Source organism: Algibacter pacificus (assembly GCF_008033385.1).
Classification (GTDB): Bacteria; Bacteroidota; Bacteroidia; order Flavobacteriales; family Flavobacteriaceae; genus Algibacter; species Algibacter pacificus.
On the sequence record NZ_VOGY01000002.1, the window covers coordinates 230,686 to 286,867 of the forward strand.

At 30.5% G+C, this 56,182-nt stretch carries 68 protein-coding genes, 1 tRNA gene and 4 pseudogenes (1 of these 73 cut by a window edge); 19 read left to right on the plus strand and 54 right to left on the minus strand.

Annotated features, from left to right (window positions below; translation table 11 throughout):
- Positions 1–376 precede the first annotated feature (376 nt).
- The gene (locus tag FQU21_RS03940; RefSeq protein ID WP_147676729.1) at positions 377–1,813 is read left to right on the plus strand and encodes a sulfatase; all 1,437 of its coding nucleotides are present in this window, start codon (positions 377–379) and stop codon (positions 1,811–1,813) included.
- On the opposite strand, the gene FQU21_RS03945 is transcribed toward FQU21_RS03940, so the two are convergent.
- Positions 1,763–2,173 carry a transposase gene (locus tag FQU21_RS03945; RefSeq protein ID WP_147676937.1) on the minus strand — a complete coding sequence of 137 codons (411 nt, stop codon included), beginning with the start codon at positions 2,171–2,173 and terminating at the stop codon, positions 1,763–1,765. The genes FQU21_RS03940 and FQU21_RS03945 overlap by 51 nt on opposite strands.
- A gap of 266 nt (positions 2,174–2,439) precedes the next feature.
- On the opposite strand from FQU21_RS03945, the gene FQU21_RS03950 reads away from it, so the two are divergent.
- Both FQU21_RS03950 and FQU21_RS03955 read left to right on the plus strand, forming a co-directional pair.
- Positions 2,440–2,601 (plus strand): transposase, encoded by a 162-nt coding sequence (locus FQU21_RS03950; RefSeq protein WP_246124753.1) that lies wholly within the window; start codon positions 2,440–2,442, stop codon positions 2,599–2,601.
- 54 nt (positions 2,602–2,655) lie between these two features.
- Complete coding sequence (locus tag FQU21_RS03955) at positions 2,656–2,817, plus strand: transposase (protein ID WP_262712746.1); 162 nt, start codon at positions 2,656–2,658, stop codon at positions 2,815–2,817.
- A gap of 497 nt (positions 2,818–3,314) precedes the next feature.
- On the opposite strand, the gene FQU21_RS03960 is transcribed toward FQU21_RS03955, so the two are convergent.
- The gene (locus FQU21_RS03960) at positions 3,315–3,518 is read right to left on the minus strand and encodes a hypothetical protein (RefSeq protein ID WP_054724569.1); all 204 of its coding nucleotides are present in this window, start codon (positions 3,516–3,518) and stop codon (positions 3,315–3,317) included.
- A gap of 296 nt (positions 3,519–3,814) precedes the next feature.
- Here FQU21_RS03960 and FQU21_RS03965 point away from each other — a divergent pair, with 296 nt between their 5' ends.
- Genes FQU21_RS03965 through FQU21_RS17380 form a run of 4 tightly spaced genes read left to right on the plus strand, consistent with a single transcriptional unit; the run spans position 3,815 to position 5,434 of the window.
- Entirely contained in the window at positions 3,815–4,573 is a 759-nt protein-coding gene (locus FQU21_RS03965) for a hypothetical protein (RefSeq protein ID WP_054724566.1), read from the plus strand.
- Entirely contained in the window at positions 4,573–5,016 is a 444-nt protein-coding gene (locus FQU21_RS03970; RefSeq protein ID WP_054724564.1) for a DUF5675 family protein, read from the plus strand. Before FQU21_RS03965 ends, FQU21_RS03970 begins: the two co-directional genes overlap by 1 nt.
- A complete protein-coding gene (locus tag FQU21_RS03975) occupies positions 5,013–5,261 on the plus strand; it encodes a hypothetical protein (RefSeq protein ID WP_054724562.1) in 249 nt (82 codons plus the stop codon). Before FQU21_RS03970 ends, FQU21_RS03975 begins: the two co-directional genes overlap by 4 nt.
- The gene (locus FQU21_RS17380) at positions 5,261–5,434 is read left to right on the plus strand and encodes a hypothetical protein (RefSeq protein ID WP_098946169.1); all 174 of its coding nucleotides are present in this window, start codon (positions 5,261–5,263) and stop codon (positions 5,432–5,434) included. The genes FQU21_RS03975 and FQU21_RS17380 overlap by 1 nt, the downstream gene beginning before the upstream one ends.
- Positions 5,435–5,527: 93 nt before the next feature.
- On the opposite strand, the gene FQU21_RS03980 is transcribed toward FQU21_RS17380, so the two are convergent.
- From FQU21_RS03980 to FQU21_RS04025, 11 genes are all read right to left on the minus strand, one after another.
- Positions 5,528–5,947 carry a DUF6943 family protein gene (locus FQU21_RS03980; protein ID WP_054724561.1) on the minus strand — a complete coding sequence of 140 codons (420 nt, stop codon included), beginning with the start codon at positions 5,945–5,947 and terminating at the stop codon, positions 5,528–5,530.
- Positions 5,948–6,865: 918 nt separating this feature from the next.
- Positions 6,866–7,609 carry a hypothetical protein gene (locus FQU21_RS03985; protein ID WP_054724559.1) on the minus strand — a complete coding sequence of 248 codons (744 nt, stop codon included), beginning with the start codon at positions 7,607–7,609 and terminating at the stop codon, positions 6,866–6,868.
- 5 nt (positions 7,610–7,614) lie between these two features.
- Complete coding sequence (locus FQU21_RS03990; protein ID WP_054724557.1) at positions 7,615–10,887, minus strand: Eco57I restriction-modification methylase domain-containing protein; 3,273 nt, start codon at positions 10,885–10,887, stop codon at positions 7,615–7,617.
- A gap of 42 nt (positions 10,888–10,929) precedes the next feature.
- A complete protein-coding gene (locus FQU21_RS03995; protein WP_054724555.1) occupies positions 10,930–11,988 on the minus strand; it encodes a nucleotidyl transferase AbiEii/AbiGii toxin family protein in 1,059 nt (352 codons plus the stop codon).
- A 21-nt stretch (positions 11,989–12,009) separates the two neighbouring features.
- Positions 12,010–12,741: a DUF6577 family protein gene (locus FQU21_RS04000; protein ID WP_054724553.1), complete on the minus strand. Its 732-nt coding sequence runs from the start codon at positions 12,739–12,741 to the stop codon at positions 12,010–12,012.
- Positions 12,742–12,858: 117 nt separating this feature from the next.
- A complete protein-coding gene (locus FQU21_RS04005; RefSeq protein WP_054724551.1) occupies positions 12,859–13,464 on the minus strand; it encodes a P-loop NTPase family protein in 606 nt (201 codons plus the stop codon).
- Positions 13,465–13,825: 361 nt separating this feature from the next.
- Entirely contained in the window at positions 13,826–14,647 is an 822-nt protein-coding gene (locus tag FQU21_RS04010; protein WP_054724549.1) for a hypothetical protein, read from the minus strand.
- A gap of 292 nt (positions 14,648–14,939) precedes the next feature.
- Positions 14,940–15,221 carry a helix-turn-helix domain-containing protein gene (locus tag FQU21_RS04015; RefSeq protein ID WP_054724547.1) on the minus strand — a complete coding sequence of 94 codons (282 nt, stop codon included), beginning with the start codon at positions 15,219–15,221 and terminating at the stop codon, positions 14,940–14,942.
- A 117-nt stretch (positions 15,222–15,338) separates the two neighbouring features.
- Entirely contained in the window at positions 15,339–16,181 is an 843-nt protein-coding gene (locus tag FQU21_RS04020) for an RteC domain-containing protein (protein WP_054724543.1), read from the minus strand.
- 752 nt (positions 16,182–16,933) lie between these two features.
- The gene (locus FQU21_RS17665) at positions 16,934–17,191 is read right to left on the minus strand and encodes a helix-turn-helix domain-containing protein (RefSeq protein ID WP_317130638.1); all 258 of its coding nucleotides are present in this window, start codon (positions 17,189–17,191) and stop codon (positions 16,934–16,936) included.
- Positions 17,192–17,194: 3 nt separating this feature from the next.
- Positions 17,195–17,728: an AraC family ligand binding domain-containing protein gene (locus FQU21_RS04025; RefSeq protein ID WP_236778452.1), complete on the minus strand. Its 534-nt coding sequence runs from the start codon at positions 17,726–17,728 to the stop codon at positions 17,195–17,197.
- Positions 17,729–17,844: 116 nt separating this feature from the next.
- On the opposite strand from FQU21_RS04025, the gene FQU21_RS04030 reads away from it, so the two are divergent.
- The 4 genes and pseudogenes from FQU21_RS04030 to FQU21_RS17905 all read left to right on the plus strand — a co-directional run.
- On the plus strand, positions 17,845–18,435 hold the full coding sequence (locus FQU21_RS04030) for an HD domain-containing protein (RefSeq protein ID WP_054724541.1): 591 nt from the start codon (positions 17,845–17,847) through the stop codon (positions 18,433–18,435).
- 132 nt (positions 18,436–18,567) lie between these two features.
- Positions 18,568–18,930: pseudogene (locus FQU21_RS04035) on the plus strand (MFS transporter); the annotation flags it as partial.
- A gap of 56 nt (positions 18,931–18,986) precedes the next feature.
- Positions 18,987–20,237, plus strand: a complete 1,251-nt coding sequence (locus tag FQU21_RS04040) for an ATP-binding cassette domain-containing protein (RefSeq protein ID WP_147676730.1) — start codon at positions 18,987–18,989, stop codon at positions 20,235–20,237.
- A 79-nt stretch (positions 20,238–20,316) separates the two neighbouring features.
- A pseudogene (locus FQU21_RS17905) lies at positions 20,317–20,506 on the plus strand (IS982 family transposase); the annotation flags it as partial.
- A gap of 282 nt (positions 20,507–20,788) precedes the next feature.
- Here the strand turns inward: FQU21_RS17905 and FQU21_RS17910 are convergent.
- Both FQU21_RS17910 and FQU21_RS04050 read right to left on the minus strand, forming a co-directional pair.
- Positions 20,789–20,857, minus strand: a pseudogene (locus FQU21_RS17910) (hypothetical protein); the annotation flags it as partial.
- Positions 20,858–20,994: 137 nt separating this feature from the next.
- Positions 20,995–21,789 (minus strand): AraC family transcriptional regulator, encoded by a 795-nt coding sequence (locus FQU21_RS04050; protein ID WP_054724533.1) that lies wholly within the window; start codon positions 21,787–21,789, stop codon positions 20,995–20,997.
- A 99-nt stretch (positions 21,790–21,888) separates the two neighbouring features.
- On the opposite strand from FQU21_RS04050, the gene FQU21_RS04055 reads away from it, so the two are divergent.
- From FQU21_RS04055 to FQU21_RS04070, 4 genes are all read left to right on the plus strand, one after another.
- Entirely contained in the window at positions 21,889–23,097 is a 1,209-nt protein-coding gene (locus tag FQU21_RS04055) for an MFS transporter (RefSeq protein ID WP_054724530.1), read from the plus strand.
- A 611-nt stretch (positions 23,098–23,708) separates the two neighbouring features.
- A complete protein-coding gene (locus FQU21_RS04060; RefSeq protein ID WP_054724527.1) occupies positions 23,709–24,467 on the plus strand; it encodes a class I SAM-dependent methyltransferase in 759 nt (252 codons plus the stop codon).
- Positions 24,468–24,512: 45 nt separating this feature from the next.
- Positions 24,513–25,112, plus strand: a complete 600-nt coding sequence (locus FQU21_RS04065; protein WP_054724525.1) for a GNAT family N-acetyltransferase — start codon at positions 24,513–24,515, stop codon at positions 25,110–25,112.
- A gap of 14 nt (positions 25,113–25,126) precedes the next feature.
- On the plus strand, positions 25,127–25,918 hold the full coding sequence (locus FQU21_RS04070) for an SDR family oxidoreductase (RefSeq protein WP_054724523.1): 792 nt from the start codon (positions 25,127–25,129) through the stop codon (positions 25,916–25,918).
- Between the two features lie 489 nt (positions 25,919–26,407).
- On the opposite strand, the gene FQU21_RS17385 is transcribed toward FQU21_RS04070, so the two are convergent.
- From FQU21_RS17385 to FQU21_RS04110, 9 genes and pseudogenes are all read right to left on the minus strand, one after another.
- Positions 26,408–26,575 (minus strand): hypothetical protein, encoded by a 168-nt coding sequence (locus tag FQU21_RS17385; protein WP_157757595.1) that lies wholly within the window; start codon positions 26,573–26,575, stop codon positions 26,408–26,410.
- Positions 26,572–27,486: a helix-turn-helix domain-containing protein gene (locus FQU21_RS04075; protein ID WP_054724520.1), complete on the minus strand. Its 915-nt coding sequence runs from the start codon at positions 27,484–27,486 to the stop codon at positions 26,572–26,574. The genes FQU21_RS17385 and FQU21_RS04075 overlap by 4 nt, the downstream gene beginning before the upstream one ends.
- Before the next feature lie 17 nt (positions 27,487–27,503).
- Positions 27,504–28,313 carry an alpha/beta fold hydrolase gene (locus tag FQU21_RS04080; RefSeq protein ID WP_147676731.1) on the minus strand — a complete coding sequence of 270 codons (810 nt, stop codon included), beginning with the start codon at positions 28,311–28,313 and terminating at the stop codon, positions 27,504–27,506.
- Positions 28,314–29,167: 854 nt separating this feature from the next.
- Positions 29,168–29,320 (minus strand): annotated as a pseudogene (locus tag FQU21_RS17860) (DapH/DapD/GlmU-related protein); the annotation flags it as partial.
- Positions 29,321–29,962: 642 nt separating this feature from the next.
- Complete coding sequence (locus tag FQU21_RS04090) at positions 29,963–31,039, minus strand: putative glycolipid-binding domain-containing protein (RefSeq protein ID WP_187269319.1); 1,077 nt, start codon at positions 31,037–31,039, stop codon at positions 29,963–29,965.
- Between the two features lie 221 nt (positions 31,040–31,260).
- Complete coding sequence (locus FQU21_RS04095; protein WP_054731084.1) at positions 31,261–31,668, minus strand: SRPBCC domain-containing protein; 408 nt, start codon at positions 31,666–31,668, stop codon at positions 31,261–31,263.
- Positions 31,669–31,672: 4 nt separating this feature from the next.
- Positions 31,673–32,083 (minus strand): RidA family protein, encoded by a 411-nt coding sequence (locus tag FQU21_RS04100; protein WP_054724514.1) that lies wholly within the window; start codon positions 32,081–32,083, stop codon positions 31,673–31,675.
- A gap of 10 nt (positions 32,084–32,093) precedes the next feature.
- Positions 32,094–32,627 (minus strand): dihydrofolate reductase family protein, encoded by a 534-nt coding sequence (locus FQU21_RS04105; RefSeq protein ID WP_054724512.1) that lies wholly within the window; start codon positions 32,625–32,627, stop codon positions 32,094–32,096.
- 584 nt (positions 32,628–33,211) lie between these two features.
- The gene (locus tag FQU21_RS04110; protein ID WP_054724510.1) at positions 33,212–34,039 is read right to left on the minus strand and encodes an alpha/beta hydrolase; all 828 of its coding nucleotides are present in this window, start codon (positions 34,037–34,039) and stop codon (positions 33,212–33,214) included.
- A 160-nt stretch (positions 34,040–34,199) separates the two neighbouring features.
- On the opposite strand from FQU21_RS04110, the gene FQU21_RS04115 reads away from it, so the two are divergent.
- Positions 34,200–34,499, plus strand: coding sequence for a winged helix-turn-helix transcriptional regulator (locus FQU21_RS04115; RefSeq protein WP_246124754.1), 300 nt, complete (start codon positions 34,200–34,202; stop codon positions 34,497–34,499).
- Positions 34,500–34,667: 168 nt separating this feature from the next.
- Here the strand turns inward: FQU21_RS04115 and FQU21_RS04120 are convergent, their stop codons facing one another.
- The 11 genes from FQU21_RS04120 to FQU21_RS04175 all read right to left on the minus strand — a co-directional run bounded on the left by FQU21_RS04120 (position 34,668) and on the right by FQU21_RS04175 (position 42,975).
- On the minus strand, positions 34,668–35,405 hold the full coding sequence (locus FQU21_RS04120) for a helix-turn-helix transcriptional regulator (RefSeq protein WP_147676732.1): 738 nt from the start codon (positions 35,403–35,405) through the stop codon (positions 34,668–34,670).
- Positions 35,406–35,649: 244 nt separating this feature from the next.
- A complete protein-coding gene (locus FQU21_RS04125; RefSeq protein WP_054724504.1) occupies positions 35,650–36,039 on the minus strand; it encodes a VOC family protein in 390 nt (129 codons plus the stop codon).
- A 220-nt stretch (positions 36,040–36,259) separates the two neighbouring features.
- The gene (locus FQU21_RS04130) at positions 36,260–37,504 is read right to left on the minus strand and encodes a TCR/Tet family MFS transporter (protein WP_147676733.1); all 1,245 of its coding nucleotides are present in this window, start codon (positions 37,502–37,504) and stop codon (positions 36,260–36,262) included.
- 421 nt (positions 37,505–37,925) lie between these two features.
- Entirely contained in the window at positions 37,926–39,389 is a 1,464-nt protein-coding gene (locus tag FQU21_RS04140) for a S41 family peptidase (RefSeq protein ID WP_147676734.1), read from the minus strand.
- 11 nt (positions 39,390–39,400) lie between these two features.
- Positions 39,401–40,081, minus strand: coding sequence for a DUF4386 domain-containing protein (locus FQU21_RS04145; RefSeq protein WP_147676735.1), 681 nt, complete (start codon positions 40,079–40,081; stop codon positions 39,401–39,403).
- Between the two features lie 65 nt (positions 40,082–40,146).
- On the minus strand, positions 40,147–40,731 hold the full coding sequence (locus tag FQU21_RS04150; RefSeq protein ID WP_147676939.1) for a Crp/Fnr family transcriptional regulator: 585 nt from the start codon (positions 40,729–40,731) through the stop codon (positions 40,147–40,149).
- 128 nt (positions 40,732–40,859) lie between these two features.
- Positions 40,860–41,438: a YdeI/OmpD-associated family protein gene (locus FQU21_RS04155; protein WP_147676736.1), complete on the minus strand. Its 579-nt coding sequence runs from the start codon at positions 41,436–41,438 to the stop codon at positions 40,860–40,862.
- The gene (locus tag FQU21_RS04160; protein ID WP_147676737.1) at positions 41,439–41,795 is read right to left on the minus strand and encodes an iron chaperone; all 357 of its coding nucleotides are present in this window, start codon (positions 41,793–41,795) and stop codon (positions 41,439–41,441) included.
- Positions 41,796–41,797: 2 nt separating this feature from the next.
- Positions 41,798–42,175, minus strand: a complete 378-nt coding sequence (locus FQU21_RS04165; protein ID WP_147676738.1) for a DoxX family protein — start codon at positions 42,173–42,175, stop codon at positions 41,798–41,800.
- 11 nt (positions 42,176–42,186) lie between these two features.
- Positions 42,187–42,645: an SRPBCC family protein gene (locus FQU21_RS04170; protein WP_068825292.1), complete on the minus strand. Its 459-nt coding sequence runs from the start codon at positions 42,643–42,645 to the stop codon at positions 42,187–42,189.
- A 3-nt stretch (positions 42,646–42,648) separates the two neighbouring features.
- Positions 42,649–42,975: an ArsR/SmtB family transcription factor gene (locus FQU21_RS04175; protein ID WP_068825290.1), complete on the minus strand. Its 327-nt coding sequence runs from the start codon at positions 42,973–42,975 to the stop codon at positions 42,649–42,651.
- Between the two features lie 133 nt (positions 42,976–43,108).
- Here FQU21_RS04175 and FQU21_RS04180 point away from each other — a divergent pair, with 133 nt between their 5' ends.
- Positions 43,109–43,531 (plus strand): DUF1330 domain-containing protein, encoded by a 423-nt coding sequence (locus FQU21_RS04180; protein ID WP_068825288.1) that lies wholly within the window; start codon positions 43,109–43,111, stop codon positions 43,529–43,531.
- Positions 43,532–43,535: 4 nt separating this feature from the next.
- On the opposite strand, the gene FQU21_RS04185 is transcribed toward FQU21_RS04180, so the two are convergent.
- The 18 genes from FQU21_RS04185 to FQU21_RS04270 all read right to left on the minus strand — a co-directional run bounded on the left by FQU21_RS04185 (position 43,536) and on the right by FQU21_RS04270 (position 53,253).
- Positions 43,536–43,787, minus strand: coding sequence for a hypothetical protein (locus tag FQU21_RS04185; RefSeq protein ID WP_147676739.1), 252 nt, complete (start codon positions 43,785–43,787; stop codon positions 43,536–43,538).
- A 40-nt stretch (positions 43,788–43,827) separates the two neighbouring features.
- The gene (locus FQU21_RS04190; protein ID WP_147676740.1) at positions 43,828–44,283 is read right to left on the minus strand and encodes a DUF1569 domain-containing protein; all 456 of its coding nucleotides are present in this window, start codon (positions 44,281–44,283) and stop codon (positions 43,828–43,830) included.
- A gap of 2 nt (positions 44,284–44,285) precedes the next feature.
- On the minus strand, positions 44,286–44,663 hold the full coding sequence (locus tag FQU21_RS04195) for a nuclear transport factor 2 family protein (protein ID WP_147676741.1): 378 nt from the start codon (positions 44,661–44,663) through the stop codon (positions 44,286–44,288).
- A gap of 20 nt (positions 44,664–44,683) precedes the next feature.
- Positions 44,684–45,046: a VOC family protein gene (locus FQU21_RS04200; RefSeq protein WP_246124755.1), complete on the minus strand. Its 363-nt coding sequence runs from the start codon at positions 45,044–45,046 to the stop codon at positions 44,684–44,686.
- 85 nt (positions 45,047–45,131) lie between these two features.
- Positions 45,132–45,725 (minus strand): Crp/Fnr family transcriptional regulator, encoded by a 594-nt coding sequence (locus tag FQU21_RS04205; protein ID WP_068825280.1) that lies wholly within the window; start codon positions 45,723–45,725, stop codon positions 45,132–45,134.
- Positions 45,726–45,812: 87 nt separating this feature from the next.
- Positions 45,813–46,880 (minus strand): helix-turn-helix transcriptional regulator, encoded by a 1,068-nt coding sequence (locus FQU21_RS17670; protein WP_147676742.1) that lies wholly within the window; start codon positions 46,878–46,880, stop codon positions 45,813–45,815.
- A gap of 12 nt (positions 46,881–46,892) precedes the next feature.
- Positions 46,893–47,132, minus strand: coding sequence for a hypothetical protein (locus tag FQU21_RS04215; RefSeq protein WP_054724470.1), 240 nt, complete (start codon positions 47,130–47,132; stop codon positions 46,893–46,895).
- A gap of 83 nt (positions 47,133–47,215) precedes the next feature.
- Positions 47,216–47,584 (minus strand): VOC family protein, encoded by a 369-nt coding sequence (locus tag FQU21_RS04220; RefSeq protein ID WP_147676743.1) that lies wholly within the window; start codon positions 47,582–47,584, stop codon positions 47,216–47,218.
- A gap of 9 nt (positions 47,585–47,593) precedes the next feature.
- The gene (locus tag FQU21_RS04225; protein ID WP_147676744.1) at positions 47,594–47,956 is read right to left on the minus strand and encodes a DUF1801 domain-containing protein; all 363 of its coding nucleotides are present in this window, start codon (positions 47,954–47,956) and stop codon (positions 47,594–47,596) included.
- A gap of 5 nt (positions 47,957–47,961) precedes the next feature.
- Positions 47,962–48,597, minus strand: coding sequence for a DUF998 domain-containing protein (locus FQU21_RS04230; RefSeq protein WP_147676745.1), 636 nt, complete (start codon positions 48,595–48,597; stop codon positions 47,962–47,964).
- A gap of 26 nt (positions 48,598–48,623) precedes the next feature.
- A complete protein-coding gene (locus FQU21_RS04235) occupies positions 48,624–48,836 on the minus strand; it encodes a DUF4287 domain-containing protein (RefSeq protein WP_147676746.1) in 213 nt (70 codons plus the stop codon).
- A 2-nt stretch (positions 48,837–48,838) separates the two neighbouring features.
- Positions 48,839–49,222, minus strand: coding sequence for a DoxX family protein (locus tag FQU21_RS04240; protein WP_147676747.1), 384 nt, complete (start codon positions 49,220–49,222; stop codon positions 48,839–48,841).
- The gene (locus tag FQU21_RS04245; RefSeq protein WP_147676748.1) at positions 49,219–49,719 is read right to left on the minus strand and encodes an SRPBCC family protein; all 501 of its coding nucleotides are present in this window, start codon (positions 49,717–49,719) and stop codon (positions 49,219–49,221) included. Before FQU21_RS04245 ends, FQU21_RS04240 begins: the two co-directional genes overlap by 4 nt.
- Complete coding sequence (locus FQU21_RS04250; RefSeq protein ID WP_147676749.1) at positions 49,716–50,225, minus strand: SRPBCC family protein; 510 nt, start codon at positions 50,223–50,225, stop codon at positions 49,716–49,718. Before FQU21_RS04250 ends, FQU21_RS04245 begins: the two co-directional genes overlap by 4 nt.
- A complete protein-coding gene (locus FQU21_RS04255; RefSeq protein WP_068825264.1) occupies positions 50,215–50,547 on the minus strand; it encodes a metalloregulator ArsR/SmtB family transcription factor in 333 nt (110 codons plus the stop codon). Before FQU21_RS04255 ends, FQU21_RS04250 begins: the two co-directional genes overlap by 11 nt.
- A gap of 126 nt (positions 50,548–50,673) precedes the next feature.
- Positions 50,674–51,564: a helix-turn-helix domain-containing protein gene (locus FQU21_RS04260; RefSeq protein WP_147676750.1), complete on the minus strand. Its 891-nt coding sequence runs from the start codon at positions 51,562–51,564 to the stop codon at positions 50,674–50,676.
- Positions 51,565–51,637: 73 nt separating this feature from the next.
- Positions 51,638–52,918, minus strand: a complete 1,281-nt coding sequence (locus FQU21_RS04265) for a site-specific integrase (protein WP_147676751.1) — start codon at positions 52,916–52,918, stop codon at positions 51,638–51,640.
- A 250-nt stretch (positions 52,919–53,168) separates the two neighbouring features.
- Positions 53,169–53,253 (minus strand) — tRNA-Ser (locus FQU21_RS04270).
- Positions 53,254–53,507: 254 nt separating this feature from the next.
- Here FQU21_RS04270 and FQU21_RS04275 point away from each other — a divergent pair.
- Positions 53,508–54,137: an NAD(P)H-dependent oxidoreductase gene (locus tag FQU21_RS04275; protein ID WP_147676752.1), complete on the plus strand. Its 630-nt coding sequence runs from the start codon at positions 53,508–53,510 to the stop codon at positions 54,135–54,137.
- Between the two features lie 146 nt (positions 54,138–54,283).
- Positions 54,284–55,477 carry a DegT/DnrJ/EryC1/StrS family aminotransferase gene (locus FQU21_RS04280; RefSeq protein WP_147676753.1) on the plus strand — a complete coding sequence of 398 codons (1,194 nt, stop codon included), beginning with the start codon at positions 54,284–54,286 and terminating at the stop codon, positions 55,475–55,477.
- A gap of 107 nt (positions 55,478–55,584) precedes the next feature.
- Here the strand turns inward: FQU21_RS04280 and ribB are convergent, their stop codons facing one another.
- Positions 55,585–56,182, minus strand: partial view of a 3,4-dihydroxy-2-butanone-4-phosphate synthase gene (gene ribB / locus FQU21_RS04285; RefSeq protein WP_394348395.1) — the 3' portion only. 563 nt of this gene lie beyond the right edge of the window; only the last 598 of its 1,161 coding nucleotides appear in the window; its start codon lies off the right edge, out of view; the stop codon is at positions 55,585–55,587.

Genomic DNA, 56,182 nt, shown 5'->3' on the forward strand with positions numbered 1-56,182 from the left:
AACATTAATTCAGTTTGTTTAAATTTCTATAAAAGAAAAAAGATTCAAATTTAGAGTAATTAAGTCATTTATAGGAGATTAATTTATAATTAAAAAATAATAAAATACAGTACAGAAGATAGGTTTAAGTTTACTTAATATTTTATTTGTTTTAACAGTCTAATTTGGTCTTAATAAATAATGAATTATTATAAAATATTGAGAAATTATTAAAATCATAAACTTTTATAGACTTAATGAAGTTATCAAAAATTAAATTTATTTCTAGACTAACTAAGATTACTGCTTAAACCTTTTGGTTTTTATCTTAGAATAAAAATTTACGTCATTCCTACTAAAACGGGAGTAAACCCAAAGATTAAAAAAACAAATTCAGATGAATTTAAAAATAATTACTATTGTAGTTTTTAATTTAATACCAATTATTACACAATGTCAAATTATAAAAGAAAAAGAACCACCAAACATCATATTTCTAAGTATAAATGATGTCAATGATTTTGTAGGCTTTTTAGATGGTAGATACAAAGCAATCACACCAAATATGGATAAGATTGCTAATATGGGTGTAAATTTTACAAATGCTCACTGCACAACCCCTTCCTGTGGCCCTAGCAGAAATGCTATCTTGTTTGGACAGCATGCCTTTAATTCAGGTTTATATCGTTACAATAAGGATATGCAAGAAATACAAGTTGAAATACGAAAAAAAACTCCAGAATTCATTTCTTTACCACAATTACTTAAAGAAAATGGATACAATACATTTGCATCTGGAGAAATTCATTGCTACAATTGGACTTATACACACATGCATGGTGAAAATGAATGGACAGGGCACTATACTCCAAAACAAAAAGAGATGAAGCCTATTGAAGATTTAGGTTATACGTTTAGTAAATCTCGGAAATTTTATCCTACCCTTAATGATGACTCAGACTACCAGTCTTATGATGTGGTTAATTACGGAATAGAAATACTTGAAAAAAAGCATGAAACTCCTTTTTTTCTTGCCTTAGGTTTATATGAAGGACATTTACCTAATATGATTCCTAAAAAATATTTTGACTTATATAATGCATTAGAAATCACTCCTACTTATTTAGAGGATTTAGATGATATTCCGCCCGTAGGCATTGAATTCATAAATAATGGAAATGATGATAAGAAGATTAAACAGGCTGACAAATGGAAATTGGTTATTCAGTCTTATCTTGCAACGCTTTCATTTATAGATAATCAGGTTGGTAGGATAATAACAGCTTTAAAAAATAGCGAGAATTACAGGAATACCGTTGTTATATTATGGTCAGACCATGGTAATCATTACGGTAGTAAATCAAAATTAGGAAAATTTACGCTTTGGGAAGGAGCAACCCGTGTTCCACTCATAATTTGGGATTTGAGGGAGGGTATACAAAAAGGAAGGGTTTGTAAAGAAAGTACATCTCTTGTCGATCTTTACCCCACCATCATGGCATTAACAGGTCTTACATCTCCAAGTTATCTTGATGGCATTGATTTAACTCCATGGCTTAAAAATCCTCAATTAAAACGTGATATTCCTGCCATTACTACTATGGGGAGAGGAAATTATGCTATTAGAACAAAAGATTGGCGATATATTAGATATCATGATGGTAGCGAAGAATTATATCATAATGCTGTGGATAAACTTGAAATTAAGAATTTGGCTAATATCGATACGTATCAAGCTCAAAAAAAGCATATGATAAAGTGGCTTCCAAAATACGAAGCACCACTAAATGATATGAATGCTGGACCAATGATTTTTTATGATGCTGACCGATAAAAAAGAGGAGGTCGTCTCAAAAGTAATTTTAGGCGATTTTCTTTTTTGAATATATTTAATTTTGTTAGATAATTTTAAAATGAGATTACAATAGCGTAGGCATAAAAAAGCAAAGTAAGCTAACCTAGTTAAGCTATACTTTTTTAGGTTGTGAGCCATTGCAATTAAGCCTATTTCTACTTTTACTTTATTAACTCCTCTTAACATAAAGCGCTTAAAGTTCATGTTTTGCTTAATATTTCCAAAAACAGCTTCCTTATCCATGTAGCGCAGTTTTCTTTTTGCGATACCTTGTTTGCTGATCAATAAGTTGTTTGCCTGAGATTTTAATCGTTTTAAATTGTAATTTTGTTCTATAATACAATTTGTTTAATATTTATGGCAAAGGCTTCTATCTGTTTAGCAATGGAATTACTAGAAAACAACTATTAGCTAGAAGTAGATATTTACTTTAAAAAGAGCCTTCTAATTAGACTAAAAATCATTATGAAAGAAGCCAAATAAATTTTAAAGAATATTCTGATATGAAAACAGTTTTTAATTTGGCACAAAATCTTAGAAATATTTTTAATTCTGCTAAATCCCAAGAAATGGCATATACTATATATGCACATTAGTATAAAGAAATGAAGCAATCTGGCTTTAAAGCGTTTAATACCATAGCAAATACCATAATTATAAACTACAGATTTATCTTTAACTATTTTGTCAATAGAAGTACAAATACCGCTGCTGAATCTTTCAAGGCAAAAATAAAAGCTTTTAGAGCACAGTTTAAGAGGGGGTAGGAGTGTAGAATTCTTCCTTTTTAGACCAACTAATATTTTTGCTTAATAACCAAAATCACACAACTTTTGGACTTGATCCTTAATTATTTTATAAATAGAAGTACAAACGCTTCTGCCGAATCCTTTAATGCCAAAATAAAAGCTTTTAGAGCACAGTTTAGAGGGGTTAAAAATGTAGAATTCTTCCTCTATAGATTAACAACAATTTTTGCGTAAACACAACAATTTGGATTGATCCTTTAAAATTATACATTAATTTACGAAATATCAAGGTCTTTTGTCCTGTTTAAGTAACTGATTTATAAACAGTTATTAACAAACAGGTGACCTAAATAAGGTTCAAAAAAGGTCACCTAATAGGTCACCAACAGAATGGTATTTAATACATATTTTGATGTTTTGCAGAAACTAAAAAGTCCCGTAAACATAGTGTTTACAGGACTTTGTTGGAAATTGAATAAATTTCAGCGGAGAAAGAGGGATTTGTATTCCTCTTTATTATGCTAGTATTTTCAAGGGTTTCGCTGTAATATGTTTCGATAGGTCATTAAATAGGTCACTATCAAATATGCATAAAGAACATTAAATTATATGTGTAAATATAATAATAAACCACTGAAAACACAAGTGTTAAGTCCAAATAATGAACTACTTAATGAACTTGTTTTTAATAATTAAAAAGAGGCTATTTAAGAGGCTTAACTCTTAAACGCTTATCCAATTATCAAAGGATTAACTTCTTCAAATTTAAGCCCTGTATACTGGCAAAATTCATCAACAGAAATGAATTGATGATCTTGTTTGTTTAGGTGCTTTTTGATGTCAATTAAAAGTAATCGTGAATAACGATAACTTTTACCCGTAATTCTTTGAACGTCTTTTGGATATATACATACTCTCTTTTGTTCAAATTTCATATACTATCTATACTTTAAACTTGGCTTTGCTATACTTTATTCATGAATGTCATACAAACGAAATAAAAGCCTTTTCAAAGTTATTTAATATCATTTATCCATTGGTAAGTAAAAATAGGTAAAAAAGAACTTATTAGGCTATAATAGCTCTGTAAGGTAGTAGTTCCTTGTGTTTATTAATTTTAAATGAAAGATTTGTTCCTGTAAATCGGTTTTTGATGCATCGTGATTTGATTTATGAGGTTTGAAAGAGTGTACCTGAACATTCTAAATGTATAATCAAAAAATGAAAAATTATGGCAAGACAAAAAGGCATAATTAAACTAAAAGGTACTATTGGAGATATTACCTTTTACAAAACCAAAGACGGACATTTGGCTCGTGAAAAAGGCGGTATTGATGCAAAAAGAATTGCAACAGATCCGGCTTTTCAAAGAACGCGTGAAAATGGTTCTGAATTTGGTAGAGCGGGTAAAGCAGGTAAAGTGTTACGAACTGCTTTGAGATTGCTTTTATTGAATGCTTCTGATGGTAGAATGGTTAGTAGATTGACACAAACTATGGTGAAAGTCATTCAAGCAGATAGCACTAGCGAACGTGGATTGCGTAACGTAATTGATGGTGAAACAGAATTGCTGTTAGGATTTGAATTTAATATTAGAGGTAAACTTGGCACCAGTTTATTTGCACCTTTTACGGGTACAATTGATCGTGTTGCAGGAACTTTGGATGTTGAGATTCCTTCTTTTATTCCATCAAATATGATTGCTGCACCCAGTGGTACAACACATTTTAAAGTGATTTCTGGAGGTGCTGAAGTTGATTTTCAAGAAGAAACTTCTATTGTAGAGACTTCTGAAACGGCAATTTTACCATGGGATACAACAGCCACTGCTGTTATTAATTTAAGCAATGCCGTAACAGCAAATAGTACACATCCTTTGTTTTTAGCATTGGGTATTGAATTTTTTCAAGAGGTTAACGGACAAATGTATTCTCTTAAAAATGGAACATACAATCCTTTATCTATTGTAAAAGTTGATAGCGGTGTATAATGTTGTTGGTACTGTATAGAACTTATTTTCCTAATGGAACACAAGGAACACTCCAATTTAACGGTAAAACTATTTGCCAAACTATTGAGTTGCCTTGGTTAGAGAATCAACGTTGTGTTTCTTGTATTCCAGAGGGGATATATATTTTGCAGAAGCGTTATAGCAAACGATTTAAAAAGCATCTTCATATTAAAAATGTTCCAGGACGAAATTTGATATTAATCCATCCTGCGAATCATGCTCAAAAAGAATTAAAAGGTTGTATTGCTCCTGTAACAAAACACATAGGAATTGGTCAAGGTAGTTCCTCAAGAAAAGCACTCAAGAAATTAACTGATTTGGTTTTTCCCATATTAGATAAAAATATACAAGTGGAATTGAGAATTACCTCAACCAACCTAAATGATAAAAAGGAAGTTGAACTTAAAAATATAAAATTATGAATGTAACAAAACGTGCAAATGCACCAACACCTAAGTTTTTTAAAGTTTTAAGAACCGTAGGTTTGTCATTGCTAGCTATAAGCGGAAGTATTATTGCTGCTCCTATTGCTTTGCCTGCAACGGTTGTAACTATTGCAGGGTATGTGGCTGTTGCTGGTGGTGTTTTATCAGCTGTAAGTCAAGTAACTGTTGATGATGAAGCTCTAAAAGAAATCAACTCAGCAAATGAAATAAATTCTGAGTAATGAAAACAAATATTTCACTTAAAATAGGAACTGCCTCAGGAACATTATTGAGTATCAGTCCTACCATTTTTTCTGAAGATATTCTCAAAACAGTTCTTCTGGCTATTGTTGGAGCCACTGTCAGTTTTGCCGTTTCTTATTTTTTAAAATGGCTTACAAAGTCTAAGAAATAGACTTCATCATAAAATAAACATCGTGTTCGGTTTTTAGTGTGGTAACTTTACCGAACATTAAAGGTTCAGTCATATTGATTGAACCTTTTTTATTTACCTTTCCAATTTACAGGATCTTAATAAGGAGGTTTTTAGTTCTTGAATGGTTTTTAATTTATTTTGAAAACCTTTTTCTAGGACCTCTACTTTTTTTATTGCCTCAATTTTTGTTTGAAAATCTTGTTGCTTTAGGTACTTATGATTTTTTATCAGTAAATTTTTAACATCATTTATGCCTATAAAAGGAATAACAGAACCTTTCAAATAATAATTATAGTATTTGGATTCTAACAACATATATGATAGCTGAAACAAAGCTTCTTTTTGTTCAATTGTTTCTGTTGAAATAACAAATGAGTTTCTTATTGGGGTTCTACATGGTTTTCCGCTATTTAACCCTTTGTTTAAGATGTAGAAATGCGGTTTTGAGTACGTTTGTCCGTGTTTGTGGGTTTTGATTTGAAAAGTTAGCATAGTTATCCAATTAAAAAATTAAGATTCTCTATGCTCCGCTACGCTTCGCGCAATAAAATTTTAAAAGAAAAACAGAAAAAAGAAAGCCCATCATTAAGGAAACGAGGCTATGCTGTCAAGGTTTTTGGAAAAAATACTACTGCTTAATTAGTTCAAAATATTAAACAGAAAGGGTATTTACTGGATTGTAAAAAGATGTTAAAACCAGTTGAGTTTTGCAGTGGAGATTTTTTTCAAAACCCGTAGGGCTTGACCTTTATAGCATAAAAGCATTGGACGAAGGGAGTGCCTAGCATTGCATTCTTTTTTTTGTTTTTTTGTTTCACCTATTTTCAATTCTAGGATACTTTGGGGGAAATATGCGTAGGTGGAAGTGATTATTGATGTTGTAGCGGTGGGAAAAATAAATGAAGTGCTGAACGCAGTGGTGCACTTTTTTTATGCGCGGTGTTGAGGTGGGGAAATGAAAAGAGTGATTCCCTGATAAGGGATTGAACGAATGTAGTTTGCCTACCGCAGACACATAGCAAACATTACTAATTGCTGTAACCTACACCGCTGAAATGGGTGGCGGGGAAAGTGGTCTTTTATAATATGTTTATTTGTTCAAAATTTTAATTGAAATGAGAAGTGTGCGGCTGGAAAACGGCTATTTTACATAATGGAGTTATGGTACAGAAAGTGAATGAATGCTACCATAACTACCCGTTATGTAACTTAGCTTTGGGATAGCGTTTAAATTATTAGCTTTTTGCCTGGGGCAGCTCTTTATAGTTGTGAAATGAGGCACGAATGAAACAAGCTGTAATGTGCTGCAATAGTTTGGCAATTTAAACGCTATAGACGTGTGGCGCGCGGAACAAACCAAAAGACAGAGGGTTTTGAGGAACGAGAAAACTGGGTTTTGGTTTGTGGGGATTAAATATCAATTATATCATAATAATCTAAAAAAATATGATAAATCTGAATACTGCTACCATCATCTCTTCTGAAATATGAATTATAAATATCTATTTCATATTTTTTATCAATATTGACATCTAAATCTACATCTCCTATTGAGCACAAAATACTTTTCTGATAATTTTGATCCAATAGCTCATTAAAAGACATTACTATTGAATTTGAATCCTCTCTGTGTGATGGTTTTTCACACTCCATAAATGATAACATAAAAGCTATTTTAGAATTAGATTCTGGGTAATATTGTCTAGTTAAAAAACGATTAACTCCATGATCTATATAATATTTTTTTGTTTTAGCTAGTTTATTAATTCTTTTGCATTCTATAGCAAAATATTCATCACCAGTTAACGATTTATTAGTTGGTAATAAAACTTTAATATCTAAACTACCTATTGTTACACCATCTTTTATTTCATCAACACCAGGTTCAAAATAAAAATAATCTAGATTAAATTTTGATTTATTGTTGTTAATATAATTTTTAAGGAAATCATTTCTTAAATAATCTTCAAGTTCTAATTTGGTTTTAGCACCTTTATTTCCTTTAAATTGGACATGCTTTTTTAAAATTTCTTTTCTAGAATATTTGGATGTTTTTTTTTCTTTTTTTAATTCCGAATAAGAATACCCTACTAGATTAAATAGTTTTGTCTGATAATACGGTTCTTCAGAATAAATAAAACTGTCTGCGTTCATCTTACTTAATTAGTTTTTTTTATTTCTGATTTTGCTATAGCCTCAATAAATTCCGATAAATCTAAATGAGCAATAGCCCTATGCCAATTTTTCAAAATATTAGGCTTTATTACATAAAATGAACTTCTATTAAATCCTCTAATATCTTGTTGGGCAAACAAGCAAGTACTAACTTTATGCATACCCAATCCACCGATTTTATTTATCGAATCTTCTAAACTAGAGTTAAAAAAGTATTTTATTATATCCTTTCTCACTTCTTCTGAAACAACAAAATTAACGGCAATAAAGTTTTTATTGATATATACATCTACAATAAAGCACTTATTCGTTTTATTAAATCTCGAACTAAAATGATTGATAAATGTTTGACAATATTTTCCTATAGACTCTAGATTTTTTTCTGTTATTTTTTCAAAAATTGAAAGATGATTACTATTTAATCTATCAGCTCTCTTCATAACAGGTATACTGATATTTAAAGCATAATTTATCAATTCTTTCTCAATAGAATTTATATTAAATAATTCATATATTTTATATTCAATCTGATTTTCGATTGAATAAATCTTTTCTCTATTTTCATTGAAAAAATCATCCTTTTTTAAATCATGTAATTCCCTTGTCAGAAGTGATAACTCAATATCTTCTTTAAATGGCATTTCTAAAAATTCAATAAAATTAACTCTGTTTCTATCTGCACCAAATGAAGAACTCGTCATTAAAAGGAAATATGTAAATAATTTAGAATTAAATATTGCGGACATACAAAGAAGTAAATTCTCTACTTCATTCGACATTTCTCCATCAACAGGTACTATTGAAGCTATAGTTGATGAAAAAATACAATCTCCATCATAAAAAGCACTCACCGCTCTATGATTTAAGTATTTATCAAGACCTTTTTTTATTAATAGTTTCTTCCCTTTAAATGCTGAAATTTCTGTTATTTGAGGTACTTTTAGATCTTTTTGTATATCTCCTTTTAGATAGAGTTCATCCAATTTTTGTTTGAACGTTTTATTTGAGATTACTTGAAACTGTCTTAAATCTTTGCTTTTTTCTACTTCTATATAATCATATTTCCAATATTCTTTTGTTGATTTTCTCTTGTTAACTGGTATACCTGAATCTTTAGATTTAAAACCACCTTTTATAGTTAGATTGAATTTGCTAATTATTTTAGATATAGTTAAGTCGTTATCTTTTAGTTTTTTGATAAACAAATAATCCAAAATATTACCATATAACATTATCTTCCATAACTTATCATCCTTAATAAATAAGTTTTGATCAATTAACTTAACATCATTCTTTTCAATAACTATAGTTTTGAAATAATAATAATACTTATTAGCCCTAGCTACAATATGTTTTATTTTATTATTAGCAATACTATTGTCCTTCAAGCTATACAATAGTATTGCAGGTGGTTGATTAGCATTGTCAAATATCTGCTTACCACCAGCTACTTTATTATTTACACCAAATAAATCAAAACACTGATGCACATTAAATTTTGACAGGAAGTACTTTCTCCATTTTATAGCACTTTCATCAGAATTGTATAAGTTTTTACCTGTTACGATAAAGCAAATTTTGGTCTTATGTTCTTTCTGAATTAAATCACTTACCCTTACTATAAAGGCTTGAGAAATTTCCTTGTTACCTATAGATAATGATATTTCTTCTTTTAAGTTTCTTGATAATTCTTTCCTATTCCTTTCTGTAATATAGTCTACATACCTTGATGTCTTTACGATACCCCAAGGTGGATTACCAACAATGAAATCTAATTTAACTTGTTTTTTAAACAATGTATTGAAAGCATTGCTTTCATTAAAGAAATCTGCTTTCTGTCCTCCAAATAAGTTTTTATCCTTTAATGGTCTAAATTCAAAATTTTCAATTTCTTTTGGATGTGTTTTGTAATCTAGCAATGTGATGTAAAGAGAGAAAATAGTTATCTCAATTGCATTTTTATCGATATCTATCCCGTAAATATTGTCTTCTAATAAACGCCATAGTTTTTCATTAGAAATTGTTTTCTTATACTTATTTTCTTTGCTATTGACTACAATTTCTTTATCAATAATCCTTCTTAAAGACTCTACTAAAAAAATACCAGAACCACATGATGGATCTAAAACTTTACAATTACTATTTTGTTGTTTTTTTAAAAAAGGTTGAATAGTTTGGCTTAATACATAATCTACTAAAAAAGGTGGTGTATAATATGCTTTAACTTCTTTTTGTTTAGAAAGCTCAGTGATCATTTTACCATTAGAAAATGCAGTATTCCCTAAAAAACTCTCATAAATATTACTAATTAATTCAACTGGTATAATTTCAAAATCATAAACATTAAACATTGATGGCTGCACACTATAGCCCTTAACTTTATCACCCATAAACATTTTAGAACTCGTCAATAAATGATAAAGGATATTTAAATTTTCTTGTTTAACATAATCTTTTTCAAAAAAAGGTAGCCCTTGATTTTCAAATTCAAGGGGAAATAAATCTCCTCCAAATTTATTACTAATGTATTCAAAAAAATCATACGTCTGCTTATGATTTAGCAAGATTTGATTGAGTGCCTCTTGTCGTTCTTTTTTTGTAGAGCCAATTAAAATATTTTGATCATTAAAAACTACATTTCTGTCAATTAAATATCTAATAAAAATAAGCCTACCGATTAACCGGTTAGCAACTTCAGGTGTTAAATTTCCTTCTGGAAAATTAATCTCTTTTGCTATTAATATTCTTCTAGCATCAGTAATATTACTTAACAGAAATCTATCAACAGTTTTACTTTTTGTAAAATATTCATTATAAATCTCTCTCCAGCCTTCACCATTTCGTAGATTTTCAATATACAGAAGGTTTCTATTAACATTTATTAACTCCAACCACTGGTTTGAACTATCTGAAAAATCAAAACCATTATAGATTTCAATGTTATTTTCTTTATTTATTATAACTAAAGGTGCTCTACTTAAATTAAATGAGTGTTTTGGAATTAAACTATATTCAGATTCTGTAGGATTATCATAAAATAAGATTAATGGGTTATTAAATGGTTTAATATGCTCTTTATTTTCATACTGAATATCAGCACAAAAAATAGCATAAGGTTTTATAACTTCTGTAATTATCCTACTAACTCTACTAGGAAATACATTTAAAATTTTCTCTTCATCTTCATCCAAAATAAAAAGTCCATTTTCTTTATTATATCCAAGTTCATTAAATAGTCTATGTAATATAGATGTCATAAAAGATTAGTTATTAATTTTATAAATATTGACATGTTTTTTTTAATAGCTCCCCTTTAATTCGAGCATTATGAACCAATAGAAAAAGGCCTCTGGATTGCTTTTCTTTAGTTTGTTTAATTTATTGAACTGTTGGTTTTCAATAGTCCAATCTTTAATCTGTTTAGGGCTTTTAAATTTTTCTAAATCTGATACTATTTCATTTTTTAATACTTCTGCTAAATAAGCTGTTTTGGCTGCAGCTGTAATCGCTTCTTCAATATTAAATTTTGTAATGGTGAAATTTGTAAAATTGCTAATCCCTAGTTGTAAATGTTTAAATTCTTCTGATTTGAGATCTCTAGTTGCTAATATGTAACAAGCTTCTTGGGTATCTTCTAATACCTGAATTGCAGATATGTTTAACTTTCTGAATTTAATTTCTTCTGCCACTACTTTGTTGTAGCTATTTTGAACTGTTTTTAAATCTGTGATGTTATCTGTTAAAAAGGCCACATCAAACAATTGCTTTATGATTTCTACAGGTCTGTTTTTACTATATAATATTCCTGTTGTTTTTGGTGCAAAAGCCGTTAATTTGTCTCCTAATATGGCATCAAAGGTTGGCATTTGTACCGTAATAATTTCTCCTGTAGTTTGGACCCAATCATGCGCTATGGGAATTTCCATAAGTGCCGGATATGGATTTGGTGTGTATAATACATCTAATAGTATTGGTTCTACACTACCATCTACATTACTAGTATAATACATTTTAAAATGTCCTATTGGTGCATCTGGCGTGTGTTTTCTATTATTGTCATCTTCCCAATGTGTAAACACCGTATTTTTACTAATTTTTTCTAGAATGTTTTCTATTTCACTTTGTGTTTGCTCTGTGATAATGTCTATATCTATTGAAAATCGTTTAGGTATTTTGGTAGCTAGTAATAACGCCGTACCACCTTTAAAAATAAATTCTAATCCGTATCCTTTTAATTGTTCTAAAAACAGCAATGCATAAATTACCTTCTCAATTAATTTAGGATCTAATTTCTTTTTTCCTAAATTACTTTTAACTTCATGAATCCAATCTGGATGGTATGTTGTTGGTTCTATCATTCGTAATTATGTTTTGGCAAATTATTTAATTTTTGCCAAAGTTAAATTGGTTAAATTTTCTACTTCATTTTCTCTATTTCGTCTGTATGCATACCGCTTCATTTTATTTTTATTTACCTCATACTTTTCAAATGCAGAAGCGTAAATAAACTCTATTTCACTTTGTTGTGCTGCGTATAGTTTGGTATCAATAGTCATATCAACTAATAATTTTTCCAGCGTTGGCAGCGTTATTTTATTTATTTCTTGCAAAGGTGCTTCTGATATTAAATGTTTTAAAATAATAACATCTTCACTATTGTTGATATACAGATTGAACGTTTCTGCATCTGGTTCTATATAGACTTGCTTTCCTTGTTCTTTTAATGCGTGAAAGACAGCTTCTGTAACATCTTTGTCTAATTCTAGAACCGTATAGCATTTAAATGGTTGATGCCTCATAAATTCATTTAACCATTTGGTGTCCCAAATACAAAACTCAACAAAAGGATAGTCTTTTTTTATTTTATTGAACAAGCGTTTTAAATAACTATCTACAACAGGATTGTATGTCTTTTTTTCTTTTAATGCATACATGCCTCTTGCGGGGTTTTTAATAAGTCCTTCCTTTTTTAAACGTGACAAATACACGTTTATAGTGCTTTGTTTTAGTTCAGGAAAATCTAACACCATACAATTCACCAATTTCTCTTTTGAAATGGTTGATTGTTCTTTAAAATAAGATTCTATTTTATCTTTTATTGTATCAATCAAAGTGTTAAGTTCTTAATTAATCTTTGGCAAATTACATAATATTTGCCAAAGATTAATTATTTTCAATAAATTGTTTTCTTTACACCTAGCATCTTCATTAATTTATAGTTTTTTTAATTATCTGCGTTTGTCTTTTGATGTATTGTCATAAGCGATTAAATTGAATAGTTCTCGCATTCTACTTCTTACTCGGTTGCCATAGTGTTGTTCAATTTCTGATGCAGAGAGGTTTGTGGTAATGTGTGTTTTTAGCTTTTTACTTACGAATAAATCGTAGCGGCTTAATATGATTTCTGCCATGACATTGCATTCGTTACCGAAGTATTTTAAGTTGCTTTCCGTTCCTAAATCGTCAAAACAAATGGTGTTGTATTTTGGTTGGTATAGCTTGCCTTTGCTATACCTGTGAATGACTTCGTAACCGTCTTGTATGAATTCAAAACTTACATCTCTACAGGATTTTACATGATACTTTTCTTTTTCAGTAATATGTTTTATCAAGGTCATTAATGATGTTTTACCACAGCCTATGGGTCCGGAAAGTAAGATGCCTTTTTCTAAAGAAATATTGAGTTCAATAGCTCTTTTTTCATCTTTTAGCATATAGGCTATTAACTTTTCAATAATGGTTTTATCTTCTTTATAAATTTTGAAATGGATTCCGAATAGTTCTTTGCCTTTTTTTTCGAGCCATTGGGTTATTTCTTGGTAGTTGTGTCGCATTTTGTTTTCTAATTTTAATCTATAATTTATTATAGAAATTGCTTTAAGCTATCAACTTGTTCATTTTGTCTTGAAACAAAACGAACCAAAAATTCAAGCCTTAAATCTTCGGCGGTCAAATTGATTTTTGATTTCTAAAACAAAAGAACTCGCCTTCCTTTTAGTCAGGCTCAAACAGCTTTTGTTTTTACGAAACCTTCAAATATTTGACACTCGCCTGCCAGATTCTATGGCGGTTGAGATTGTAACTAGATTTGTTATCTACATTTTTAGTCATGTTTTTTTATTTACATTTCTACATAGCTCAGTGTGACAATAAAGCGTTTTATTTAATTGAACAAATACAGTATGAGACAAAACGTTACAATGGTTCGGAGTAATTTTTATCCGTAGTTGTGTTGAGTTGTTTTGCTCGATTTGTCGGTGTGGTGTCGGTGTTGTGCTTAAAATTAGCACTGTTGAGCATCCAATTTTCTGCAGCAGCTTTCCAATCGACCATTTTGGTTTTTCCGCCTACTAACCAACCATTGCTGGTAAAATAATTGTAAAACTTCTGCGCTTCTAATTCTGGGTGTTTTTGTTCTATAAAATACTTATTTACTTCTTCAATAGTCGGCTTCAAGACTGCATTTGAAGTGATCTTATTTTTCTTTTTTTGCCGCAACTTTTTTTCTTTTACATCGCCCTGATTTTTAAACTCTATATTTTTATTTTCAAAATTTGGTGCTTGTTCTTCCAAGTTTGAAATGTTTAAAGTGTTTGTTTTGTTTATACTGTTTATAGAAGATACCAGTGCTTGTTCACTACTAGTTTTTTGCTTGTTTAGAGCTTGTTCATCAACAGGGATATTTTTTTTAGTATTGCGGTCTTTTTTTTGAACTGGTTTTAAGTCTTCTGAAAAATTGAACATATAGACCATACTGCCTTTAAAAGGATTGTAGGATGGTTCGTATTTAAGATATCCTTTGTCATTTAATTCGCGTATGCATTTGTGATACGTTGCTTTAGAACATATTTTACTAATACGCATAACCTCATCTCTTGTAATGCTTATTGGATTTTTAAACCGGTTGATATTCCAGTATTGAAATAAGCCTAAATATAAACTTATATGTGTTGGGTTTAAATTTGAATCGTGAATGATGCGGTCAAAAAATCCTGTTAAGTGTTTTATGTAGTTCATTTTGTAAATGGTTTAATTTTGTGTTTTTTACATTGACATAAACATTTTAAATTCAATCAATACAAACTTTATCATAGAAATAGCCCCTTGAATTTTCGACAGTAAAATTGATTTTTCTTTTGTCTTAACACAAAAGAAACAAAAAGTCAAGACTTGGATTCTCAGCGGTCAATTACAATCTCAAACCCTAAAAGAAAAGAACTCGGCTTAAGCCTCAAACAGCTTTTCTTTTTACGGTTTTTTCTATTGATTGACACTCGCCTACAAATCCTATGTCGAATAGAGATTGTAATTAGCTTTCGGAATTATTAACTTTATTTTCTTCTAAAACCTTTTGAATATCATCGTAGGCATAAAAGATAATACCTCCAACTTTGGTATAAGTGAGCGTACCATTGATGCGTAGGTTTTGTAAGGTTCCTGGAGAGATGTTTAGTAATTTTCGGACTTCAATAGATTTGAGCCATTGTTTTTCTCGATACCCAGCTTGATGGGTTATGATGGCTTTGATGCTGTTTAGAAGGTCTATTCTGAATTGGTGTAAGTCTTCTTTTGTAATTAGTTCTACTTCCATAACTTGATTTTTAGATTGTTATGGTACAAATTTGTTGGTTTTGAGTGATTTTACATCACAAGGCGAACCGAAGTTGTGATACATTTTATTTTAAAGACAATAATTCAATCACTTATCTTATTCATCCGAATTATCCATTCTTTTTTTAAGACTCTCTTTAAGTGAGGTCATAAACTTTGTTCTATCTCCTTTGCGCATTCGAATTTCTAAAAAAGCTCTGTGATATTGACCTAAATTGATATTGAAGGTGTCTTCGAAATAAGCAGCAATGTCTTTTAAATCTGAAGCTCCATTGTTAAAGACACCTTCTGAATGTAATGCATATAACAACTCTATTAGAGCCACTTTAGAGCCAGTCCAGTTTTGTTTGATCTTCGGGTTAACTTGTGATTTTTGATTGGGTTGCTTATTTTCTAATAACAATAATTTATCCTCTAGGTATACTTGTAGTAAATCATGCGCTATAATTTTAGCGACTTTGTAACTATGTGTGGTTGCAAAGTTTTTATCTGATTCGAAATAAAAGGAGTTTAAGCTTAGTTTTACATCTAACTTACCGCGTACAAAATATTTATGGTCTAAATAATTGCTTCCTGTTCGGAAGTATCTATAAAACTCTAGTTCGCTATCAAAAAACAATTTTAGTTTTCGCAATTCATTTCTATAAAATTTTTTCACCACTCTTTGACCTCCATAAGGTCTTTTGGTTTCCATTTTATATATTTTGTTGTAATAAATAAATTTGGAGGAAAATTGAGGCTTGATTTCTTTGAAAAAATTAATTTCTTCGTTTGTTGATTTGAATTTTCTTTTTAACACAAACTTCTTTAATTGCTCTAAAGATTTTAAGGTTATTTCAATGGCTTGCTCACATGCCACAATAGGGTCATCAATCTCAATATTTATAAAGTTGAGTTGTTCTTGTAGGTCTATTAGTAGTTTGTTTATTGGGGGTTGCAAACCGTTATTTTTGTTATAAGTTAAATTATTAAGAAATTTTTCGCATCATCAGGATCTTACTTAATTAAAGTTTCTCATACAAATAATAACAACCACTTTGTTTACATTATTAAAACAGATATTCCTTGTTAGGTAACTTCTATAATATTATTATATTCTCAATTTTTTAAAATTGGATTTTCTTTGATAAAATTTGTGTAACACAATCCTTCATTACCTATAAAGACATACTGTTTTTTTTGAGATGTCCATTTCTTTCTGTAATTAAAATTGTATCCATTTATAGATTTTTATACTTGAATTTCATATACATTATTAAGTATTTCCTTTGTCATGCTTTCATCCTGTAACACAAAACAATGTTTAGTAAACTTACAAGCAATATCCAATATTTAGTCTTCTTTATTCCTCCATAACATGTGGATTATTTTTTCATAAACATCATTATGAGAAGTGATTGAAAAGCACTCATTGGATTATTTAATTAAGCTAAAATGTTTTTTTTTGGTATCCATAATATTTTTAGTAAAGTTAAGCTAAGACTACAAAGTCTAAATAATCATATATAGACAATAAATAAGGATAATAGGACAATTAATCATTAATATAAATAAAAAAATTATAAATTCTTCCTATATAAAGAAGTTACAAATTCTATGTAAAACATTTACACTGTGAAAGAGAAATTTCGAATGTATTAATTATTTGTATAAAGGTTTTTAATTAATTAACATTTAACTATTTCACACATTTCAATCCTTACTTTTCAAAATATAATTTGATGGTGTTTTACCTAAATGTTTTTTAAACATATAAATAAATGAGCTCGAGCTTTCGTAGCCTAAATCAAAGGCTATTTCTTTTACAGATTGTTGCTCACCTAATCTTTTTATTGCTTCTAAAAGTTTTAAACGAATTCTCCAATCACTAAAATTCATACCTAATTCTTTGATGAATAAACGAGATAAATTTCGACTACTCATACATGAAATTTCAGCATAGTATTCTATCGTTTACTTACTGGCAACATCGTTAAGTAAAAGCTGTACAACATTCTTTAATCTTACATGATTTGTTGTTGGTAAAAAAGTAATACTAGGTTGTATTAAAGTAACTTCATCTAAAAAGACCATCATAATTCTTTTTTCTGAAATTGAGACAGTATCAACTGTATTAAAAGAAATAATTTTAAATAGTAATTGTTTTAAAAAAGGGGAAATGCCAAATGAAAAAGTAGTTTTTGGCAATCCATCTGTAAAAGAAGGATCTATGAAGACACTATATAATTTGACATTTTTTTGAAAAGAAACTTGATGTTCTACTCCTCCTGGAATCCAAAGTCCTTGTAATGGATTCACTACCCAAATTTGGTTATTAACTACTACTTTCATTACACCAGTAGTAGCATAAAGAAGTTGTGCTCTTGGATGTGAATGTGATATACAAATAGAATTGGTTACCATCTCCGAATATCCTATTACTGGCAAATCTGAATTAATTTGGAATCCAAAATCAACTAATCGATATGTCTGATACTCGCTATTCATTGTCCAAATATACCAATTCAGGTAGTATATTTATTAGAATCTTTGTGAAAAATAATTCAGCTATTATTTTAAAAAAAATAAACATAAAACAACAATATAAAAAAAACGAAATCTAAATGAAAACCGAAAATTTATTAAAGCAAATTGATTTTATAAAAGAAATTGATAAAATAAAATATATTCAAAGACGGACAAAATTATTTAATAGCGACAGACGCGAAAATGATGCAGAACATAGTTGGCATTTAGCGATGATGACAATTGTTTTAAGCGAACATTCAGATTGTGAAATTGACTTATTGAAAGTAATAAAAATGGTCTTAATTCACGACATTGTTGAAATTGATGCTGGCGATACTTTTTTGTACGACCAAAATAAAAATCACGATAACACCATAGAAGAAATGAAATGTGCGGAACGCATTTTTGGAATGTTACCAAAAAAACAAGCAGAGGAATTTATCCAAATTTGGACTGAATTTGAAGATGGTAATTCTAACGAGGCGAAATTCGCAAAATCAATGGACAGACTTGAACCTTTATTACAGAACACTTCAAACGATGGAGGAACGTGGAAAGAATTTGGAGTGAAATATCAAACTGTGTATGAAAAGAAAAAAGTAATTGAAAATGGCTCGAAAAAGTTATGGAACTATGCCGAAAAACTAATCGATGAAAGTGTTGAAAAAGGCATATTAGAGAAATAATACTGTTGCCAACAACGTATAAAATTAATTGCTTGCTTCTAGCCTACTTACGAAAGTCCTCGCGGACTTTCTATCTGTGATTTATTTGCTAAATTTAGTACTTAAACCACGCAACTAATCTTATACAAAACCGATAAATTCGGAAGAAAATATGTTATTTGGATTTCTATCTTAGGTGCGGCTCCTTTTACACTTTTACTACCCTATGTGTCGTTATTTTTGGTTGGAATTTTATCCATTGTAATAGGATTGATTATCTCCTCTGCTTTTTCAGCAATTTTAGTTTATGCAACTGAATTACTTCCAGGAAAAGTAGACCTAGTCGCAGGACTGTTCTTTGGATTTGCTTTTGGAATGGGTGGTTTGGGTTCTGCTATTTTAGGAAAACTTGCTGATGAAACTAGTATTGTATATATATTTAAAGTTTGTGCCTTTTTACCATTAATTGGGATTCTAACAAGCTTTTTACCCAATATAGAAAGCAAAAAAGCATAGTTTGATTAACGCAAATTTTATTTTGAAATATAACACGAAAATGATTTAGAAGAAAGATGAAACATATAGCTATATATTGCTCCAATACAATTGATAAAAAACAACTAATACAACATATTGAAAAAAATTTTCTTTCCCCATTCATTTGTAAACTTACTGAATTACAAGGAGAAGTTTATTCATCAATTACAATTGATAAGTTTATTAATGAAGCATATAAACACGATAAGATTTTTATTTCAACTGATTCAGATACAACTTTTGAAGAAATGTCGAGCGGTCAACAACGCATAGCATTGGCAAAATTTATTTTTAAGCAAAACCCTGACTATGTTATTATAGATGATATTTGTAGTAATGTTGATAAACAAACACTTTCAATGGTATATAAATTGTTTGAAGAATATTTAAATACTTGTTTATACATTCAAATATTTAGTAGAATAAACGATATCTTACCTTATGTATCACAGGTTATTGAAATAGATAATGTTATGGGTATTAGTAACGTATTTACTCAACATGAGTTTCTGTTAAAGCATACATTAACGGATGTTTCAAAAAAAAATGAATATACTGTTTCTCATTTACTTTCTGAAGTCCCCTATTTTGATCCACTTGTAACAATGCAAAATGTTACAGTTGCATATAGAACAAAACCTGTTTTACATAAGGTTAAGTGGACAATAAAAGCGGGGGAATTTTGGGAATTACGCGGTCCAATTGGTTCTGGAAAAAGCACATTACTTTCGATGATTATTGGTGATAATCCAAAAGCATATGGACAAGACATGCATTTATTCGGTCGTAAAAAAGAGAGTGGTGAGTCGGTATGGGAAATAAAAAAACACATTGGATATTTTTATCCTAAAATGATGCAATTATTTAATAGAGAAACTTCTATAGAAAATATGATTATTTCAGGCTTTTATGATTCAATTGGATTGTATATAAAACCTCTAGATTGGCAACGTAAGGTTGCCAAAGAATGGATGGAAAATTTAGGTATTGATTATAACAAGAAAAATTTTCATGAACTTTCCCCTGGGCAACAAAGAATTATTCTCATCATTAGAGCGATTGTTAAACAACCTCCTTTAATAATACTCGACGAACCTACAGTTGGTTTAGATGATTATAATATAAGTCTGTTTGTATCCATAATAAATGCAATTGCACAAACTAAAAAAATTGCAATAATATTTGTTTCGCATCGCAAAGAAGTTGGTTTACAAGCTGATTATTTATTTGAATTACAACCAACCGAATATGGATCAATTTCAAAAATAACTAAGCTTTTAACTTAATTGATTCAAGTTGCTAGTTAGAGTATTAAAAAAAGCAAAGATTAAGTAAATATGTTTTGCTGCCCCATAAACAAAACCGATACTTTGCAAAGACAAAATTATTTCAATTTTTTATTTAATCGATGATATTTTACAAGGAGTTGATCCTAAAGACGATATTAAATTGCAAGTTATTTATTATGAGATTATTACTGTTGTAATTGTTTCGTCTACAAGTTTCTATGGGAGGGTATCTTAATTCTGACATTCAATTTGTTAAGCAGTATGGATTGGAGTTCTGCCTTTGCATTTTTTAAAAACTCGTAAGTCATTTTATCTGCTTTACAGTTGATAAACTTAACTCCTTTCATTTTTCTACCTTTATAAAAAGTATTGGTTAATACTGCATTTTGAAATGTTACTTTCTTGAATCTGCAATTATCAAAAGAACAGTTGTCAATATTTCCTTCAAAAACAATGTTTTCAAAATACATTTTAATAAAAGAGGTTTGATTCCAATCAGTTTTTATCACTTCTATATTTATAAAAGTTCCTGAAATAAACTTTACCTTAGATAAATTGACATTTGAAAAATTACAGTTTTTGATGTGGTTTTGTGAAAATTCAGCCCCTTGTAACACACAATTTTGAAACTCATTATTTATCAGTTGTTACAAACTCTTTGTAAAACATTTACACTGTGAAAGAGAAATTTCGAATGTATTAATTATTTGTATAAAGGTTTTTAATTAATTAACATTTAACTATTTCACACATTTCAATCCTTACTTTTCAAAATATAATTTGATGGTGTTTTACCTAAATATTTTTTAAACATATAAATAAATGAGCTCGAGCTTTCGTAGCCTAAATCAAAGGCTATTTCTTTTACCGATTGTTGCTCACCTAATCTTTTTATTGCTTCTAAAAGTTTTAAACGAATTCTCCAATCACTAAAATTCATACCCAATTCTTTGATGAATAAACGAGATAAATTTCGACTACTCATACATGAAATTTCAGCATAGTATTCTATCGTTTGCTTACTGGCAACATCGTTAAGTAAAAGCTGTACAACATTCTTTAATCTTACATGATTTGTTGTTGGTAAAAAAGTAATACTAGGTTGTATTAAAGTAACTTCATCTAAAAAGACCATCATAATTCTTTTTTCTGAAATTGAGACAGTATCAACTGTATTAAAAGAAATAATTTTAAATAGTAATTGTTTTAAAAAAGAGGAAATGTCAAATGAAAAAGTAGTTTTTGGTAATCCATCTGTAAAAGAAGGATCTATGAAGACACTATATAATTTGACATTTTTTTGAAAAGAAACTTGATGTTCTACTCCTCCTGGAATCCAAAGTCCTTGTAATGGATTCACTACCCAAATTTGGTTATTAACTACTACGTTCATTACACCAGTAGTAGCATAAAGAAGTTGTGCTCTTGGATGTGAATGTGATATACAAATAGAATTGGTTACCATTTCCGAATATCCTATTACAGGAAAATCTGAATTAATTTGGAATCCAAAATCAACTAATCGATATGTCTGATACTCGCTATTCATTGTCCAAATATACCAATTCAGGCAGTATATTTATTAAAATCTTTGTGAAAAATAATTCAGCTATTATTTTAAAAAAAAATAAACCTAAAACAACCATTTATGAAAAGCATTAATACAAATACAGAAATAGCTCAAAAAACAATATATTCCATACTTTTTACAATTAGTTTTTCTCATTTTATAAATGACTTATTACAAGCTGTAATTCCTTCTGTTTATCCATTATTCAAAGAAAAATTTGATCTTAATTTTACTCAAATCGGAATGATTACTTTAATTTATCAAGTCACCGCATCTATTTTACAACCGTTTGTGGGCATGTATACTGATAAAAAATCCAAACCCTATTCCTTGATATTTGGAATGAGTTTTACCTTATCAGGATTGTTTTTTGCTTCTATTGCATCTAATTTTTATTATTTATTAGCCGCAGTGGCTTTAATAGGTATTGGTTCTTCAATTTTTCATCCTGAATCCTCAAGAGTAGCCCATTTAGCTTCTGGTGGAAAAAAGGGGTTAGCACAGTCAATTTTTCAGTTGGGAGGAAATGCTGGGAGTGCAGTTGGTCCATTATTAGCGGCTTTAATTGTAATTCCTTTTGGGCAATTACACATTATTTGGTTTTGCCTTATTGCATTAATAGGTGTTTTTGTTTTATATAAAGTAGCTATTTGGTATAGCATTCAGTTGGAATTAAAACAGCAAAATAGAATAGCTTCCGAAAAAATATCAACGCATCATTTATCAAAAAATAGAATAATATTCTCTTTGATAATTTTACTACTTTTAATATTTTCTAAATATTTTTATTTGACCAGTATCACAAGTTATTATACATTTTTCTTAATAGAAAAATTCAATGTATCCATACAGGAATCACAAATTTATTTGTTTGCTTTTCTAGGTGCGGTAGCTGTAGGAACCTTAATAGGTGGTCCATTAGGTGATAAATTCGGAAGAAAATATGTTATTTGGATTTCTATCTTAGGTGCGGCTCCTTTTACACTTTTACTACCCTATGTGTCGTTATTTTGGGTTGGAATTTTATCCATTGTAATAGGATTGATTATCTCCTCTGCTTTTTCGGCAATATTAGTTTATGCAACTGAATTACTTCCAGGAAAAGTAGGTTTAGTAGCAGGACTGTTCTTTGGATTTGCTTTTGGAATGGGTGGTTTGGGTTCTGCTATTTTAGGAAAACTTGCTGATGAAACTAGTATTGTATATATATTTAAAGTTTGTGCCTTTTTACCATTAATTGGGATTCTAACAAGCTTTTTACCTAATATAGAAAGTAAAAAAGTATAGTTTGATTAACGCAAATTTTATAATTGCTTGAATTAGAAATTATAAAATTTGTTTTCTTATTTAAAGTAATTTTATTTTGAAATATAACACGAAAATGATTTAGAAGAAAGATGAAACATATAGCTATATATTGCTCCAATACAATTGATAAAAAACAACTAATACAACAAATTGAAAAAAATTTTCTTTCCCCATTCATTTGTAAACTTACTGAATTACAAGGAGAAGTTTATTCATCAATTACAATTGATAAGTTTATTAATGAAGCATATAAACACGATAAGATTTTTATTACCTCCTACCTTGCAATTATAAACATCAATATTGAACAAAAAAACTTATAATATTGGTATTCAATTAACTAATATGAAACTAAGGAGAGACTAATTAGAACGGTTAGTGGTTATGTAAGCCTTCCCAATTTAGAACTGTTAGTAAATCCAAATATACAATTTTTCCGTTTTAAAATAGATTGGCTTTATTTTCATACTACTGTTTTAAAGCCAATCTATTTTAATATTTGTCTGATACTCGCTATTCATTGTCCAAATATAGTAATTATGACTTAGTGATAAGTTTAGAACTTTGGAGAAAATTAAAATAATAGATTTATGGACACTAAAAAACATAATGAAAACATTGTAGAACAATTTTCAAAACAAGCAAGCGGTTATAGTGCGATAACTTCACATAGCGATGCTTTAGAAAAATTAATTTCAATAACGTCTGCTTCTAAAAAAGATAAAGTTTTAGATATTGCTTGTGGATCAGGTATTGTCTCGTGCGAATTTGCCAAACACACCAATCATGTAACAGGTATTGATATGACTCAAGGAATGCTTGATGAAGCTAAAAAATTACAAACAAAATTTAATCTTAAAAACCTTACTTGGCAAATAGGAGATGTAGAGAATTTACCTTATGAAGATAATAGTTTTTCAATAGTAGTTTCTAGATTTGGTTTTCATCATTTTTTAAATCCACTTAAAGTTTTGTCTGAAATGAAAAGAGTCTGTAAACCCGATGGAGTAGTTATAGTTGTTGATGTTTCTTTACCAGACACTAAAATAAAAAAATACAATGAAATGGAGAGAAATAGAGATTGTTCTCATGTTGCTGCACTTTCATTAACTGAATTTTATCGTCTTTTTGAAAAAGTAGGTTTCAAAAATGTTAATACTGATTTTTATTCAATGAAAATTGGACTTAATGAGCAGCTTGAAGCATCTTTTCCGAGTAATCCAATAGCTTTAAAAGATATGATTGTTGCAGATGTTGGAGTAGATGATTTAGGAATAAATGTCACAGAAATTAATAGTGAGTATTTTCTACATTATCCGATTCAAATATTTTTTGCAAAAAATAATTAAGAGGTTTTTTATATATTATTACGACAAAATTATGAAAAAACAAAAATGATTGACTTTCAAAAAGACTATATTTTAGAGAACGACAAAGTGCTTTTAAGACCATTGGTTGAAAATGACTTTGATCAACTTTTACGATATTCTTTAAACGAATTGGATATTTGGGATTTCAATGCTTTTGGTGCAAACGGAGAAGATAATTTAAGGCAATACATCAAAACTGCTATTGAAAACAGAAAAAAACAAACCGATTATGTATTTGTCGTGATAGACAAATTGCAAAATAAAATGGTAGGTAGCACCAGATTTTATTTAATAAACCAGGTCACCAAAACATTGGAATTAGGCTACACTTGGTATGGAAAAGATCATCAAGGAACTTACATTAACAAAAATTCAAAATATTTATTGCTCGAATTTGCTTTAGAGCAATTAGGATACGAACGCGTAGCATTTAAAGCCAATATTGCTAATAAAAGAAGCATTAATGCTATGAAAAGCATTGGTTGTGTCGAAGAAGGAGTTTTGAGGAATTTTAGTTTTGACGCAAAAGGAAACCGAATTGACCTTATCGTATTGAGTATTTTGAAGGACGAATGGATTAATAATGTGAAATCCAATCTTCAAGAAAAAATAAACAGAAAATAAATTTTAAAAGAATTATGAACAGGATTTTAATTACTGGAGGAACTGGACATCTTGGGAGAAAAGTTGCTAAGACCCTTATATCGCAAAATTATAAAGTAGGAGTTTTATCAACTAAAACCTTCACGCCTACTAAAGAAGACAACATTACGTATTACATGGGTAACTTAGCCGAAAATACTGGACTGAAAAAAGCGACTAATAATGTTGATGTTGTCATACATTGTGCCAGTAACCCTAGGGACTTTCAACTGGTAGATGTTGAGGGTACAAAAAATTTATTAAAAGCAATTGGTAGTCGTGCTATAAAACACTTTGTTTATATTTCTATTGTCGGGGTTGATAAGAGCGACTATCCTTATTATCAGGCAAAACTTGAGGTGGAAAACTTAGTGTCAAATAGTGGATTTCCTTATACAATTGTAAGGACTACACAATTCCACAGTTTTGTAGTTAATTTGATACAAAATTTTATCAATGAAACGACTGACGATAAGTCTATTTTGAAAATCCCAAAAGAGTTAAAATTTCAATCCATTGGTACGCAAGAGGTTGCTGAATTATTAGCAAGAATATCTTTAGAATCGCCAAAAGGTTTACTTCCAGATTTTGGAGGACCTAAAATACTTTCTTTTGAAAAAATGACTGATAGTTATTTAAAAGAATTCCACCCTAGCTGGGAAATACAAACGGAAATGACTAATGATATTCGGCATCAACTGTTTCGAACAGGCGTGAATCTTTCTCCAAATAATACTTTCGGGAAAGAAGATTGGAACACATTTATAAAAACAATCAACTACAAGTAGAAATGCCTCTCGCTTATATGTATAAAAAAAGTAGGGTAGGTAGTGTGTTTGAACAAAGGCTTGTGCGTGTATGAGAGGTCGCCATATTTTTAATTTGTATTTTTGAAAACAAGAAAATTAAAAATATGACTTCTTGCTAAACTGAAAATTTATCGCTTATTTACAGCCCTACTTTTAATCGTTGTACGTCGGCAAAGAGATAATTATTGATAACGCTCACTTTGCTTAAAAGAATTATAATTAATATCTACAAAGAAGTTAAAAAAATAATATTTAGTTCTTATGAAATTAGTTTGTATTGCAGGAAACTACGGAAATGGAAAAACTACTGCAATTGAAATTAAGGCATGATACCTGACAAATTCAGGGATTGTTCTTTCCAGTTCTTTACCTTTTCGATGTATTGGTTACTTTCTTGACCTAAGATTGTTTTTAATTTATTTAAATTACAATTTGTGACCAATAGGAGACAATTGTTAAATTTTAATTTTATATTAAATTTTGATGTAAATCATTGATTGCATCTACAATTGAAATACCATACCCTTTTAATATTTCAAAGCCTTGGTTATCAACTAAAGTTACCACATATTCATTTTTAATGTATTCAAACTTCAGATTTTTTAATTCTGAGAGGTTTATTTTTTCGTCTATCATAGTTGTTTATGTGATAATAATGTAACCTCCTTCAGATCTGCCTTTGCATTTTTTAAAAACTCGTAAGTCATTTTATCTGCTTTACAGTTGATAAACTTAACTCCTTTCATTTTTCTACCTTTATAAAAAGTATTGGTTAATACTGCATTTTGAAATGTTACTTTCTTAAATCTGCAATTATCAAAAGAACAGTTGTCGATATTTCCTTCAAAAACAATGTTTTCAAAATACATTTTAATAAAAGAGGTTTGATTCCAAACAGTTTTTATCACTTCTATATTTATAAAAGTTCCTGAAATAAGCTTTATCTTAGATAAATTGGCATTTGAAAAATTACAGTTTTTGATGTGGTTTTGTGAAAATTCAGACCCTTGTAACACACAATTTTGAAACTCATTATTTATCAGTTGAGAGTTTTGTATTTGACTGCTTTTTATTTCAGAATCTGTAAAATCACATCCATCAATATTGTTACCTCTTAATAGAAGACCTGATAATTCAGAACCGATAAATTTACAGCGTTTCATATTAGAGTTACTGAATTTATCTTTAAGGTTCTTCAAATCTGAAAAATCTGCATCTACCCAATTTCCACTGGACATATCCCAGTTTGAACTATAGTCGTTATTGGAATGAATACCTGAATCATTTGAAAGTAGCTTATTTGAATTTTGCTGTAGGTCGACTTTATGTGAGCTACTATTACTTTCATTAGAAAAATAGTTAAGATCTACATCAAAGACTTTAGCTAATTTATCCAACATTATAATATCAGGCATTGATTCACCACGTTCCCACTTCCCAATAGCTTGAGGGCTAATGGCAATTATATTCGCTAGTTTTGCTTGTGATAAATTAATGTTTTTTCGTGCCTCTAAAATTTTCAGACCTAAATGTTTTGAGTTATTCATAATAAAAGGATATAAATTTATTTAATTTTCTTGTTTAATGTTTGAATTGCATTTCCTATCGTTTTGTAATCTTTTGAGAGAATCTTTTCGTGATTGCTCTCTACTTGTTTAAATACTTTCAAATTTTCATTTTTTTTCAACAAAGGGTTGAGACTGTCACGCATGGCCTTAAATTCATGAGCTTCTCCGCCACGACTTTCGCCTGATGCAAAGACATACCATACTGGTATGTTAATATCTATAAGGGTTTGTTCTAATTTTGCGGAAATTTCATTTATTTCGATATTGATTTCCGCATGTTGTTTAGCACTCATTTTTGCAGCTAAACCAAATGGAGCAATTACAGGGAGAATCCATTTTAAGCGATTAAATAATTTATAAATACGCTTTTGAGATTCTTCACCCGTAAGCCCATAAGGTACAGCACTATCTATTGCTATTATTCCACGGGGTACTCCAGGATTTTTGTTCACCCAATGCGTAGCTAAAATGGCTCCATACGACCAACCCACCAATATTGGATTTTTGATTTGTCTTGCTTTGATAATTGCTGTCAGGTCACGCAAGCAAGCATCAAAGGAGTAATCCTTTGATTTCTTTGATTTACCACGGGCACGTTCATCATACAAAATGTGACGATAGTCTGAGCCAAGTTCTTGAATAACACGGTCCCAGTGTTTGAGGTTGGCATATGAGCCATTTAAGTAAATAATAACAGGGCCTAAACCTCCTGAATCTTGAAGATAAAGTTGAGTGTCTTCCACAGATATAAAGCCCTTCCAAGGTTTTATATACTTTTTACTTGATTGAATTTTTAATGAGTTCATCTTATTACAATTTTGTTTATGCAAAAGTAGATTGTGCTGCCCAGTAATAAGAAATTTAATTGACTACGATTAGTTGTAAAAGTTCTCTTTTTAGTTGGATTCAACAACTAGTGGTTGTTTTCCGAACAATTGGTATGAATCTCGCTCCAATATGCTTTCACTTAGATTCTCTGTACATCATTTAAAAGTTCCTCTTAATGGATGGCTATGGTTGTTTTTGACTCGTTTCCAATAACTCGAATTTGAACGGTTACACGTTTCCCCGATAGGCAAGTTTCCAATTCAAGCGAATGTGTGAATTTGCTTTAAAAACAAGACCTGTGAGGTGGTTGTAATTATTATAATTTTTACTTTTGATTTCTATCTTAATCAGTTTTAACGAAAACCTTAATGCATTAATACGGTTTTCTAAAAGTGTATATTGAGCTGAGTTTGGTTTTAATTTTACAACTGATTTTTCACATTAATTGAGTAAAGGTGTTATTACGATTTAAGCTTCTTTCAACTCCAACTTTTCACGATTTTCCATTTCAATCACTTACATTTATTTTTTTAACGACACTTCTATGGAGATAAAAAAGTTTACTTGACTTCATTGATTACTTTCATAAAGTAAATAAAGTCCTATAAACTTTTGCTTTCAAATTTTGAGAAATCTCCAATTATGAATAAAGTCATATAATGTTAATTGAATTTACACAATTCGTTTTTAAATTCTTATATTTTTTATGTAAACACATTACTTACAGCTAAATTTTAATTGATTAGAAGTGACAACAATGAACCTTCAACTATTAGTGGTTTACTTTTAATTTGTAAATTCAGTTTTCATTAGAAGTATCTTCTTTAATTAAACGAATTGTTTTTGCAGGATTTCCACCTACAATTGTATTCGGAAAAACATTTTTAGTAACTACAGAACCTGCACCTATTACAGAATTTTCACCAATTTTAATTCCCCCAACAATTGTTGCCCCAGCACCAATCCAAACATTTCTTTCAATTACAATAGGCTTACCAATTGTAATTTTACGACGCTGTGAAGGTGCAATGGGATGTCCAGAAGTAATAATACTCACATTTGGACCTATCATCACATTATCGCCTATTTCGAGACCACCAAGGTCATATAAGGTGCAGTTCTGATTTATGAAAACGTTCCTGCCTACATTTATTTCTACTCCACCAGAAGTGTAAAATGGTGGAATAAGTAAAAAACTTTCGTCCACCTTTTTTCGTGTAAGTTGACTGAATAGAGCTCGAACTTTATCAGCATCTTTAAATGTTAAACGATTAATTGTGGCTGTAATTTCCATTGCACGCTTAGTATTTTCAACCATAGCAGTAGATTCTGGTGTCTGTGCGTAAATTATTTTATTGCAGTTATCATTTTTTTTCATCCTAAAGTATTATATCTGTGTTTTATTTTTATGGTTTCTTCAATGTATTATTATTTTTTATCGTTCTCCTGTAGCTCCAATTAGAAGGTTTTTAATAATTTAATCATTTAACCCTTTTGTAGCTTACTTTATCAGTTGATGTTTTTGAATTTCCTTTGATCCAATCCAAAATATACGACTGCCGGGGGTCAGGTTGTCCAATGGTTTGAAGTATCTCTATTGTTGTAGAAAAGACTTTCGTTTTGGTGTTTAATATTTTCGTGTTCCAAAGAACTCTGCTTGTAAAGTAAAAGTCTCTCCGTTATCGGTACTAATTTCTCCTTTCCAATGAAATGACTTATTGGTTATGTTCTGAAATGTCCACCGCATTATATTTCCATCTTCATCGGTTCCTTCCTGTACAATATTACCTTTGTCTTTCCAACCATAAAGTTTACTTACTGTACTACTCACGGGATTGAACCAATAAACAGACCATTTTTTTGATTTTGCGTCAAAATAACGTATGCTTGAACCATAACGAATTCTTGGCTGTTTTAGGTTTGGCGTTCTTAATGAACGTTTCGGGGCAATCCAAACATCTTGCACAGCCCGCCCTTCAAGAACATAGGCAAAATGCCATTCACCTTGTGATTTTAATATTTCATTGTTTTCTAAATAATCAACAGCTTCTACATTCCAACTTCCTATAAGCCAATCGTAAATATTATTTCCAGCAATTTCGTCACTTGCGTTATCTGAAATCAGTGAAGAAGCAAATCCTTCCTTCTGTCTTGCAGTAGCTTCATGCTCTGAAAACACTCTATGCCAAATACCTGGGTAATCCAAAACAAATCCTTGACTGTCAACTTTTAAGTTTGCAGTAAATCCGGAAGCAAGATTTTCATACTTGTAAACTCCATTACCTAAATTGGTATATCGCTGTTTGGCAGGCGAAAAATTTTGGGTAGGTAATTCAAAGTAAACGACTTCTATTTCTTTTGATTCTCCAACTGCTAGACCCAGCCTATTGATTGGTAATGTGTTGGTAAAAGGGGTCAAGGCAATATCAATGTCTATACAGTTATCCAATTGTTCGAGGATTTTGCCTTTTTCATTGACCCAATGATTGTCTTTATTTTTTGTGAGTGAGATGTTAAACGTACTGTCTGATTGAAAATTGATGTTTACAGACTTAATTTCCCATTTTTTATTAATGTCAAGTTGATAATTTACATTCAATAATTTCCCCAATCCTTGACCTGTGATGTGTCCCTTAACTTCAATCGAGTCTTTAAAAATAATGGTGGTAAATTCGGTTGTGTTTACATAAGTGCTTTTCCACACTATTATTTTGTCTTGTGCTTGCATATTTGAAAAATGTAATGTCAAAATTAATATTAGAATCTTTCTATTTTATGATAGTTATTGGTTGAGAGCTCGTTGTTTTCAGTTTTGGCTTTATTCGTTTTATCTTTTTGAACGTACAGCTTTTACTTTTTTCAAATTCTTATCAGCCGGTCATCAAAGAAATTCAGAATTGGGCCATAAATAATTTGCAAATGACACTATCTCAATAGTTCAGTGCCAATTTTCTTCATTATCTCAGTCCAATATGCTTTCATTTCATTTCGCTGTTCGGTATTCAATAATTTCTCTTGATGGATGGCTATGGTTGCCTTAGTCTGATTTCCAATTACTCTAATTTGAATTGTTGACATATTTTCCCAATTTTTCGGTTTCCAATTCAAACGAATATGTGAATTTGTTTTAAAAACACGGACAAGACCTGTTATGTCATTTTCAGTTTCGAATTCTTTTTTAATTTCAAGTTCATTTTTCAAATTGCCTAACCAAATCCTTAGTCCATTTTCGGAAAATAAAAAGTCCCAAACTTTCTCACTCGAAACAGAAAAGGTTTTTCTTATTCCAAATTGAAATCCTACATCTTTGGTTTTTCCGACTTGATTTTCCATTTTCTTATTTTTCAGGTTTAAATGCGATAGCATCAATTTCAAGTAAAAATTCGGGATTTATTAGTCCTGCAACATACAAAACTGTAATAATCGGTGGGTTTGGGTTTTGTCCTAAAAATTTCTGTGAAACTTGAAATGCACCATAAGCATTCTGCCCTTGAACAATGTGAATGTTTAATTTCACTAAACTCTCAAAATTTACTCCACAAGATTTAAGAGCAATTTCAAGGTTTTTCATTACTTGCTCAGTTTGCTTTAAAATATCATTTTTCCCTACAATTTCTCCGTTTCCATTTACTGCATTTTGTCCACCTATATAAATTGTCTTTCCGTTTCCTTCAGTCGTTATGATTTGAGAAAACGCAGAATTTTTTATTAGTCCTTCCGGATTTATATGTTCCATTCTATTCATCATTGTTCGTTGTTTATTTTTTTCGTTTGTAATATACCTGTACCAATCCCGTATCAAATGTTTTGGCACTTATAAATTCCAATAGTTGCTCTGGTCTATCTTCTTTAAATAATCTTGTACCATTACCTACAAGAATAGGTACAATGGAAATAGTAAGTTCATCAATGAGGTCATTTTTAAGTAGTTCATTAACCACTACAGCACCACCATCACAATAAATGTCTTTACCCGCTTCGCTTTTAAGTTGTGTTACTAAGTCTTTTATATTACCTGTATAAAATTTAATTCTACCGTTGTCTGGACGTTCCGTTCTTGTAATTACATACACATCTCTTTTCCCATTATCGTAGTGAGAAGCACCAATCTCTTTTACAACATAATCATAGGTTTTACGACCAATAATAATCGTATCTATGGATGAAGTAAATGCATCATAACCATAATCTTCTCCTTCTTTTTCAACTAACTTTAAAAAACTAAGGTCATCATTTGGTTGCGCTATAAATCCGTCTAAACTGGTTGCTATAAATAGTTTTATTTTTCTCATTTGGTGTGAAATTTTAATTTTCTACAAAAATAGAAAGTTGACTAGTGTTTTTCTTTGGAAAAATGCGACATTTTAAAGGTCGGAGGATAAATATAACAATTACTTGGATTTGGTAATTATTTTTTCGGAGTAAAAATGATCAAAATAATTAAACGGATTTTCTATACTTTATCAAGATTAAATGATTTATATTTTTCCAATTCACGGTGTCTTTAGTCAATTCATTTTGGGAGGATCTTTATAGAAATTTGTAAAAAGTTGCAGGTTTAAGGCACATACCTTAAACGTACATCAGTGTCAATAAAGCTGTCTATTAAAGAAGTTATTGCAACAACTACCTAAGTTTCCCAAACTCCATTAAAGTCGAGCCGTTGTCAGTCAAGCAAGTATCTCACAAATTTATTACTATACCAGCACAACCATCTGGAAAAACCTATGCCCATTGTCTTTCTAGCTCGTACCCTCTCAGTTCCTAATAGAAATGAATAAAAGGTTCTAATTCTTTGTATGGTTTTACTTTATTGTACTTCATTGGTTTCTACAGTGTCGTTCGTTATATTGTTAGCCTTAGCCACAGATTTTTACTATTCAGTTTTCAGATGTTGCTTGAAGTATACAAAATGGTATTCAACGGATTTCGCCCAATATTCAGTATTGTGTTCTCCGGGTTGAATTGAAAATCTTATCGGTAATTTTTTAGACAAAGCCAATTCCTTAATTTGTATGGTGTTTGAGAGTAAAGGGTCATCTAAACCACAATCAATAAAAAAACCTTTATTAAATTCCTTTTGGTTTTTTAACAAAGATGAAATGCTAAACTTTTGCCAATCATTTTCTTTCGGGTTTCCCAATGTCATTTCCATATCGTTTGTCATTCTTTTGCTTTCAAAGAATTTTAAGCTGACTTTTTTTAAGTTTTCGTAATCAAATTCAAGAGCTCCACTTGTAGAAGCAGCAGTATTGAAAAATTCAGAATGCTTTATGAATAAACTCAAAGCTCCATAGCCTCCCATGCTCAAACCAGTTATAAAAATATTCTTGTTGTCAATATTGTATTTTTCCTCAATGTTAGGAACAAGTTCTTGGAAAAAGAAATCTTCGTATTGAAAGGTTTTTAAATTTGGACTATTCAAATAATAGTTGACGAAACCTTCTGGACAGACTAAAATCATTTGATAATCCGTTGCTAATTTTTCCAAATTGGTTGTTTTACTCCATTGTTCATAATTTTCACTATAACCGTGAAGCATAAAAACCAAAGGATAGCTTTTTGAAGATTGATAGTTTGTTGGTTTTTGTACAGAAACTGAAACTGTTCTTTCCAATTTATCTGATTTTATGCTAAAAACTTTTTGAGCAAAAAGCGATTGTGTCAAAACCATAGATATTGTAATTAAAACGATATTTTTCATTTTTTATATTTTTGTCAAAGATCTTAAAAGACTGTTTTTGAAACAATAACTAACAAAATTGTTAGTCTTTAAACTATTGATTATGAGAAAAAAACAATCGACAAATTATGTCAACGAACAGTTCCTATTTCAAGTTTGTGAGTTAAATTCGGCAATTGCAATGATAAATGGTCGATGGAAATCACAGATTGTTTATTCCATTTCTCAAGGCAACAATCGATTTCATTTGATACAGCAAGAGTTGCCTAATATTTCGGAAACTGTTTTGGCAAGACAATTAAAGGAATTGGAAACACACGCCATATTAATTAAAAAAGAAATTCCAAATACAGTACCTGTTGGAATAGAATATGTTTTGACCAATAAAGGCTTGGATTTGGTTCCTATTTTAGAAAGTCTTTGTGATTGGGGGAAATTGTACGCAGATGGCAAAAGGATTTCTGCTCACTCTATTTCTTAAGTTTCTTTTTAGACCTACGTTTTTTTAACTTATGACTAACATTCTAGTATATGGAAAATCTAAACTGGTTACTATAAATAGTTTTATTTTTCTCATTTGGTGTGAAATTTTAATTTTCTACAAAAATAGAAAGTTGACTAGTGTTTTTCTTTGGAAAAAAACGACATTTTAAAGTTCGGAGGGTAAAAACCCTGTATGACGTTTTACAGCATTGGTGAAATGAGAATGGTCATAATATCCACATTCAAAAGCAATATCTGATAATGATGTGTGTTCCTTTTGTGATGCAATTAAATTTAATGCGTATTGTAGACGAATAATGTTTGCGTATTCTTTTGGCGTTAACCCTATAAAGCTGTTAAATAACCTCTCTAATTGCCTTATTGAAATTCCATTTTGTTTTGACAATTCATCAATAGTCATTAAACCTCTTGATACCTGTATGTCATCTATGACTGAACTTAATCTTGTGGCCTTATTATTTTTTCTATCCGTAAAAAATTGATTTAAATAATCGGTGTAATTATCCTTAAAAAAACGGTCTCTATCAAAAGAGAGATTTTTGTCAAATAGAACGGTGTTATTTTTTATCTCGCTGAGAGAGCAATAAGAGAAAAATGATGCAAAAGCTGATGGTTTAAGACAAATACCTATGAGGTGTGTGTGTTCATTAATATAACTTTCTTTAAAAGTAGTCATTGCTCCAACCATATAAGTTTTACCGTGTTCCATTTTCATTGTACCATTATCGGTGGTACAGTTGTCTCCAAGGTTCATAATTAAACCTGGGCAACCATCAGGGAAAATGCGTTCCCAATTATTACTCGATGTGTCACCCCTTATTTCCCAATAGCTGTGAATTTGATTTTGGAGGTTACGACTTGGATTTATTTCGGTATACTTCATTGATAAAACTATAAGAAGTTTAATTGTTGTTTAACTTGTTTCTCCCTAATTTCTAAAGTTATTCGTTTTTTATTGCGGTATTTTGAATACACCAGTCTAATTTTACATTATGCAGAACATTTATGTATAAAAGTTGTGTGTGTGAAGATTTCCCAAAGAAAAATTAGAAGCTAGCAAACGAGCAACTAATTTTGGTTTAGCTAAACCTAGCATTTTTTTATACGTGTAACTTGTTCACTTTTTTTCAGTCGAGTGAATATTCCGAATTATCTTTTCCGATTATAAATACACTACCTGCTGGGTCCATTATCCAATGATTATCTTTTGGTATTTCTTCCAATTCATCGCAAGTTTCAATTCCGTTGGATTTCAAATATTCTGTCGCTTTTTCCACATTTGGCGTTTTCAGCTCCAACCAAGTTTCCGAATGAGTATAATTGTCTACGCAATCCAACCAAATTATATTATTTCCAAATTTAACTTCGTGAGTTTTAGAAACTGTTGGGTTCTTTATTTCTTTTTCGGTCACTTCCAATTTCAGGATTTCTCTATAAAATTTCACAGTTTCCTGATATTTAGATTTCGGAATTTTTATTGCGATATTTATTCCGCCATTAAATTTGATGTCGTTCATTGTTCAGACTTTAATTTTGTTGTTTAGTACGATGTGTTTTCAGTTTGCAGCTAACGTGTTTGTATATGAAACGTAGCGTGTAAATAGACGCTAACTTTTCGGATTATGCACAAGCCAAATTTTTATTTTTTCTACTTATCTTTTAATTTCTAAATATACAAAAATAAAAATTTGGCGGACTTCGTAAATAAGCACAAACCTTTGGGAAAGCCCGAAATAGCTATGTTTTATATACGTTGTTGGCAACTGGCTTTTTCCGATTTTTGTAATTTATAAACATTATAATCAGGCTTATTATTGTCAAAAATACAGCAATTAAATATGGTGCTCCTGGAAAATAAATGTCCGAACTTTCATTTTTTGTAAAATGTGTGAAAACCATTGTCAGTAATGGTGGTGCGATAATTGTTGCTAATCCGAGAAGACTGCTTAAACTTCCTTGCAATTCGCCTTGTTCGCTTTTTGAAACTTGAGAGGAAATTATACTTTGAAAACCTGTTCTTTGCACACTCCCAATTACATTAATTATCATTGCTGGAATTAGAAGCCATTCCACGTTTGAGAATGCTATGAGTAAATATCCTACGATTGAAAACAATAACCCAAATATGGTCATTTTGTCATCTCCCAACTTTTTGGCCAATATGCCTACAAGCCAAGATTGAACGATAATTGAAAGTAAACCTAAAAATGCTAATGAATAACCTATTAATTCTACATTCCAATCAAATTTTTCAATGGTAAAATACGCCCAAACACTTGGCATACTATGACCTGCAATTGCCATAAAGAACATTGCAACAATTAGAGTTATAATTGTTGGAAATTTGCTTAAATGTTTAAAAGACCCAAAAGGGTTGGCTCGTTTTAATTCAAATTTTCTTCTATCGGATTTGTCCAATGTATCTGGGAACATAAAATATCCAAAAACAAAATTCCCGAAACTTAAAACAGCTGCTGCAATAAAAGGTATATGTGTTCCAAATTGTCCGAGCAATCCACCGATTACTGGTCCGATTATTAAGCCCGAACTATATGCAGCATTTATATAACCAAAATTTTTCGTTCTATTTTCATCGGTGCTTATATCTGCAATTGAAGCCGCTGCAACCGAGTAACTTGCTCCGGTTATTCCTGCAATTATGCGACCGATAAAAAGCCAAATTATATTTTGTGCAAACGCAAGAAATAAATAATCAAGCGTAAAACCGAATAGCGAAATCAATAATACTGACCTTCTGCCATATCTGTCGCTCAAATTTCCTAAAACAGGTGCAAAAAAAAACTGCATCAACGCATATGCAAAAGTCAGCCAACCGCCATAAGTTGCCGCAGTACTTATATCTGTGTTTACTAAATCCTCTATTAGTTGTGGTAAAACGGGATATATTATTCCTAATCCCGCAGTATCTAAAGCAGTAACGATTAAGACAAATATGATTGATTTTTTTGGGGATTTTGTCATCTAAAAGCTGAACTTATTTTTTTTTGCTCGTTGTTTGATGTGAAAACGGATTTTTTTTAGCTTGTTGCCAACAATTGAATAAAATCATTGATGCTATTCTACTTATAAGAACTAAAATAATAATTATAAATGGGATTCTTAAAAATTCTATTTGATTGATCAGTTCTTTTTTATTTCCCATTGTCTATCAATTTGTTTTCAACCTCACTTTCTATAAGTTTTAAAGCAATTTTGAGAGCCTCAATTCTATTTTTTAGTAAAGTATGTTGTGATGTTCTATCCGTAAGTTTTAGCCTGGACTTTTCACATTTATGTAGTAGTGACTCAATAACTGTTGAGGCTTGTATTAATTTGTCTTTAGGATAGTTTTTCTCTTGCTGTACATTGCATGAAGTGAAGGAAGATTGTGAGTTTTGTGAAATTATCTATTTTTTTTAATCTGTTTTATTACGTAATCTAATTGACTATCAACACCATCAATTAAGTCTTTAACAGTTAAGTTTACTTCTTTATCAGGTAATATTCCACTTCCTTTTGGAACCGAATCGTCAAGCACATATTTATCAATTTTTACAAATGGCATTCGTACCATAATTTTTGAATTTGGAAGCTCGTATAATGCCGAATACTGCGCAGTGTGAAAATAATACCCACCACCTGTTTCTTCTCCAATTAGTGTTATGTTTTTATTGTTTTTAACATTCAAAGCAAAAGCACTGGCAGCAGAAAAAGTATTACCACCAATTAAAACATATATTTTCCCTTTAAATGTTTTCTTATAAGGAATCATTTCTGCTTGTGCATGATCTTCTGTTAACACCCATCTGTCGTTTTCATTATTGGCAGAAGCAAAATACATTTTAAAGAACTCACTATAGTCAGAAAGAGTATGGATTACATGTTCTTTGTGAGGAAGTTTGTTTGTGATAACACTTTCGGATATTCTTTGTTTAAAAGGAAAATTTGTTAAAAAAGAATACAGATTTATAGCGTTGACTCTGTATCCCCCTATGTTTTTCCTTATGTCTATTATAAGATTTTCAACCTTTTTTTTCTTAATTACTTTAAATAAGTCAATTAGCTTGGATTTAAACTCTTTCGGATCTAAACCGAATGAGTTTACAGTTAATACCGCAGTATTTATGGAGTCTATGTAATAAACAAAAGGCCACTTTTCTGCTATTCTATTTTTAAAATACGCAACTCGATTTGTCTCTTGGTGATAGGATGCAAAGTGGGAATTTCTATAAGGGTAGCGTTTACCAATGCTTTCAAATGATTTTGGATTAATTTCAATTGTTTTAATTTTGCTTTCAGTAGTAATGTATTCTATAGTATATTTCTCTTTACTTCCATATTCATAATAATGAAGTATGCCAAACTCCTTTTCTATTTGACGATATTTTTTTGTTAGATTGAACCCATCTGATGGTGCATACTTTAATAAATCTTTTAGAATAGATTGAGAAGACTTTTTGTCAATAGATATTATTTCTGACCCCACAGGAATACCAAAGTCATCAGTATCAGTATATAGTTTATTTTCAATTATTTTTAAAAACAACGGAAACATTGGTGGAATGGTGTCCATTTTTGGATGGTGAATTATTAAATGACCATCCTTAGCGTTGTCAGCAATAGAAGTAATGGATTGAAATAATTCATTTGATGTTTTTATTTCTGGAATTCCTTTTGTTTCGAATGTCTTAAAAACATCTTCCCATTCAGATTTTGAGGTATATTCATACAAACTAGGATGTCCTTTTGTAATAATTTCTTTGAAAATGATATAGTCTTCTAAAACTTGTTTTTGAGATAGTTTATTTTGTCCAAAAGAAAAAAAAGAAATCAATAGGTATGTTATAATGAAGTATTTTGTTTTCATTTCTTTAAAAATTAAAATTTTACAAAGTTAGTATTAAACCCTTTAATCATCAACCATAATGCTAAAGTTATCTCCAGCAATGCGGTTGGAATGGCTAATGAGATATAGGTAGTAGTAATAATATCTATAACACCAAACATAAGCAGTACACTTGCTACAACACCACTTAAAACCGTAGCCATAAGTCCCCATACAGATAACCACTTAGGTGTCAATTTTGATTGGTACAAAATAGTATAAAACAAGAGGTTGCCAACACTTAGAATTAAGGGCATTGCCACATGGTTGATTAAATCCCTACCAGATCGTAATAAAGTATCTAATGTTTGAAAGTGTGATAATTCGGGGCTTCCTGCTTTTACAAATTCTTGACTTAAGACCAATAACAAAAGTATGCTTAACCATCCTATGAAAATAAATACTACAGTAATACTTCTGAAAACGAGAAAACCAATTGTTAAACTGATATTGAATTTTTTCAATACTGAAAATAGTATAATAGGAATACTAGCATAAATTAGAGCCAGGATAAACTGCATGAAAGCCCTAATTAATATTGCAGTTGAATGGATAGAAATACTTTCAAGATTATTCATCTCATCAATAACAGGGTCTATGCTCAAAACACCTACAACTATACCAAGAATTAATAATACACCAACAGTAATTGATTTCTTTCTGATTTGATCCATGATATTTTACTTTTTATAATTCACACAAAAATATCATGGCCTTAACTCTTAGTCATTGACTTAAGTTAAGAAAGCAAATTACTAGCTATTAACCTTTTTCTAATTCTACTTAATGATTCAGGCTTTATACCTAAGTAGCTTGCTATCTGGTGTTGAGGAACTCTTTGCATTAAGTCAGGCTTGGTTTTAAGCAGATTCAAATAGCGTTCTTCTGGGCTTGATGTTTTAAATTCAGTAAAAGATTCTTGTTGCTTGGTTAATATTACTTCTGCTATTACTCTCGATAAGGATTCTAATTGCGGGTACTTTTGATACATTTCTTTTTCTATGCTTGGATTGCCTACATTCACAATAGTATCTTCAATACATTCTAGGTAATACTGGGAAGGTGTTGATTTCCCATAATTGGCCGGTGTTACAATATCTTCTTCAGTATAAAACTCTATAGTTTTTTCTTCTCCATCTTTTAAAAAATAGCTTCTCATACAACCTTCCAACACGAAATAACATTCATTTGAAAAACCGCCTTCTTTAAGTAAAATTGTACCTTTTTTAAAAGTTTTGAAAAATGAACTTTCAATTATTGCTTCCTCTATTTCCTTTGTGGTTTTTGTATATTTTGAGAGGTATTTTAATATTTTATTTTCCAAAGCTGTTATATTCAATTTAACTTTATGAGGAGTTATTTGTGATTGTAATTTAATATTATTTTTTGCATAGCATATTTGCGAGTACTAAATTAAAAAAAGTAACTATATTTTTTTACAGACTATTTCTTCTATCTTTCGTTATACCCTTTGCCTTTAAATATTTTAGGAATTGATTTTTCAATTCTTGAAATTCTTGTTTTAGATTGCTTTGCTTGTGAAAAATAAAGTAGATATCCTCTTTGTCTCCCTGGGGTTAGGTTGTAAAATGCTGTCTCTAATTCGGGATTGTTTTTTAATGCTTCTTCAAGCTCTTGAGGAATTTCATATTCAGAAGTCTTTTTCATTTTTACTTCCAGACCTGCTTTTTCGACCTCTATGACTTCAAAAATATAAGCTTTGATAACTGCTTTTAAGTCAATAATTTCATCTTTGTTTATGAATCGAATTTGACGAGCTGACTGAACGTTTTCGGTTTGTTGAATTAAAAGGTTGTTAGCATCGTTCAGTAATGCTCCTTTATGAAACAACAAGGCACAATACTCTTTAAATCCGTGGATAAGTACAATGTTTTTACCTTGAAAAGTATAGCAAGGATGCATCCATTTAAAATCCTCTTCGAGACCACATTCTAAACAGATTTCTCGCAATAGAATGGTTTCTTCTTTCCAGTTCTTTATCTTTTTGATGTATTGGTCAACTTTTTCCATTTAAATTTCGTTTAATTTAGCTTGCTCTTTTACCAAGCTTATCAGTTCTTCTGAAGGAATATCTTGGTCAAACTTTATCTGAATGGTTTTCTTTCCTGTTTTATATCCCTTTTCTTCCAATATTTTACGCATCTCTTCGGTTAATGAATCTATGCCAAAACTGACGTGTTTTTTAGCCAAGGAAAATCCTGCTAGAATTCCATTGCATTTATAGATGGGCACATTCCAACTAATACCACTTTCTGCATTTGGTTCAGTAGCTTCGATTAGCTTTTTCAGCTTAATCATAATTCCCTGAGATTTTTCTGGTGAATTGTCTATAAACTCATCAACTGTTTTAGGTTTTAAATCTGCCATATCTATTGTTTTTCTAATTTTCTGTTTGCCGGTCTGAAATACCAAGATGCTATTGTAAGAGCTAAAAGTAAAGTCGGTCCAAAAAGTGTTATTAATTCATCTCCAACTGCTAAATGGGAAATAATAGCACCTGATATTACAAAGAAAAACCCTGCGTATGCCCACTCTTTAAGTAATGGGGATTTAGGAATTAAGATGGTTATAACTCCCAGGATTTTCCATACACCTAGAATACTTAACAAATACATAGGATAACCTAGTAATTCCATACTTTGAATATTTTCTTCTAATTGCAACAATTGTACAATTCCTGTTGATAACATCCCTAAGGAAAGCCAAACTGTGGCTATCCAATAAATGATTTTGTCTCTTTTTTTCATTATGACTTTTTTTAATTTGTAAATATTACCTCTAATTTATCGTGAGCCATATTTAAACCATAAGCAAAAGGTAGTTTTAATTGCTCAGCACGGTGTTTTTCTGATTTGTATATAATCTGAATGGTTAACATGCTTTTGTCTTCTGTAACTTTTTCAAAATTCAAGAACTCCAATTGTACGCCTATCGACATATTTTCCATTTCAAAAGTTCTTACTATCTCTTGATTTGGTACGATTTTGTGAATTGTTCCGTTTGCCTTAAACATTACGTTTCCTTCGTGTGAGGTTTCAAATGCATAACTTCCGTGATTTTTGTTTTCCAGTTTTAGTACGTTGGTTCCCATCCATTCTGCTACAAATTCTGCTTCGGTATAGGCTTTGTAAACAAGTTCAACAGGAAGGTCAAATTCTCTCGTGATAGTTAGCTCTTGCTTACCTTCTAGGGCATTGATTTTAGTTTTTTGCTCCATTGTCTATTTAATATTTGATTGATGTTTCTTCATAACAGCTTCCAATGAATTAAATCGTTCATCCCATAATTTTCTAAACGGTTCTATAAACTCAGCTATTTCCTTCATCCCATCAGGATTTAGTTGATAATAGATTTCCCTTCCCTTTTGTTCCTGTTTCAACAATTCACATTCGGTAAGAATTTGAATGTGTTTGGAAATGGTTTGTCTGGAATAATCAAAGTTTTCGGCAATAGCACTCGGTGTCATTGCACTTGCCGCAACCAACGTGATAATGGTTCTTCGTGTTGGGTCGGCTATAGCTTGAAATACATCTCTCCTTAATTTCATTACGCAGTTATTTGACTGCAAATATAAGTGCAGTTATTTAATTGCGCAATTTTTTTAAGAAAAATACGATAAAAAAAGTGTATTATTTTAAATTAGACAACTGTAAATGAATGGTTAGATTAAATAATTTGTAATGGAAAAATATTTAGAAGCCACAACCAATAGTGGTAAACAATTTTATCAAAACTTTAAGGACAGGGGAGAAATAGTAATGTTAAATCTATTAAAATTTAAAGAAATAGCTGATTATACAGATTTAAAACATCTAAGACCCAAACAAGAAATTAGTGGAGAAGAAGCCTATCAGCTATATCTCGATACCACAAAATCACAATTTCTAAAAGCAGGTAGTGAAATTGTATATTATGGAAAGGGAAAAGATTTTTTAATAGGACCTGAAACTGAAAAATGGGATGCAATATTATTGGTTAAACATCAATCGGTACTAAAATTTATGGAATTTGCTCAAAGTGAAGATTATCTAAAAAATGCTGGTCATAGAACTGCTGCACTTGAAGATTCACGTTTGCTACCAAGCTCTGAAATAAAATTTTAAGCATCTAATAGTCAATAAGATTTATTTCTAAATTGTTTAAACTGCCATAGTTGAGAATGCCTAAAATATCAATACCTGTATAACTTTCTATACGAAGTATTTTATCACAATCCTCTAAATCAAAGTTGATGCGATACTCAGGATATAATTGCTTGAAATCAGCTACTATTTTGTTGGCTAACTGTTGGTTGTCAACATTGGTTTTGAAAATCTCGACCGTGGCAGAGGGAGTATTAATCTGGGGATTCACTTTCATTTTCTTCAAGAGATTTATACTTCTATACAATGAATGTAAGTCAAACTCCAAACTGTCTTAAATGATGATCATAATGCTTATAAGCGAAAATTCCAATTTGTTCTTTGGTCATTCTACCGAAAAAACCGTGAATAAAATCTAGGTTGTTATAGCACCCGTAATGTTCAGTTAAATCAAACAATTTTTGTTTTTGCTTCTCAAAATCTCCACTTTTCTCTTTGATGGTAAAGTTTGAACCTGCTGGTGCACCTTTGCCTATTGGTTTGTCGTTTTTGGTGTTGGCCTTTAAGACCATTTTTCCAATAAGTTTACCTAGAAAATCTTGTTTATAAGGTATATTGTTATCAATACCTAACACCCATTGATTCCAAATGTTCAAATGTTTTATCATTTGGTAAACATTCATTTTACCCCATTGCGCTTTACTGTCTGCATTGATTTGTTCAATTCGTTTGATTAGCTGTAGTCTGATGTTCGGGTCAAAAATGGTTTTCATCTTTATAATTTTATGCAGTATGATGTTATTTCTTTTAATTTCTCTCCTTTAGCACTTTGAAAAATATAAAAATCAGAAAATGCATATTGCTTACCGTTTTCCATTGTCATTACCCCATTTACTGCACCTTCTTTACCGTGGGATAGGATTTGATTTAATATCAATTCAGATGCTTTTACAGATTGCATTTTTTCTAATTCTTCCGTAAACGCTTTTATTCCTTCTAATTTTTTGTCGCCAATCATATTCCAAACGATGTCGTCTGTTACATTTTCTGTTAAAAAGGCAACATTTCCTTCGACAAAGGCAATATTAAATTGTTTTAAAAATTCCATTTTGGGAGAATTACCGCAATTGGGACTTGATATTATTTTGGTCATTTTTAAATCATTTTTATTTCCTAGTTCAATGAATGAAACCCAATAGAATTCCCTTCAGTATCTTTAACAATAGATACAAAGCCGTGTTCTCCAATTCCCATTTTCGCTTGAATAATTTCAGCTCCATTTTCAGCTGCTCGATTTTCTAAAATTTTACAATCTTCACAACCAAAATAAACAAGACTACCATTTGTAGAAGGTGTTATCCCATCCATTTTCATTAAAGCTCCAGCTGCACCGTAATTTTCCATATCACTAGGGAAACATTTCATTTGAACATTTTTATTTGTTGGGTCACTCATATCTTCCAATGTAACTTGAAATACATTTTGGTAAAACTTTACAGCTCTATCTATGTCATTTACATAAATTTCGAACCACACTACAGGATTAAATTTTTTCATCTTATCTATTTATTTAATTGTTATGATTACAAAAATGAAAAAAGGAAAGCGAAAAAATCTTGTCCTATGGCAAGTTCTCTGATTGAGACAATACTTCTTTTCTTATCCTACTTAAAGACGTATCGGTAATCCCTAAATAAGTCGCAATATATTTTAAGGGTACTTCTTTGATTATTTGTGGGTTCTGAATCATTAGTTCTAAATAGCGTTGAGAAGCACTTTGTGTATGCATATTTACAGCACGATGTTTTGCCATAAAAAGTTGCTGAGACATCCAGCTGCGACCCCATTCTGTAAATCCTTCTATAGTACTATATAACTTTTGAAAATCATTAAACTCAATTTTATAAACTTCACAGTCTGTTAATGCTTGTATGGATTCATTAGAAGGTGTACGAAGAAATAAAGAAGCTACTTCAATTAAAATATCATTAGGACTAAAAAAATCGGTAGTAATCTCGTTACCTTTATAGTCAATAACAAATGAACGAAACAATCCTTTTTTTATCAAAAAATATTCATTGCTTATTTTGCCTTCATTAAGTATGATTTCATTTTTTACAAACTCAACTTTGGTGTGGGCGGACATAATAGCTTTATAGTCCTCTTTTTTAATACTTGGATAGTTATAAATACTTTCAAAAAAGGAATCTGTCATTATTTTTTTTTGTTTAAAAATACAAAATATTGAGATTCTATAATCTTAAAATTGGAGTAGGTAAACATTTGTTTTTATTTATAGGTTTTAAAACTTAAAAATATCATGTGAAGAAGCAATTACTTCCATTACTTCAATTTCTGGCAAGTCTTCTAAACCACTTTCATCTCTTTGTTTCTGAAAAGACAAAAATGAAGGCACCTGAAGCAATTTTTTTTGAATGTTCTCATTTTTGTAATGAGATAGGTGAACAAATGTTTTGCCGTCTCCACACACATAGGAACCGTAGCGGAATTCATTAGTGTCCATTTTTTTGAAATCAGTCATAAACAAGTTAATGTTTTCTTGGTTCTTCTGAACAAAATCAGGTTTTACAGTGTACGTTACTTTTACGGTTATCATTTTGGTTGTTTTTATATTTTTATAATGTAAACTATTTCCTTCTAAATATTTTTTCCGCTGGATTTCACCATATTCTTCCATTGTCATATGGTGTGGAACGAATTTTTCGGGTAAACTAACGATGGTTTTTATCCTGTCTATTCTAAAATTTCTAAATTCATTTCTCAACCTGCACCAAGCTACTACAATCCAATCTTCTGAAAAACTATGGTAAATAGCAAAAGGTTCTATTTCTCTTAGAATTGGTTCTACGTCAGATTCTTTTTTATAGTCTATTTTTAATACATTAAAATTTGTTAAAGCACGTTGTACTACAGAAAGAAAATTACTTGTTTTTTCATTTTGCCAATTCTTTCCTATAAATGTTCTATTCGCTAAAAAATCAGCTTTTGATTTTTCTTCACTTCGTAATACTGCTTTTACTTTATCTATGGCATTATTAAATTCATTTATCAAAGATTCATCTTTGGTTTTTGCCATTATCTTTTGCGCAAAAATGAGTGCATTTGCTTCAGTTTCTGTAAACATTACAGGTGGAATTTTATACCCGTCCATTAAAGTATAACCTTTTCCCTCCACAGTCACAATAGGAACATTGGCTTGCTCTAAAGCGTGTAAATCTCTATAAACAGTTCTTTTGCTAATATTGAATTGCTCCGACAATTGTTCTACAGTCACATATAAATTGGACTGTAATTTTAAATGAATTGCCGTTAACCGTGAAAGTCTTGAAATGTTATCTGTATATGCCATCACAATAGTATTTTAAATGTTTACTATAGAAATTTCATCTGTTAGAATTTCAATATTAAAACCTTGTTTTTGAACCATATTGATAATAACGTCATTGTCTAATATATCGTTAAAATTTTCGATTCTTAAAATATGATCACAATCTTCAAGATCAAAATCAATACAGTAATTAGGAAACCTATTTTTTATTTGTTTCTTTATTCTCCTAGCTTGTTTCTTTTTTAAGATATTAGTTTTATATACTTCTATCATTTTATAACAATTATAATTTTATACAACAAAGAAAACTAGGAATTGTGACAACCCTTTGACAGTCTTTTTTTATTTAAAAAAAACTAAACAAAATGTGATAATAAATTGATTGTTGCTCCGTTGGGATCTTTGACAAAAAATCGTTTTACACCCCAAGATTCGGTTGTTATTGGGTAAACTATTTCAATATCTTGTGTTTTTGCTCGTTCATACCATTGGTCAATATTCACCACTTCTATGGATAGAAAAATGGCTTTATTATCCAGTGGTTTGTTCTCCGTATTTTGAATAATTGTGATTTGAGCCTTTGGGTTTTCTTTGGATGCAAAAGTTAAAACCCATTCCATATCCATCACCAATTTCATATCTAAAAACTGAGTATAAAACTTTTTGCTTGCTTCCACATCATTGGAATAAATGTTAGGAACTATTCTTAGAATGGTTGTTTTCATTACATATCTTTATTTGTTATCTAATTCAATCGCTTGTAAAATATAATACTCAAGTATGTCATCTTTATAATCTTTGGGGTCACTCAATCTTAAATTTAATGATTTTTTTCCGACTCCTTCAAGTATTTTATACTTGTCTTCAAACTGTTTACCATCCGTAAATGAAAAGGTAATTCCTTTTAGGGTAGGGCTCACGGAGATGATAATTCTATTGTGTCTATAAACTGGGACACCATAATATTTTTCGGTTCCTCCTCGCATCTCTTCTTTTAGTGTTGGGAATTTTGCTTTAATCAAGCTCCTAAACTTTAAAAAAATAGGTTGATGCTCTTCCTTAATTTTATCTTTTATGAATTGATTGATGGTATTCATATGAGCTAATTTTTGAAATTAGATTTTTGGAGATAATGAGCACAACTCCAAACCCAAATAGCACAAAATACGATAAGGATTCTACCAAGCCAACCAATAGGAGTCTCTGGTGTAATCATACCATTCGTTTCACTCAAATAAACACCCATGACAATTATTAAAGCAACCTCTAAACCCCAAAGAATTATAGTAAATACAAACATATTTTTTCTAAATGGTTTAAGCTTTTCCTGTTTTCTAAATTGATAAGTAATAAACACCGTAGCCAAAATCATAAAACCTAATAATCCTGCTGCTGCGTTATGAATTTGGCCACTCATAGTCATGTACTTGGGTAAAGTATCTACAGGATCAGTATTAAAAATGCCTGCTAAGAAATTACCAAGAGATGCTATTACTAACAACACTCCTCCAATTTTAGAACCTATTTTGGGTAAGTATTTAATTAGATATAAGCCTAAGGTTAAAAAACTTATACCAAGTAAAAAGAATACAATCTGCATTAACCAACCTGTATTTCCTAATGCATATTCGCTAATGGGTTGCCATATTGGATTTACTGATGTGTTTATGAAATGTAAAATGACTAATAGGACAACAAATCCGATAGCACTTATTTTTGTAACAGTTAACTTGTTCATTTAATTATAATTTTAAGGATGGTAGTTTATTCTCTTTTCCCTTTTATATAGGCATACATAGCCATTGCATGACCATGGCCTAACTGAAAGTCTTCTTTCAACCAATTGGTCACTTTGGTAGCCTTTACAACTAATTCTCCATTCCTGGTAAAGCCTTTTTGTTCTGCTAATGTTTGAAAATCTTCTGCGGTTTTACCTGTTTTATCTTCTATGTTTTTGATGTATGTTTGGAATGACATAATTATATAGTTTTAGATTTATGATTAATTTTTTGTGAGTAGATATAAGATACACTTAGAACAATTCCTACCACTATAGGCATTACAATGTTGGCTATGACTTGGTCTACCGCTATATGACTTATAGCTGCAAAAATTAAATTGAATGTTAAACCGGCATACGCCCATTCCTTTAGTTTAACTGGAAGTTTTGGAAGCATTATCGCGGTTGCTCCTAATATTTTGCAAACAATTAAAGCGTAGGCGAAGTAATCGGGATAGCCCAAAGGTTTAGTTCCTGCGTTAAAATATTCGTGTGCGAATAAAAGCGTTGCCAATGGCATTAGGGCCTCTAACGCAAAAATGATGGAAGTTGCTATCCAAAATATGATTTTAATCTTTTTCATTTTCTTACATTTATTAATAACTCATCCAATCTTTCTAACGTTGATTTAAGTCCATCTTCCATTCCCATTTCTATTATAGTTTCTAAATCTTTTAGAGAATTGTAGGTTACAATGGTCTCAACTTTTGATTTTTCATTCAAATCTAAAAAACTCACATGCCATTTTGCTCTTGGCAAACCTGGGTTTAGATTTCCATTTTTATCACAAAACCCATCTAATGATCTATAATAATCAATAGGTTTAATTTCTGTAAAATCTGTTCGTCCCCAGTGCTCAGTTCCGTTTGGTTCTATCATAGCGTATAACCAATAGCCGCCTTCCTTAAAATCCATCGTCTTTGTTTTGGCCGTCAATGGTTTTGGTGCAAACCACTTTTCTAATAATTCACTTTTCGTGTAGCAATCCCAAACAAGTTCTCTTTCTGCGTTAAATTCACGCACAATAGTAAGTGTGTTATCTTTCTTGTTTACTAAGAAGTCAAATTGTAGTTTATTCATTGTTTTTTATTTTTAGTTAATAATAATTGGTCTAAGTTTAAAAGAGCCATTCCGAAACCTTCCTTAAAGCCCATTTTAATCAATGTTTCAATGTCTTCTAGTTTATCGTGTTTTAAGGTAACATCTACTAATGTAATGTCATTTTTTTCTGTAAAAATATTTGTCCATAATGAGCGTGGTTTTATTGTATTTTCATTTCCATTTTCGTCACAAAAGGCATCTAACCAAGATAATAACTTGTTTATTTCAATTCCTTTATAATCAGCTTTACACCAGGTCTTTTCGTTTTCAGGGCTTACCATTGCATAAAGCCACATTCCGCCAATTTCTAAATCTAAAGTTTTAGTTTCAATATGATAGGGTTTTGGTGCCCACCACTGGTTTAATAATTCTGGTTCTGTCCAAGCTTTCCAAACCAATTCAAGATTAGCATTAAACTCTCGCTGAATGTTAATAGTTTTATTTTCCTTATTCACGGAAAAATTGAATAATAAATTACTCTTCATTATTTTTGTTTTTAAGTGTTTCTAATAAATTATCTAGTTGGTTAAATCTATTTTCCCAAATGGCTCTAAATTGCTCTAACCATTTGTCGATTTCTTTCATTTTTTCAACTTTTAACTCGTAGTATATTTCTCGACCTTGTTGGTTTGCATCAACCAAGTCACATTCATTTAAAATTTGAATGTGTTTAGAAATAGTAGGCCTCGCAGCATCAAAATTTTCAGCAATTGCTCCTGCTGTCATGGATTGTGAAGTAAGTAGTACCAATATTGCTCTTCTTGTTGGATCGCTAATGGCTTGGAAAATATCTCGTCTTAATTTCATTATGAAGTTATTTGACTACAAATATATGTGAAGTTATTTGGCTACGCAAATTGTAAATATAATTTCATTACAAAATTAGGTTAACCTTATTTTATAAAATGGTGCAAAAGCGGGAATAAATGGTGTTTATCGGGTTGTGTAGTTTTTTCTGAATGTTAGTGGACTGGTTGAAGTATGCTTACGGAAGAAGTTACCAAAATTAGAAGCGTCAGAAAAGCCTAATTGATGCGCTATTTCAGCTATGCTTAAATTAGTGAATTGAATCAGTGATTTTGCCTCCTTTATAAGCCTGCCATTAATATGCGAAAGTGCTTTTTTATTTGTTTCAGTTTTAACGGTTTTAGATAAGTGACTAGCACTGATATTTAATAAGGTAGCATATTCTTTAACTGTTCGTTTTTCGAGGTAATGAACATTCACCAATTTTAAATATTGATTTGTAATGGAATGACTAGAATTTATTAATGGTTGTAATTCATTTTGAATCTTAGTAAATTCTTTTAGATTATAGAGTAAAGCAAGAAATTTATGTGTAGTAACTTTGGAAAAGACATCTATATTTTCATAAGATTTAAATACCTCTTCAAATACTGGTAATAATTCTTGATATTTATTATTTTCTAGTTGAAATAAGTTGATGTTTAAAATATTAAAAAATGGGAATTCATTAAAAAAATCAAATTTTAAAAAATTAAAGTATTCCTGTTTAAAATAAATGAGATAACCTTCCGTATTTTTTTCTTTGTAAAAACTATAAATCAAGTTTGAACATTGAAAGGTGAGAAATGACTCTTTTATATGGTCATCTTGATTGTTATATATAACATTGGTTTTTCCATTAGATGTTATTAAACCGATAAAAAAGAAATCTCTACGAAATGGAGCTTTGTAAATTTCATCTTTATGCTCTTCTAAACGCATACAATAAAACATAGGATTTTTAGTCCTATGATTGACAGGTATTGATTCTAGAAAATCATTAATAGAAGTATAAAAAGGAATACTTTTCTCTTTCATTAAATTTCTATTCTTATATAGCTAATGTTTGTTTTGAATTACAAAGAAAAGATATTTAGAAAAACAATCATAGTTATAAGTTGTTTGATAGTAGTTTATTATAATAAGTTAAATTATTATTTTTTTGAGATTTTATATCAGTTAAACTGAATTTATCTCTCAAAACCTTCATATCCTCACTTACTTTTTTATCCAAAATTTTTGCATAATGTTGGGTAGTCCGTAAATTTTTATGCCCCAACATTTTACTTACGCTTTCTATAGGAACGCCATTTGTAAGTGTTACGGTGGTTGCAAAAGTGTGGCGTGCAATATGAAAAGTTAAATCTTTTTCAATTTCACAAACACCTGCAATTTCTTTAAGATAGGCATTCATTTTTTGATTACTCAAAATAGGGAGCAGTCTGTTTTCGTTTATACATTGCGGGTGCTGTGCGTACTTATCAATTATCATTTGTGTAACAGGGAGTATGGGGATTTTTGAAGCGGATTCTGTTTTTTGTCTGTGAGTAAATATCCATTTCTCTCCATCGATTCCAATACTTATATGCAGTTTTGTTAAATTTTTGACATCAATGTATGCTAATCCTGTAAAGCAACTAAAAAGGAAGATATCACGAACTAGCGATAATCTTTCTGTCTTAAAATCTTTATTCAATATGGTTTGGATTTCTTCTTCTGTTAAATAGACACGCTCAACTTCTCTAACTTTTGCTTTATAATTGGCGAATGGATTTTTGTCTAGCCAATCATTGGCCAAACATATCTTTATGATTTTACCGAAATTCTTGATGTACTTGACTGCTGTGTTATTATTACAATTTCTAACGCTTCTTAAATAAAATTCATACTCTGTTATGAAAGCATGATTGATTTTTGCAATATCTATATCCGATATTTGATATTTCCATTCTAAAAAAGCTATTGTGTGTTTTAAAGATGTTTTGTAACGCTCTAATGTTCCTGGAGCATATTCTTTTCCAACCAGTTCTTTAATTTTGTTATTATGATCTTTGAAGATTGGAATTAACATTCTTTGTTTATCATCAACACCTTGAAGTTTAGATTTTAAAACTGCTGAGGTTGCAGTTATTTTGTCTTTTAATATTGTGTGGTGTGTATCATAAACTTGCTGCTCTAACGTTTTAAGATACCTATTTAAAGATTTTACTTCTTCGGATTTACCTATCACTTTCTGAAGTTTACTATCCCATAAATCGGGTGCTACATATCTTTTTGATGCAATTTCTTTTGGTTTTCCGTTAATGGTTATCCTTAAATAAATTGGGGCTGTGCCATTGGCTTTGATTTTACTTTTCTTAATCAAGAAGAGTAAGTTGAATGTTTTGGTCATTTGTGGTAACTTTTTAGGTTGATAAAACTATCTCTTAAAACCACTTGAAACAAGATGTTCAAAACGTGAACTCCTTATTATACAAGTGTTTCAGCGTTTTCTAGTGACCTATTTGAATTTTAAACAATAGGTCACTAAATAGGTCACTGAAAGCATACCATTTAATGAACTTTATGGGATAGTCACAAATGAAAAAACGCCGTAAAACATAAGTTTTACAGCGTTTTGATTGAGTTTCTTAAACTCTTAGCGGAGAAAGAGGGATTCGAACCCCCGGAGGTGTGACCCTCAACAGTTTTCAAGACTGCCGCATTCGACCACTCTGCCATTTCTCCTTGAGTGTCTCATAAGGTTATTGCCTTATTGCGGGTGCAAATATAAGAGCCTTTTTCGATGTATTCTAATAAAAATTAAGTTTTTTTTAAATAATTTTGAAACTCATTTATAATGTATTCATTTTTAGGGAAAAAGAAAAGAAAAAAATATTTTAAAAAAAGCCGAGATACTAATAAAACTTATATTTTCGAAGTAATTCAAAAAAAATAGAATTATAAAACCTTACTTTTGCATATCAATTAAGTAAAATTAAATGGATATTATAAAGCAGTTGCAATGGCGTTATGCAACCAAAAAATTCGACGCAACAAAAACATTAAACGCCGCTAAGTTAAATACATTAAAAGAAGCCTTTAATCTTACCGCAACCTCTTTTGGTTTACAAACCTTAAGCCTTGTTATTGTTAAAAACAAAGCACTTCGCGAAAGCTTACTTCCGCATTCCTATAACCAACCGCAGGTGGTAAATGCCTCGCACTTGCTTGTAATATGTATCCAAGAAGATATTCAAGAACAAGATGTTGTAAACTATTACAATAACATAAAAACCATACGCAACACTCCCGAAAGTATCCTAAAACCATACCGAGAACAATTGGTTGGTATCATGCAAGGTAAAAGCGTAGAACAACGCCAAAACTGGTCTAAAAACCAGGCGTACATAGCACTCGGAAATCTTATGACGGTTTGTGCTATAGAAAACATAGACGCCTGTCCAATGGAAGGATTTATTCCAGATAAATACGACGAAATTCTTCAGCTAAAAGAAAAAGGGTTAAAATCTGTATTAATCATGCCTGTAGGCTATCGGGATGCGAACGATATGTTTTCAACCTTAAAAAAAGTAAGGAAATCTATAGATCAAAGCATCATAGAAATTTAATACCTTTGGGCGTTACCGCAAGGGTCGGGCTTTCACTACTCAATCTTTTTGTTTTTTTATTAAAACAAAAAGGATTTCAAACAGGTCGTTCAATCCCTAACGCAGTAATCGTCTAAAATTGGAAAAAAAGATAAATAAACAACAATATGCCAGGATTCGAATTATTTGGAGAATTAGAAAAACAAGAAGTTAACGATGTTTTAGATAATGGCGTTTTAATGCGCTATGGTTTCGATGGTATGCGAAACGGCCATTGGAAAGCCAAAGCTTTAGAAAGTGAATTAAAAAATGCCTTTCAGTCGAAACACGTACAATTAGTATCAAGCGGAACCGCTGCGGTATCGGTAGCATTAGCATCGGCGGGCGTTGGAGCAGGAGACGAGGTTATTATGCCAACCTTCACATTTGTCGCTAGTTTTGAGGCCATCATGATGTTAGGCGCCATTCCTGTTTTAACTGATGTTGATGATACTTTAGGATTAAATCCAGAAGCGGTAGAAGCTGCTATTACACCAAAAACAAAAGCCATAATGGTGGTGCAAATGTGCGGAAGTATGGCTAATATGACGGCATTAAAAACGATTGCTAACAAACATAATCTGCTTTTAGTAGAAGATGCTTGCCAAGCCATTGGAGGAACCTTTAACGGTATTCCATTGGGTAGTGTAGGCGATTTAGGCTGTTTTTCATTCGATTTTGTTAAAACAATTACCTGTGGAGAAGGTGGTGCTGTAATTACAAACAACGAGAAATATTATACCAACGCCGATCATTATAGCGATCATGGTCACGATCATGAAGGTAGCGATCGTGGTGCAGAAACGCATCCGTTTTTAGGTTATAATTTTAGAATTTCAGAATTGCACGCGGCCGTAGGTTTAGCACAGATAAAACGATTACCAGAGTTTTTAGAGATACAAAAACGAAATTTTAATATTATTCGTGAAGCTTTATCCACAATTCCGGAAGTGGTTTTTAGAACGGTTCCCGAAGGAGGTGTAGAAAGTTGTGCTTTTTTAAACTTCTTTTTACCCGATTTAGAAACTTCTAGAAAAGTAATTGAAGCCTTTAAAAACGGTGGAGTAGATGGTTGTTGGAATTATTATGATAACAATTGGCATTACATTCGTAAATGGGATCATTTAAAGAATTTAAAATCATTGTTTCCTCTTTCTAAAGAAGTAAAACAAGGCTTAGAACATCTTCAAACAAGAACATTTGAAAAATCGGATAGCTATATTGGCAGAAACATATCTTGTTTAATCAAACTCTCGTGGACAGAGGAGGAAGTTAAAGAACGCGCTAATAAAATGGTGGCACTTATTAAAACGGCTTTATAAAAAGAGTTATTCCAACTATCCTACAAAGGTTTATATTAAAATATTAGAACATAAAAAAAGGCTTTAAATTCACAATTTAAAGCCTTTTTTTTATAAAATGAATTTGATTAATAATTCATAAAATCTACAATTTCTAAACCATATCCAATTAATCCAACACGTTTAGTTTGTTCGGTATTGGTAATTAAACGTAGTTTATGAATATTTAAATCGTGAAGAATTTGGGCACCAATTCCAAAATCACGGTTATCCATATTTATTTTTGGAGCTTTGGTAATAGTTTCCGCGGTTTGGTTTTCTTTTAGAAAAGCCAATCGACTTAAAATATTCATCGATTGTACTTCTTGGTTTATAAAGATAATAGCACCTTTTCCGTTAGTATTAATAACGCTAAACATATTTTCTAGTTGGGCGTCTACATTGTTGGTAAGCGTTCCTAAAATATCGTTATTAATTAGTGTGGAGTTTATTCGGGTGGGTACGGCTTCGTCATCGGTCCAAGCCCCTTTTGTTAAGGCTATATGGATTTGATTATTAGTTGTTTGCTTATAAGCTCTTAATCTATAGCTTCCAAAACGTGTTTCAATTTCAAAATCTTCTTTTTTCTCAATTAAAGAATCGTGTTGCATTCTATAAGCCACTAAATCTTCAATAGAAACTATTTTAATATCGTGTTTGTGTGCTATTTTTAATAGTTGTGGTAGG

What these genes read in the sequence shown, in the direction of transcription:
- FQU21_RS03950 (WP_246124753.1), top strand. Translation starts at nt 2,440, where the DNA reads ATGAAGCAATCTGGCTTTAAAGCGTTTAATACCATAGCAAATACCATA.
- FQU21_RS04080 (WP_147676731.1), bottom strand. Translation starts at nt 28,313, where the DNA reads ATGAACTCATTAAAAATTCAATCAAGTAAAAAGTATATAAAACCTTGG.
- FQU21_RS04280 (WP_147676753.1), top strand. Translation starts at nt 54,284, where the DNA reads ATGCCAGGATTCGAATTATTTGGAGAATTAGAAAAACAAGAAGTTAAC.
- FQU21_RS04115 (WP_246124754.1), top strand. Translation starts at nt 34,200, where the DNA reads ATGATAAATGGTCGATGGAAATCACAGATTGTTTATTCCATTTCTCAA.
- FQU21_RS04240 (WP_147676747.1), bottom strand. Translation starts at nt 49,222, where the DNA reads ATGAAAAAGATTAAAATCATATTTTGGATAGCAACTTCCATCATTTTT.
- FQU21_RS03965 (WP_054724566.1), top strand. Translation starts at nt 3,815, where the DNA reads ATGGCAAGACAAAAAGGCATAATTAAACTAAAAGGTACTATTGGAGAT.
- FQU21_RS04230 (WP_147676745.1), bottom strand. Translation starts at nt 48,597, where the DNA reads ATGAACAAGTTAACTGTTACAAAAATAAGTGCTATCGGATTTGTTGTC.
- FQU21_RS04040 (WP_147676730.1), top strand. Translation starts at nt 18,987, where the DNA reads ATGAAACATATAGCTATATATTGCTCCAATACAATTGATAAAAAACAA.
- FQU21_RS04130 (WP_147676733.1), bottom strand. Translation starts at nt 37,504, where the DNA reads ATGACAAAATCCCCAAAAAAATCAATCATATTTGTCTTAATCGTTACT.
- FQU21_RS04180 (WP_068825288.1), top strand. Translation starts at nt 43,109, where the DNA reads ATGGAAAAATATTTAGAAGCCACAACCAATAGTGGTAAACAATTTTAT.
- FQU21_RS04100 (WP_054724514.1), bottom strand. Translation starts at nt 32,083, where the DNA reads ATGATGAATAGAATGGAACATATAAATCCGGAAGGACTAATAAAAAAT.
- FQU21_RS04175 (WP_068825290.1), bottom strand. Translation starts at nt 42,975, where the DNA reads ATGAAATTAAGGAGAGATGTATTTCAAGCTATAGCCGACCCAACACGA.
- FQU21_RS04255 (WP_068825264.1), bottom strand. Translation starts at nt 50,547, where the DNA reads ATGAAATTAAGACGAGATATTTTCCAAGCCATTAGCGATCCAACAAGA.
- FQU21_RS04010 (WP_054724549.1), bottom strand. Translation starts at nt 14,647, where the DNA reads ATGAACTACATAAAACACTTAACAGGATTTTTTGACCGCATCATTCAC.
- FQU21_RS04125 (WP_054724504.1), bottom strand. Translation starts at nt 36,039, where the DNA reads ATGAACGACATCAAATTTAATGGCGGAATAAATATCGCAATAAAAATT.
- FQU21_RS04015 (WP_054724547.1), bottom strand. Translation starts at nt 15,221, where the DNA reads ATGGAAGTAGAACTAATTACAAAAGAAGACTTACACCAATTCAGAATA.
- FQU21_RS04275 (WP_147676752.1), top strand. Translation starts at nt 53,508, where the DNA reads ATGGATATTATAAAGCAGTTGCAATGGCGTTATGCAACCAAAAAATTC.
- FQU21_RS04170 (WP_068825292.1), bottom strand. Translation starts at nt 42,645, where the DNA reads ATGGAGCAAAAAACTAAAATCAATGCCCTAGAAGGTAAGCAAGAGCTA.
- FQU21_RS04235 (WP_147676746.1), bottom strand. Translation starts at nt 48,836, where the DNA reads ATGTCATTCCAAACATACATCAAAAACATAGAAGATAAAACAGGTAAA.
- FQU21_RS04110 (WP_054724510.1), bottom strand. Translation starts at nt 34,039, where the DNA reads ATGAAAAATATCGTTTTAATTACAATATCTATGGTTTTGACACAATCG.
- FQU21_RS04220 (WP_147676743.1), bottom strand. Translation starts at nt 47,584, where the DNA reads ATGAAAACAACCATTCTAAGAATAGTTCCTAACATTTATTCCAATGAT.
- FQU21_RS03970 (WP_054724564.1), top strand. Translation starts at nt 4,573, where the DNA reads ATGTTGTTGGTACTGTATAGAACTTATTTTCCTAATGGAACACAAGGA.
- FQU21_RS03985 (WP_054724559.1), bottom strand. Translation starts at nt 7,609, where the DNA reads ATGAACGCAGACAGTTTTATTTATTCTGAAGAACCGTATTATCAGACA.
- FQU21_RS04190 (WP_147676740.1), bottom strand. Translation starts at nt 44,283, where the DNA reads ATGAAAACCATTTTTGACCCGAACATCAGACTACAGCTAATCAAACGA.
- FQU21_RS04185 (WP_147676739.1), bottom strand. Translation starts at nt 43,787, where the DNA reads ATGAAAGTGAATCCCCAGATTAATACTCCCTCTGCCACGGTCGAGATT.
- FQU21_RS04060 (WP_054724527.1), top strand. Translation starts at nt 23,709, where the DNA reads ATGGACACTAAAAAACATAATGAAAACATTGTAGAACAATTTTCAAAA.
- FQU21_RS04250 (WP_147676749.1), bottom strand. Translation starts at nt 50,225, where the DNA reads ATGAAGAGTAATTTATTATTCAATTTTTCCGTGAATAAGGAAAATAAA.
- FQU21_RS04075 (WP_054724520.1), bottom strand. Translation starts at nt 27,486, where the DNA reads ATGAATAACTCAAAACATTTAGGTCTGAAAATTTTAGAGGCACGAAAA.
- FQU21_RS04055 (WP_054724530.1), top strand. Translation starts at nt 21,889, where the DNA reads ATGAAAAGCATTAATACAAATACAGAAATAGCTCAAAAAACAATATAT.
- FQU21_RS04155 (WP_147676736.1), bottom strand. Translation starts at nt 41,438, where the DNA reads ATGGAAAAAGTTGACCAATACATCAAAAAGATAAAGAACTGGAAAGAA.
- FQU21_RS03990 (WP_054724557.1), bottom strand. Translation starts at nt 10,887, where the DNA reads ATGACATCTATATTACATAGACTATTTAATGAACTTGGATATAATAAA.
- FQU21_RS04095 (WP_054731084.1), bottom strand. Translation starts at nt 31,668, where the DNA reads ATGGAAAATCAAGTCGGAAAAACCAAAGATGTAGGATTTCAATTTGGA.
- FQU21_RS04050 (WP_054724533.1), bottom strand. Translation starts at nt 21,789, where the DNA reads ATGAATAGCGAGTATCAGACATATCGATTAGTTGATTTTGGATTCCAA.
- FQU21_RS04205 (WP_068825280.1), bottom strand. Translation starts at nt 45,725, where the DNA reads ATGACAGATTCCTTTTTTGAAAGTATTTATAACTATCCAAGTATTAAA.
- FQU21_RS04225 (WP_147676744.1), bottom strand. Translation starts at nt 47,956, where the DNA reads ATGAATACCATCAATCAATTCATAAAAGATAAAATTAAGGAAGAGCAT.
- FQU21_RS04265 (WP_147676751.1), bottom strand. Translation starts at nt 52,918, where the DNA reads ATGACCAAAACATTCAACTTACTCTTCTTGATTAAGAAAAGTAAAATC.
- FQU21_RS04215 (WP_054724470.1), bottom strand. Translation starts at nt 47,132, where the DNA reads ATGATAGAAGTATATAAAACTAATATCTTAAAAAAGAAACAAGCTAGG.
- FQU21_RS03980 (WP_054724561.1), bottom strand. Translation starts at nt 5,947, where the DNA reads ATGCTAACTTTTCAAATCAAAACCCACAAACACGGACAAACGTACTCA.
- FQU21_RS04065 (WP_054724525.1), top strand. Translation starts at nt 24,513, where the DNA reads ATGATTGACTTTCAAAAAGACTATATTTTAGAGAACGACAAAGTGCTT.
- FQU21_RS04165 (WP_147676738.1), bottom strand. Translation starts at nt 42,175, where the DNA reads ATGAAAAAAAGAGACAAAATCATTTATTGGATAGCCACAGTTTGGCTT.
- FQU21_RS03940 (WP_147676729.1), top strand. Translation starts at nt 377, where the DNA reads ATGAATTTAAAAATAATTACTATTGTAGTTTTTAATTTAATACCAATT.
- FQU21_RS17670 (WP_147676742.1), bottom strand. Translation starts at nt 46,880, where the DNA reads ATGGCATATACAGATAACATTTCAAGACTTTCACGGTTAACGGCAATT.
- FQU21_RS03960 (WP_054724569.1), bottom strand. Translation starts at nt 3,518, where the DNA reads ATGAAATTTGAACAAAAGAGAGTATGTATATATCCAAAAGACGTTCAA.
- FQU21_RS04145 (WP_147676735.1), bottom strand. Translation starts at nt 40,081, where the DNA reads ATGGATCAAATCAGAAAGAAATCAATTACTGTTGGTGTATTATTAATT.
- FQU21_RS04005 (WP_054724551.1), bottom strand. Translation starts at nt 13,464, where the DNA reads ATGCGACACAACTACCAAGAAATAACCCAATGGCTCGAAAAAAAAGGC.
- FQU21_RS04140 (WP_147676734.1), bottom strand. Translation starts at nt 39,389, where the DNA reads ATGAAAACAAAATACTTCATTATAACATACCTATTGATTTCTTTTTTT.
- FQU21_RS04070 (WP_054724523.1), top strand. Translation starts at nt 25,127, where the DNA reads ATGAACAGGATTTTAATTACTGGAGGAACTGGACATCTTGGGAGAAAA.
- FQU21_RS04260 (WP_147676750.1), bottom strand. Translation starts at nt 51,564, where the DNA reads ATGAAAGAGAAAAGTATTCCTTTTTATACTTCTATTAATGATTTTCTA.
- FQU21_RS17385 (WP_157757595.1), bottom strand. Translation starts at nt 26,575, where the DNA reads ATGATAGACGAAAAAATAAACCTCTCAGAATTAAAAAATCTGAAGTTT.
- FQU21_RS04195 (WP_147676741.1), bottom strand. Translation starts at nt 44,663, where the DNA reads ATGACCAAAATAATATCAAGTCCCAATTGCGGTAATTCTCCCAAAATG.
- FQU21_RS04120 (WP_147676732.1), bottom strand. Translation starts at nt 35,405, where the DNA reads ATGAAGTATACCGAAATAAATCCAAGTCGTAACCTCCAAAATCAAATT.
- FQU21_RS04030 (WP_054724541.1), top strand. Translation starts at nt 17,845, where the DNA reads ATGAAAACCGAAAATTTATTAAAGCAAATTGATTTTATAAAAGAAATT.
- FQU21_RS17380 (WP_098946169.1), top strand. Translation starts at nt 5,261, where the DNA reads ATGAAAACAAATATTTCACTTAAAATAGGAACTGCCTCAGGAACATTA.
- FQU21_RS03975 (WP_054724562.1), top strand. Translation starts at nt 5,013, where the DNA reads ATGAATGTAACAAAACGTGCAAATGCACCAACACCTAAGTTTTTTAAA.
- FQU21_RS04025 (WP_236778452.1), bottom strand. Translation starts at nt 17,728, where the DNA reads ATGAATAGCGAGTATCAGACATATCGATTAGTTGATTTTGGATTCCAA.
- FQU21_RS03995 (WP_054724555.1), bottom strand. Translation starts at nt 11,988, where the DNA reads ATGATAGAACCAACAACATACCATCCAGATTGGATTCATGAAGTTAAA.
- FQU21_RS04245 (WP_147676748.1), bottom strand. Translation starts at nt 49,719, where the DNA reads ATGAATAAACTACAATTTGACTTCTTAGTAAACAAGAAAGATAACACA.
- FQU21_RS04160 (WP_147676737.1), bottom strand. Translation starts at nt 41,795, where the DNA reads ATGGCAGATTTAAAACCTAAAACAGTTGATGAGTTTATAGACAATTCA.
- FQU21_RS04105 (WP_054724512.1), bottom strand. Translation starts at nt 32,627, where the DNA reads ATGAGAAAAATAAAACTATTTATAGCAACCAGTTTAGACGGATTTATA.